General features: G+C 42.5%; 52 protein-coding genes and 7 tRNA genes (1 of these 59 running past the window's edge). 10 read left to right on the forward strand and 49 right to left on the reverse strand.

Features of this window, described 5'->3' with window-relative positions; all coding sequences use genetic code 11:
- The 18 genes from BN162_RS19240 to BN162_RS07005 form a co-directional block, all read right to left on the reverse strand.
- The coding region (locus BN162_RS19240; protein WP_114365327.1) for a hypothetical protein at positions 1 to 52 on the reverse strand (52 nt) is incomplete at its 3' end.
- Positions 53 to 326: 274 nt separating this feature from the next.
- Positions 327 to 1,241 carry a conjugal transfer protein gene (locus tag BN162_RS06925; RefSeq protein WP_002345006.1) on the reverse strand — a complete coding sequence of 305 codons (915 nt, stop codon included), beginning with the start codon at positions 1,239 to 1,241 and terminating at the stop codon, positions 327 to 329.
- A gap of 14 nt (positions 1,242 to 1,255) precedes the next feature.
- Positions 1,256 to 2,257: a bifunctional lytic transglycosylase/C40 family peptidase gene (locus tag BN162_RS06930; protein ID WP_020224359.1), complete on the reverse strand. Its 1,002-nt coding sequence runs from the start codon at positions 2,255 to 2,257 to the stop codon at positions 1,256 to 1,258.
- Positions 2,254 to 4,437, reverse strand: a complete 2,184-nt coding sequence (locus tag BN162_RS06935; RefSeq protein WP_002345008.1) for a CD3337/EF1877 family mobilome membrane protein — start codon at positions 4,435 to 4,437, stop codon at positions 2,254 to 2,256. Before BN162_RS06935 ends, BN162_RS06930 begins: the two co-directional genes overlap by 4 nt.
- 2 nt (positions 4,438 to 4,439) lie before the next feature.
- Entirely contained in the window at positions 4,440 to 6,887 is a 2,448-nt protein-coding gene (gene tcpF, locus BN162_RS06940) for a conjugal transfer ATPase TcpF (protein ID WP_000331148.1), read from the reverse strand.
- Positions 6,871 to 7,263, reverse strand: a complete 393-nt coding sequence (locus BN162_RS06945) for a conjugal transfer protein (RefSeq protein WP_002345009.1) — start codon at positions 7,261 to 7,263, stop codon at positions 6,871 to 6,873. The genes tcpF and BN162_RS06945 overlap by 17 nt, the downstream gene beginning before the upstream one ends.
- A gap of 86 nt (positions 7,264 to 7,349) precedes the next feature.
- On the reverse strand, positions 7,350 to 7,847 hold the full coding sequence (locus tag BN162_RS06950) for an antirestriction protein ArdA (RefSeq protein ID WP_002345010.1): 498 nt from the start codon (positions 7,845 to 7,847) through the stop codon (positions 7,350 to 7,352).
- A 118-nt stretch (positions 7,848 to 7,965) separates the two neighbouring features.
- Positions 7,966 to 8,187 carry a hypothetical protein gene (locus BN162_RS06955; protein ID WP_001009056.1) on the reverse strand — a complete coding sequence of 74 codons (222 nt, stop codon included), beginning with the start codon at positions 8,185 to 8,187 and terminating at the stop codon, positions 7,966 to 7,968.
- 42 nt (positions 8,188 to 8,229) lie between these two features.
- Complete coding sequence (mobT, locus tag BN162_RS06960; protein WP_015646596.1) at positions 8,230 to 9,435, reverse strand: MobT family relaxase; 1,206 nt, start codon at positions 9,433 to 9,435, stop codon at positions 8,230 to 8,232.
- Positions 9,436 to 9,611: 176 nt separating this feature from the next.
- Complete coding sequence (locus BN162_RS06965; RefSeq protein ID WP_015646595.1) at positions 9,612 to 10,049, reverse strand: hypothetical protein; 438 nt, start codon at positions 10,047 to 10,049, stop codon at positions 9,612 to 9,614.
- 5 nt (positions 10,050 to 10,054) lie between these two features.
- Entirely contained in the window at positions 10,055 to 11,449 is a 1,395-nt protein-coding gene (locus BN162_RS06970) for an FtsK/SpoIIIE domain-containing protein (protein WP_015646594.1), read from the reverse strand.
- Positions 11,450 to 11,488: 39 nt separating this feature from the next.
- Positions 11,489 to 11,872, reverse strand: a complete 384-nt coding sequence (locus BN162_RS06975; RefSeq protein ID WP_001234287.1) for a YdcP family protein — start codon at positions 11,870 to 11,872, stop codon at positions 11,489 to 11,491.
- Positions 11,873 to 11,890: 18 nt separating this feature from the next.
- A complete protein-coding gene (locus BN162_RS06980; protein WP_000420680.1) occupies positions 11,891 to 12,205 on the reverse strand; it encodes a YdcP family protein in 315 nt (104 codons plus the stop codon).
- Between the two features lie 449 nt (positions 12,206 to 12,654).
- A tRNA-Thr gene (locus tag BN162_RS06985) sits at positions 12,655 to 12,728 on the reverse strand.
- Between the two features lie 50 nt (positions 12,729 to 12,778).
- Positions 12,779 to 13,342: a Maf family protein gene (locus tag BN162_RS06990; protein WP_020224361.1), complete on the reverse strand. Its 564-nt coding sequence runs from the start codon at positions 13,340 to 13,342 to the stop codon at positions 12,779 to 12,781.
- Positions 13,339 to 14,121, reverse strand: a complete 783-nt coding sequence (locus tag BN162_RS06995; protein ID WP_020224362.1) for a type III pantothenate kinase — start codon at positions 14,119 to 14,121, stop codon at positions 13,339 to 13,341. Before BN162_RS06995 ends, BN162_RS06990 begins: the two co-directional genes overlap by 4 nt.
- 3 nt (positions 14,122 to 14,124) lie before the next feature.
- Positions 14,125 to 15,327: a bifunctional phosphopantothenoylcysteine decarboxylase/phosphopantothenate--cysteine ligase CoaBC gene (coaBC, locus tag BN162_RS07000; RefSeq protein WP_244264186.1), complete on the reverse strand. Its 1,203-nt coding sequence runs from the start codon at positions 15,325 to 15,327 to the stop codon at positions 14,125 to 14,127.
- A gap of 75 nt (positions 15,328 to 15,402) precedes the next feature.
- Positions 15,403 to 16,044 carry an ECF transporter S component gene (locus BN162_RS07005; RefSeq protein ID WP_020224364.1) on the reverse strand — a complete coding sequence of 214 codons (642 nt, stop codon included), beginning with the start codon at positions 16,042 to 16,044 and terminating at the stop codon, positions 15,403 to 15,405.
- 271 nt (positions 16,045 to 16,315) lie between these two features.
- Between BN162_RS07005 and BN162_RS07010 the strand changes: the two genes are divergently transcribed.
- The gene (locus BN162_RS07010; RefSeq protein ID WP_020224365.1) at positions 16,316 to 17,167 is read left to right on the forward strand and encodes a delta-lactam-biosynthetic de-N-acetylase; all 852 of its coding nucleotides are present in this window, start codon (positions 16,316 to 16,318) and stop codon (positions 17,165 to 17,167) included.
- Positions 17,168 to 17,418: 251 nt separating this feature from the next.
- Here the strand turns inward: BN162_RS07010 and BN162_RS07015 are convergent, their stop codons facing one another.
- The gene (locus BN162_RS07015) at positions 17,419 to 17,907 is read right to left on the reverse strand and encodes a metal-dependent transcriptional regulator (protein ID WP_081587839.1); all 489 of its coding nucleotides are present in this window, start codon (positions 17,905 to 17,907) and stop codon (positions 17,419 to 17,421) included.
- A 141-nt stretch (positions 17,908 to 18,048) separates the two neighbouring features.
- Complete coding sequence (locus tag BN162_RS07020; RefSeq protein WP_020224367.1) at positions 18,049 to 18,738, reverse strand: GntR family transcriptional regulator; 690 nt, start codon at positions 18,736 to 18,738, stop codon at positions 18,049 to 18,051.
- A gap of 137 nt (positions 18,739 to 18,875) precedes the next feature.
- On the opposite strand from BN162_RS07020, the gene yfcE reads away from it, so the two are divergent.
- Positions 18,876 to 19,418 carry a phosphodiesterase gene (gene yfcE / locus BN162_RS07025; RefSeq protein WP_020224368.1) on the forward strand — a complete coding sequence of 181 codons (543 nt, stop codon included), beginning with the start codon at positions 18,876 to 18,878 and terminating at the stop codon, positions 19,416 to 19,418.
- 45 nt (positions 19,419 to 19,463) lie between these two features.
- Here the strand turns inward: yfcE and BN162_RS07030 are convergent, their stop codons facing one another.
- The 3 genes from BN162_RS07030 to BN162_RS07040 all read right to left on the reverse strand — a co-directional run bounded on the left by BN162_RS07030 (position 19,464) and on the right by BN162_RS07040 (position 21,773).
- The gene (locus BN162_RS07030) at positions 19,464 to 19,967 is read right to left on the reverse strand and encodes a hypothetical protein (RefSeq protein ID WP_020224369.1); all 504 of its coding nucleotides are present in this window, start codon (positions 19,965 to 19,967) and stop codon (positions 19,464 to 19,466) included.
- A gap of 226 nt (positions 19,968 to 20,193) precedes the next feature.
- Positions 20,194 to 21,309 carry an alanine racemase gene (alr, locus tag BN162_RS07035; protein ID WP_020224370.1) on the reverse strand — a complete coding sequence of 372 codons (1,116 nt, stop codon included), beginning with the start codon at positions 21,307 to 21,309 and terminating at the stop codon, positions 20,194 to 20,196.
- Positions 21,310 to 21,341: 32 nt separating this feature from the next.
- A complete protein-coding gene (locus tag BN162_RS07040; RefSeq protein ID WP_020224371.1) occupies positions 21,342 to 21,773 on the reverse strand; it encodes a hypothetical protein in 432 nt (143 codons plus the stop codon).
- A gap of 207 nt (positions 21,774 to 21,980) precedes the next feature.
- Here BN162_RS07040 and BN162_RS07045 point away from each other — a divergent pair, with 207 nt between their 5' ends.
- Positions 21,981 to 23,384: a M20 family metallopeptidase gene (locus tag BN162_RS07045; protein ID WP_020224372.1), complete on the forward strand. Its 1,404-nt coding sequence runs from the start codon at positions 21,981 to 21,983 to the stop codon at positions 23,382 to 23,384.
- A gap of 304 nt (positions 23,385 to 23,688) precedes the next feature.
- Here the strand turns inward: BN162_RS07045 and BN162_RS07050 are convergent, their stop codons facing one another.
- The 17 genes from BN162_RS07050 to BN162_RS07130 all read right to left on the reverse strand — a co-directional run bounded on the left by BN162_RS07050 (position 23,689) and on the right by BN162_RS07130 (position 36,895).
- The gene (locus tag BN162_RS07050) at positions 23,689 to 24,876 is read right to left on the reverse strand and encodes an N-acetylglucosamine-6-phosphate deacetylase (protein WP_020224373.1); all 1,188 of its coding nucleotides are present in this window, start codon (positions 24,874 to 24,876) and stop codon (positions 23,689 to 23,691) included.
- Positions 24,867 to 25,685 carry a ChbG/HpnK family deacetylase gene (locus BN162_RS07055; RefSeq protein ID WP_020224374.1) on the reverse strand — a complete coding sequence of 273 codons (819 nt, stop codon included), beginning with the start codon at positions 25,683 to 25,685 and terminating at the stop codon, positions 24,867 to 24,869. The genes BN162_RS07050 and BN162_RS07055 overlap by 10 nt, the downstream gene beginning before the upstream one ends.
- Entirely contained in the window at positions 25,682 to 26,578 is an 897-nt protein-coding gene (locus BN162_RS07060) for a hypothetical protein (RefSeq protein ID WP_020224375.1), read from the reverse strand. Before BN162_RS07060 ends, BN162_RS07055 begins: the two co-directional genes overlap by 4 nt.
- A gap of 68 nt (positions 26,579 to 26,646) precedes the next feature.
- Positions 26,647 to 27,465 (reverse strand): PTS system mannose/fructose/sorbose family transporter subunit IID, encoded by an 819-nt coding sequence (locus BN162_RS07065; RefSeq protein ID WP_020224376.1) that lies wholly within the window; start codon positions 27,463 to 27,465, stop codon positions 26,647 to 26,649.
- Complete coding sequence (locus BN162_RS07070) at positions 27,465 to 28,256, reverse strand: PTS mannose/fructose/sorbose/N-acetylgalactosamine transporter subunit IIC (protein ID WP_020224377.1); 792 nt, start codon at positions 28,254 to 28,256, stop codon at positions 27,465 to 27,467. The genes BN162_RS07065 and BN162_RS07070 overlap by 1 nt, the downstream gene beginning before the upstream one ends.
- Positions 28,257 to 28,300: 44 nt before the next feature.
- Entirely contained in the window at positions 28,301 to 28,795 is a 495-nt protein-coding gene (locus BN162_RS07075) for a PTS sugar transporter subunit IIB (protein ID WP_020224378.1), read from the reverse strand.
- Between the two features lie 19 nt (positions 28,796 to 28,814).
- The gene (locus BN162_RS07080) at positions 28,815 to 29,222 is read right to left on the reverse strand and encodes a PTS sugar transporter subunit IIA (protein ID WP_020224379.1); all 408 of its coding nucleotides are present in this window, start codon (positions 29,220 to 29,222) and stop codon (positions 28,815 to 28,817) included.
- A 114-nt stretch (positions 29,223 to 29,336) separates the two neighbouring features.
- Positions 29,337 to 31,334 (reverse strand): BglG family transcription antiterminator, encoded by a 1,998-nt coding sequence (locus BN162_RS07085; protein WP_020224380.1) that lies wholly within the window; start codon positions 31,332 to 31,334, stop codon positions 29,337 to 29,339.
- 674 nt (positions 31,335 to 32,008) lie between these two features.
- Positions 32,009 to 32,842 carry a PRD domain-containing protein gene (locus tag BN162_RS07090; RefSeq protein WP_020224381.1) on the reverse strand — a complete coding sequence of 278 codons (834 nt, stop codon included), beginning with the start codon at positions 32,840 to 32,842 and terminating at the stop codon, positions 32,009 to 32,011.
- Positions 32,843 to 32,854: 12 nt separating this feature from the next.
- Positions 32,855 to 34,237, reverse strand: a complete 1,383-nt coding sequence (locus BN162_RS07095; protein WP_020224382.1) for a glycoside hydrolase family 1 protein — start codon at positions 34,235 to 34,237, stop codon at positions 32,855 to 32,857.
- Positions 34,238 to 34,239: 2 nt separating this feature from the next.
- A complete protein-coding gene (locus BN162_RS07100) occupies positions 34,240 to 36,096 on the reverse strand; it encodes a beta-glucoside-specific PTS transporter subunit IIABC (protein ID WP_020224383.1) in 1,857 nt (618 codons plus the stop codon).
- Positions 36,097 to 36,370: 274 nt separating this feature from the next.
- Positions 36,371 to 36,444, reverse strand: a tRNA-Gly gene (locus BN162_RS07105).
- A gap of 9 nt (positions 36,445 to 36,453) precedes the next feature.
- Positions 36,454 to 36,529 (reverse strand) — tRNA-Lys (locus BN162_RS07110).
- A gap of 21 nt (positions 36,530 to 36,550) precedes the next feature.
- Positions 36,551 to 36,626, reverse strand: a tRNA-Gln gene (locus BN162_RS07115).
- A 16-nt stretch (positions 36,627 to 36,642) separates the two neighbouring features.
- Positions 36,643 to 36,727, reverse strand: a tRNA-Tyr gene (locus BN162_RS07120).
- Between the two features lie 6 nt (positions 36,728 to 36,733).
- Positions 36,734 to 36,809: transfer RNA gene (locus BN162_RS07125), tRNA-Thr, on the reverse strand.
- 10 nt (positions 36,810 to 36,819) lie between these two features.
- A tRNA-Val gene (locus BN162_RS07130) sits at positions 36,820 to 36,895 on the reverse strand.
- Positions 36,896 to 37,129: 234 nt separating this feature from the next.
- Between BN162_RS07130 and BN162_RS07135 the strand changes: the two genes are divergently transcribed.
- On the forward strand, positions 37,130 to 38,437 hold the full coding sequence (locus BN162_RS07135) for an IS30 family transposase (RefSeq protein ID WP_040451220.1): 1,308 nt from the start codon (positions 37,130 to 37,132) through the stop codon (positions 38,435 to 38,437).
- Between the two features lie 596 nt (positions 38,438 to 39,033).
- Here BN162_RS07135 and BN162_RS07140 read toward each other — a convergent pair.
- Positions 39,034 to 40,650 carry a hypothetical protein gene (locus tag BN162_RS07140; protein WP_020224386.1) on the reverse strand — a complete coding sequence of 539 codons (1,617 nt, stop codon included), beginning with the start codon at positions 40,648 to 40,650 and terminating at the stop codon, positions 39,034 to 39,036.
- A 176-nt stretch (positions 40,651 to 40,826) separates the two neighbouring features.
- On the opposite strand from BN162_RS07140, the gene BN162_RS07145 reads away from it, so the two are divergent.
- Together BN162_RS07145 and BN162_RS07150 are read left to right on the forward strand one after the other, a co-directional pair.
- Positions 40,827 to 42,908: an alpha-amylase family protein gene (locus BN162_RS07145; RefSeq protein WP_020224387.1), complete on the forward strand. Its 2,082-nt coding sequence runs from the start codon at positions 40,827 to 40,829 to the stop codon at positions 42,906 to 42,908.
- A gap of 260 nt (positions 42,909 to 43,168) precedes the next feature.
- Entirely contained in the window at positions 43,169 to 44,101 is a 933-nt protein-coding gene (locus BN162_RS07150) for a ribokinase (protein WP_020224388.1), read from the forward strand.
- 328 nt (positions 44,102 to 44,429) lie between these two features.
- On the opposite strand, the gene BN162_RS07155 is transcribed toward BN162_RS07150, so the two are convergent.
- Positions 44,430 to 46,142 (reverse strand): FAD-dependent oxidoreductase, encoded by a 1,713-nt coding sequence (locus tag BN162_RS07155; protein WP_020224389.1) that lies wholly within the window; start codon positions 46,140 to 46,142, stop codon positions 44,430 to 44,432.
- A gap of 151 nt (positions 46,143 to 46,293) precedes the next feature.
- On the opposite strand from BN162_RS07155, the gene BN162_RS07160 reads away from it, so the two are divergent.
- On the forward strand, positions 46,294 to 47,130 hold the full coding sequence (locus BN162_RS07160; RefSeq protein ID WP_020224390.1) for a MerR family transcriptional regulator: 837 nt from the start codon (positions 46,294 to 46,296) through the stop codon (positions 47,128 to 47,130).
- Between the two features lie 182 nt (positions 47,131 to 47,312).
- Here BN162_RS07160 and BN162_RS07165 read toward each other — a convergent pair whose 3' ends face one another.
- From BN162_RS07165 to BN162_RS07180, 4 genes are all read right to left on the reverse strand, one after another.
- On the reverse strand, positions 47,313 to 48,665 hold the full coding sequence (locus tag BN162_RS07165; protein ID WP_425279936.1) for an MATE family efflux transporter: 1,353 nt from the start codon (positions 48,663 to 48,665) through the stop codon (positions 47,313 to 47,315).
- A 278-nt stretch (positions 48,666 to 48,943) separates the two neighbouring features.
- On the reverse strand, positions 48,944 to 50,842 hold the full coding sequence (locus BN162_RS07170; RefSeq protein WP_147612161.1) for an ABC transporter ATP-binding protein: 1,899 nt from the start codon (positions 50,840 to 50,842) through the stop codon (positions 48,944 to 48,946).
- Entirely contained in the window at positions 50,823 to 52,562 is a 1,740-nt protein-coding gene (locus tag BN162_RS07175; RefSeq protein ID WP_020224393.1) for an ABC transporter ATP-binding protein, read from the reverse strand. The genes BN162_RS07170 and BN162_RS07175 overlap by 20 nt, the downstream gene beginning before the upstream one ends.
- A 24-nt stretch (positions 52,563 to 52,586) precedes the next feature.
- Entirely contained in the window at positions 52,587 to 53,012 is a 426-nt protein-coding gene (locus BN162_RS07180) for a MarR family winged helix-turn-helix transcriptional regulator (protein WP_020224394.1), read from the reverse strand.
- A 288-nt stretch (positions 53,013 to 53,300) separates the two neighbouring features.
- Here BN162_RS07180 and BN162_RS07185 point away from each other — a divergent pair, with 288 nt between their 5' ends.
- The 3 genes from BN162_RS07185 to BN162_RS07195 all read left to right on the forward strand — a co-directional run bounded on the left by BN162_RS07185 (position 53,301) and on the right by BN162_RS07195 (position 54,815).
- A complete protein-coding gene (locus BN162_RS07185; protein ID WP_020224395.1) occupies positions 53,301 to 53,780 on the forward strand; it encodes a peptidoglycan-binding domain-containing protein in 480 nt (159 codons plus the stop codon).
- Between the two features lie 134 nt (positions 53,781 to 53,914).
- Positions 53,915 to 54,397 carry a MarR family winged helix-turn-helix transcriptional regulator gene (locus BN162_RS07190; RefSeq protein ID WP_167540000.1) on the forward strand — a complete coding sequence of 161 codons (483 nt, stop codon included), beginning with the start codon at positions 53,915 to 53,917 and terminating at the stop codon, positions 54,395 to 54,397.
- Positions 54,381 to 54,815: a pyridoxamine 5'-phosphate oxidase family protein gene (locus BN162_RS07195; RefSeq protein WP_020224397.1), complete on the forward strand. Its 435-nt coding sequence runs from the start codon at positions 54,381 to 54,383 to the stop codon at positions 54,813 to 54,815. The genes BN162_RS07190 and BN162_RS07195 overlap by 17 nt, the downstream gene beginning before the upstream one ends.
- A 129-nt stretch (positions 54,816 to 54,944) precedes the next feature.
- Here BN162_RS07195 and cls read toward each other — a convergent pair whose 3' ends face one another.
- From cls to BN162_RS07210, 3 genes are all read right to left on the reverse strand, one after another.
- On the reverse strand, positions 54,945 to 56,477 hold the full coding sequence (cls, locus tag BN162_RS07200; RefSeq protein WP_020224398.1) for a cardiolipin synthase: 1,533 nt from the start codon (positions 56,475 to 56,477) through the stop codon (positions 54,945 to 54,947).
- Between the two features lie 229 nt (positions 56,478 to 56,706).
- Positions 56,707 to 57,192, reverse strand: coding sequence for a pyridoxamine 5'-phosphate oxidase family protein (locus BN162_RS07205; protein WP_040451222.1), 486 nt, complete (start codon positions 57,190 to 57,192; stop codon positions 56,707 to 56,709).
- A 168-nt stretch (positions 57,193 to 57,360) separates the two neighbouring features.
- Positions 57,361 to 57,671: the 3' portion of a DUF349 domain-containing protein gene (locus tag BN162_RS07210; protein ID WP_020224400.1), read on the reverse strand. Its footprint extends 850 nt past the window's final position; 311 of the gene's 1,161 nt are visible here — the last part of the coding sequence; its start codon lies off the right edge, out of view — the gene reads right to left on this strand; the stop codon is at positions 57,361 to 57,363.

Raw genomic sequence — 57,671 nt, forward strand, 5'->3', positions numbered from 1 at the left:
AAATACTCTTATCACTGGGATTTTTATGCATAACCATAGGCATACAAAGCATACAGATATTCTCCGGATACTTTAGAATCACATGATAAAGGTATTCTTAAACTGGGTACAAAAAACTAAGCCCTCCTAAAAAAGGACATCCAATTATTTGTTCCCACTATCAAATTGACAGTTTATTTAAGAATACCTTGCCGCATATTTATTAACTCCTTTTAAATAGATACTTAAATAATAGCACGTAAGAGCATATTTGTAAAGGAATCTCCAATTTTTTATCAAAGAGAGTACGTGATTACAAAATAGCTGTAATAATGTACCAATATTTGTTATTCTATAATCTTCCAATTACTCCCGTTCTTTTCAAGTACCAAATCAAATTGAGATACCTGCGTTGCTTTGGTCTGCTGGTCGATATACTCCACTGTCAGCGATACCGTGACTTGATTATCCTTACGATTGTAAATAGGATTTACCAGTTCTTGAAAGATGTACTCTTTTCCGATTGGTTTTAATATCCCGTCATTCACATAGTAGGAAAGTTCACTGGCTGTCGCTGTAGGATAGAGCTTGAAGAACGTCGTTAAAAACTCATTGATTTCATTGGTTGTAATGGAATCAACCGTACCCTCACTTTCAATAGCTTTTGGTTTATAGTCTGATTTCTTTGGTATGCTAGTAATGGTCGGATTCTTAATGAGGACCATATTTCCAGTACTGTCTACATAGACACTCACTATATAAGCAGAGTGGACGGTCTTTGTATTTTCCCCCTCTGTAATGAGTTGGTCTACACTGTAGGTTACATCAAATTGATTGTCGCCATCTGCTTCTACCGTCCATATCTGAAATCCTTTTACAGAAGACGATACAGGAATATCTTTACGAACTGTATCGACATTCAGAGCTTGAAGTTCCTCTGTCAGATATGCTTTCAGGTTTTCTATGCGATTATCAATGGACTTGTCGTTTAGTTCCCATGAATAGTAGACTTTCGCAAAGTTCTCTACAAAATTTTCCACATGATGAGTATCGACATATTCCTTTTCTATGATGGTGGTTTCATGAATGGTATGGGTATCAATGGCTGTAAAGTGCTTGAATATCGCAAAGCTGAAACTAAGTCCTAAAAGTACCCATAGGACAATCACAACCTTTTTACGAGGATTGACCTTATAGACACGAGGTTTCTTTTCCTTTGGTGTCTGTTTTTCTGTATTCTGATTTTTTCCGAATTTCATCATTGAATCGTCCTTTCTTATTGTTTGATTCGTCCTGCTCCCACTAAATGCTGTTGCCAGTAAGAGCTTGTTAAGTCGGCATAACCGATAGGGTCGCCTGCATGAAACATACGGTTATCGCCTAAATAAATCCCGATATGAGTAATATAAGAGCCAGCGTTATAGGTAGAATGAAAGAAAACCAAATCGCCGGCTTTTGCTTCCAATAATGGGATATGCCGGGTTACATCATATTGCTGTTGTGCTGTTCGTGGTAAGTTGATTCCAGCTTTTCCATACGTCCATTGTGTCAGTCCGCTACAATCAAAAGAGGTAGTCGGGGAAGCTCCGCCATAGACATACTTCCAGCCTTCAAATTTCAGAGCTTCGTCCATGATGGCTTGTACTGTATCATCATTAAACTCTGTTGTGACAAGATACTGCGTTACCAGTTGCACATAAAACATATTCCCGTAATTGTATCGCCAGCCCCCATTGATAGGTATGGCTATGGGATTGGGGTAAGACACTTTTTCGTCACCCGAATACTCTTTTGAGAAACTTTGAGCCAGTTCAAAGGTATATTTATTCCCACGATTAGCCACATATCCTAAGAAACCACCACCATAATTGTAGGACTGGATAACCGATTCTAAATCTACACCAAGCCTTTCGCTACTGGCTAATAACTCACTGAAATACTTCACACCTTGCTTAATGGATTCTTCTGTACTCAATGAATTAGGTGGAAGACCGAGGGATTCCGAGGACTGCATAACATCTTCTGCTGTACCACCCGATTCCACCTGTATAATCGCAAGAAGTATATTGACGTATTCTTCAATTCCATATTCTTTGGCAACTTTTTCTACCATAGGCTTATGAGCCAGCACTTCTGCGGAAACATCCACACCGCCATAGTGAATGTTGGAAAAACCGCCATCTTGTTCATCTGAAAATAAAATGGCGACAAACAGAAGCAGTGAGAAGACCATCAAGAATAATCCCGAACCACCAATCACTAAAGTTTTCAGCTTCATGGTTTCTTACTGCCTTTCTTAATGGTGGCGGTTTTGATTGGTGGTCTACTTTTTGTATTTTGTAGTGGTACTCTTTGAACAGTAGACTGACGTTCTTTTGTGATTGAACGTTGTGAAGCTCTATCTGTTGGTGCAGTTGAAGTTACTGGCTTTTGAACCGTTCTTTCTTGAACTGTATTACTTTGACGTTCCGTTTTTAAACTTGAAGAATCGGACTTAACTGTTGGACGCTCTTGTTTGGCTTGTTGAGATTCCCTATAGGAAGCCTGTACAGTTGTTTGCCTTGAAGTCTGTCCATCATGAGATTGTTCTTGCTTAGTGGCTGGTCTTTCATGAACGGAAGAAGCTGGCTGTTTTTTCTGTTTGACCTGTTCCATTTCAGAGCGACGCTCCGCAATGGTTTTCCGTCTTTGTTCCTGCTGTTTCTTGCGTCCACTGGCTTTATCCGCTTTGGTTTGAGAAATACTTCTGGTTAAATCATGGACATTATCCGTCACTTTAGATTTTCCTTGATATACTGCATATCTTGCATTGGTCGGCAAATCCTTAACCTGTTCTTTCAAATTACCAGCAGTATCTACCATTCTGTCTTTGGTATCAGCTACTGTACCGATGGTTTGACCGATACGCTTTCCTAGTGTTGATTTTTCCTGCCCGTTTGGTCGAGAGTGATCTGCTTGTGTACTCGCAGAACTTCCCGAACCCGACTGTCCTTTTTTACCCGTAGCACTGGCAATGGCAGACCCAGCCCCTAAAGCAGTCACGGAGCGTCCAAGTTTCCGCTGTAGACGGTGCATGTGAGCGTGCATAAGCATACGAGGTTTTCTCATCATACGACTTCCCACACTTTGAGAATCGTTACTCTGTAGAGAAAACATACTCATTAAATCGCCCAGCTTAAAGTAGATTCCTGCAAAGGTCACAATCTGTAGAAAAGCAATCAAAAAGAACGGATAACCAGCCGATAAGGTATAGAGCATGGTTGAAATACTAAATGCTGTCGTAATAATCAATGTGATTCCAGCTCGTGTCAAAATGGTATTAAAGAGCTTTGTTATGGCTCGTTTTGACATACCATCAAATGATGGAATCATGCTTAAAATAAAGCTCACAGGCAGAAACATAGCATAGATGATAAAAAGTACCTGCGAGAAAATCATGATTCCTGTTAATAGGAATACAAATATGGAAATCCCAATATTGAAGACAAATAGGAAGAAGACTGTACCTAAACGGTTAATCGTCTTTGTAATCGTCATATTGGTATTGCTTCTATCTTCAATTTCTTCCGCAACAATTTTTTCTCTGTCTTCCCCATTGTTGGAATCTGGACTGGTTGAGAGCAGGCTTTCCACACGGTCAATACCAATACTTTCAATGTCTGAACTGTTATATTGAAGCAGTAGCCACGGTTGCTGAACCTGTATGGAAAATAGGCTGTCACGTATCAAGTCCACACTGTCCTTGCCTTGACTATCTGAATGGGGCATGACAATTTTTGTACCCAGTGACAAACTAGCGTTGCTGATGTCTGATGAAAAGTCATTGATTTTCTTAATATAATCGGGAGCATAGGCAATAAAGGAAGCCGATAGGATAAAAACCAGCACAAAATTCATGAGGGCATGAATTGCCTTTGTGGTTTCTCTCTTTATCAGTCCTGTATAGGCAACATAAACCCCAAGAACCAAAATCAAGAGTAAAAGGAATCCAACATAGAAACCCTCTGTTGATAGTCCACTAGGCGTAACCCCTGCAAGGGTCTGCATATTCTTGCCAATGGAATCTGCTGTAGCGGAAATGAAGTCTAAGGAATAGGCTTCCTGTACTAAGTAACCCGTCGCATTGGAAACATAAAGACTGATTGTCCAAATAAAATTGGTAATGGCATATAGTCCATACATGACTTGTTTTCCAATTCCGTCCGACCAGTTCCACGGTAGCCAGCCCCAGCTATTATCCACATAAAAATCCAGTTGATAGTTTTCAAGTGGGTATCGGCTGTATTCATTTGCCACATTGACCGTATCATCTACCAAGCCCGCAGCTTGAACCACCGTTCCCAGCATGGCTAAAAGAAAAATGGCAATCACAAGTGTGAAAGCCACTGTCATTGCCACTTTACCTAGACGTTTCAGCGTCCAGTTTGATTTTATTCTGTTTAATATTGATGGTTTCACATTTACACCTCTTTTCGCACAGGTGGTCTGGTATCAAAGGCATGGAGCAGTTCTTCAAATACAGGGTGGAACTGTATCACACCGACACGACCATATAAATCACTGATAAGGCATTGCCCGTTTTCCAAATCACGCAATCGCTTCTGATTGTTTTCGTCCTCTGGGTCTACACCAAAAAAGGCAAGGGTTTTTTTAATCTCGTTAAGGTCAGTGGAACGAAAGGCAAATTTTAAGCCGAGGTTATTTTTCAGTTTTTCATCTAAGAGGTCATCTGTATTTTGGGTCACGAAATATACCCCAGCGTTCATAGCACGACCAGCACGAACCAGCTTCATAGATAGTGTTTTCCCTTGTGCCACCTGTAAGAAGCTCCATGCTTCGTCTAAGTCTACAATCTTGAAAATACTTCGGTCTGTATGGATAAAGTCCAACGCAAAGGTACTAATGACAATCAGCATTGCTACCGATAGTAACTCCATTGTGGTATATTCCTCAAAGGAAGTTTCCTTGTCAGGAAGTACCAAGTCGGCAACCTGTATAATGTTCAGTTGTTTTTCAAGGCTGATAGACTGCTCTACATAACCATCACTAAAAAGCAGATGGGCAAAGTCATAGTCTGTAAAACTTTCGATATGGTCGGCTATGCTGGTACTTAGTGGCGTATTCTCAACCCGTAATTCTTCAATCACTTTCATCAACCCTCGCACTTCACTATTGGTTACTGCACGAATGGCTTTTCTAAGGATTGGGAAGCGTTCCCCATCACGAGAGGAAATCCCCGTAAGGAATGTCAAAATATCAATAGCCAGTGATTCAGAATCTTTGGTATTTTTCATAATTACATAAGGGTCAAGTAAGCCTTTGTTTTTCTCATCAGAAGTCAGATTGACGATATTGATTTCATGGGAAATCTCTGGCAAGGTTTCTTTCCATCTGCCACGTTCTGCTTTTGGGTCTACAATCACTGCTTGTGCCCCATAAAGCACTGCATAATAGACGATAAGGTTATTCGCAAAGGATTTACCACCACCCAGCGAACCGACAAAGGCAGACGCTAACGCATTGGTTACTGAACCCTTAACCCCTTGACTGGCAAGAGCAGGTTTCAGATAGACATTGCGTCCAGTATCTAAGCTGTAGCCAACATAAATCCCCTCATTTTCACCCAGCATTTGAGTAGCACCAAAACCTAAACCAGCGAGGAAATCAGAGGTCACGTATTGAATATAGTCATTCATATATCTTTTGCTGGCAGGTAAAAATTCTTCATGTAAGCCCAGCATATCCCCAAAAGGTCGTACCAGTTTCACGCTCAAATCATCATAGAAATCTTTCACTTCATTACAACGACGTTTAAGTTCGTCAAGGTCATTTGCTGATACCCTTACAACATAGGACAGCTTATACATAGATTCCTTGCTTTGGTCTAAATTGGTTTCCAGCTCGTTCACACTTTCCAGAGCTTCCGCCACATTAGAGCTGGTTTCATTATCACTTTGCCATGCGTGGTTATCCAAGTCTTTCAGTTCTTTCTTTTTATTGCGGACAGTAGATAGGGCTTTACGATTCGCTACAATTTCCACATTCATTGACGTATCAATCGGAAAGGTAAATTGCTGTTGCTGGTAGTAGAAGATTTCAGAGGACGGGAAGTCCAGTTCGCCGACAATACTGTTGATGGTAAAGTAAGCTACATAGGCGGTTTCGTCTTCCTGCTGGATTTTCAAATATCGCTGTTTTTCTTCCACCAGACAGCGAGTAGGCTTAATGAGGTCATAGGTTTTAATCAGTGTTTCATGTTCCAGCTTTTTCTTTGATAGAGGATACTCATACTCTTCATAGGCAGTGCCTGTCTGTCCGTAAAGGTGTTCAATCAGATAGCCGAAGTCATCCTTATCTAATCTTCGGATTTTGAAACGACGGGAGATTTTATTTTCTAAAAGCTTTTCCATCTTCTGAAAACGCAGGATTTCATCATTACTCATACTAACAAAATCGCCCATCAGCTTATGGTTCACATCATAGACAAAATCAGTAAAAGCATTTTTTGCTTCAACGGTAAGACTTTTCATAGAAAACTCCTGATCGTTGAGAAGCAACTTAAAACCGATAAAGAAACGGTAGTCCACTTGATTTTCGCCAATCATGGATATTAAAGCGTCTGTCTGTTGGTCGATTTTGTCATAGGCAACCGTTTTGAGCTTTCCAGTGACTTCATTTTTGGAACGTTCTTGTGCAGAAAGTATGCTGGATTCTGTACTGATTTGTAAAGCATGAATCTTGCCATCACGATTTTGTGCGATAAGCTGTCTGAAAGAATCATGTACTTGTATTTTCTGTTCCGGACTTAGAAATGAGTAATTGTAGGGAACAAGCTCATAGTAAGCGTAACATTCCCCATCTTTATTCCAGACCAGATTGTTTTCAATATATTTAATTGGATATGCCATAAAATTCACTCCTAACTGCTGTAATGGCTTCTTGTGGCTGGTTTCTGCCAAGCGTTACTTTTTTTCCTGCATAGGTCAGCTTTCGTCGCAGTGCATAAGCAATGACAGACTTCAAAAATCCATAAGGCTTTTTACCATCAAAGGTTTTTGTAGACATAAACCATGTGAAAGCCACAGGAATCCCAAAGTATTTGAGAAATGCTCCCTCTATCATAGAAAGAGGGGGCAAGTTGCCAAGTATCATAACTGCAAAGAGTGACACGACAAACCATGTCATTTGCGTAAAGGTTATGGGAAACGGAAGTCTAAAGTCATTGATGGAGTACAACACTTTCTCAACAGACCAGATACTGGTATAGCTTCGTATTTTCTTCATGTAATCAATCCTTTCATAAAAATGGGGATAGTCTTTTGACTACCCCGTAAACAAGAAAATCTGCCAGTAAGAATGTACCGACAGATTTAATAGACGATTTCAAAAATCCCGTGATTGGTTGAGATAAACGTTCCCGAAAGGTCTAAATCCCGACCATAGGATTCATAATCAATATAGTTTTGAAGACTGGCTGGCACTTCGCCTAAAGCACCCGTTTCTTCAATGTAGTAGCGTGCCACGTCAGACATATCATCACAATCGGAATGAATGATAATATCTTCTTGATGTTCGCTTAATTCTTCAATACTTGAAAAATGAGTGAGCAGAGCAGATAGCTCCGATTGTAGTTCTTCTGGCAACTCCGATACCATTTCCCATAGGCGATTGAGTTCGCTAATAGAAGTGTATTCGTCAACCGTAAAGGGTAACTCGTAATCATGAATGGCGTATTCCTCATATTCATCATTCAAGCCGATTTTCTCTTTGACTTCCTCAAAATCAATGGGAAAGGTAAACCATGCACCAACTAATTCGCCCTCATTGTATTTGCCTAAATTGGCAATGTAGACTTGCATATCGTCCATGTATTCACACGTCCTTTCTTTATAGAGATTCAAAAATCCCTACCGCACTTCGTTTGGTGTACCATTCTTTTGCGGAACATAAGAAAACCACTTATATTCCACAAAATAACGGTTTAATTTAAGCACCAATAATGCGATTGAATAGCTCTAGTAAAATGTCTTTTACTCCAGCAGCGTTGAAGACTAAGCCTACCGCAATAATCGCAATAATGAGAAAGCCAATGAGTTTACTGAACTCACGCTTGAAGCCAAGATACAAGCCAATCACAACGATTGCTAAAAGTACCAGTGATTGAGCGTTTGATAGAAACCAGTTATAAAGGTTTTGTCCAAAATTCATAAAAATGTTCTCCTCTCTATATTCAATGAATTTGTGTTTAGGTTATTTCTTTGTCGTTATCACGTCCTTATCTTTTGCCGACTGTTGCTTCAAAATCTGCTCATGCCGGTCTGTCAGTTTCGCATGGTCGAGAATGTCTTTCACAACCTGCGTCTGGTTGATTTCATCAAGTTTAATCGCAACCTTTAAAGTGGGTGCGACTTGATGGGAAAGCCAGTTCAGCGTCCGCTGGAAAGAGTAAGGCTCTGGTTTTGTGGTTAGTTTTAATCGTTCACGGTTGTTCCCAATAAACCAAGCCCATTCTTCATTCAGCTTCCAATCAGAACGAGGTTTGGAATCGTCTTTATCTACAAAACGGATATACCGATTGATAATTTTAAAAGCAGTCTTTTCTGGATTGTCATAGACGAGTAAATCACGGACTGCATAATAGGCACGCTCATTTTTCAGCCGAATCTCAAAACGGTTTTTTACTTCTGCGTCTTCAATGGGAATATCATTTTTCTTGTACTGTTCATAGTCCTTTTCATAGATACAGAAATAAACTTCACTCTGTAATGAACCGATATAGAGGGTATTTCCCATACATTCCTTTTCATCTTTGCGTACCAGTTCGCCACTGCGATAGCTTTTGAAACTGCGGAAGACGGATATACATTCTTCCTGTCTGCATTTTTCAGTGAGTACAGGGATATTCAAAATCCCTGTCTTATCGTTAATGGCAAGGTCAAGGCGTTTCATCACACCGCCAGCCACCAAAGCGTCCATAAAGAACTCATACCAGCTTCTTTGTTGAGCCAGAAGATAGCTTTCAAATTGCCGACACCCACGACCTTTCAATTCCACCAGAACTCCTTTGTCCAGTTCGTGGGAGCAGAGAACGAATATATCGCCTAAAGCATAATGCTCTGAATAAGAATAGAAACCATAGTCCTCATGAAGAAAATAGGACAGTTTCAGTTGTAAGATGTTTTCGACCACATGCTGTACGTCCGTTGTGGGAAAGCGAATCCTTACATAATCAAAGAGCATTTCAAGGGGAGCGTCGGGATTGAAGCGTTCCAGAGCTTCAAAAAGAGATTGCTGTAAATCCTCTGATGGCTTGACTTTTCCTGTTTCAATATCGCTTAGATACTGCCTTGTAATACCAGTCGCAACCGCTAAACGATTTTGAGATAGTCCATAAGCCAAGCGTTTTTCTTTTAACTGCTGTAACCAAGTTTGTTCATTCAGTAAAAATCCCTCCAATCAAAAAGGCGTATGTCAACTTTTAAAGCCCATTTTACATACGCTGAAATTTTGTAAATCCCTTGTAACCAAAGGATTTTCTAATGTTTTTTTGACTGTTTCCTGTCGATTTGTACCCCCCTGTTAGATACGGGGGGTTAATGGGCAGGGCAAGCCCTGCCCGACAAAGCCAGAACTTACGGTTTAAGACCGTAAAACCTGCCTTTGTCGTCTGTATCTGCCTTTGATTCTCCCTGTATGCCAGTGTAAATCACTACCAAATCAACTTCTGGTCTTAAATATTCCTGTTCAATCACTTCTGATAGACCGTCCGTTTTGAATGAATTTCTATCAAAAAGCTGAAATTCATATAGAATATTTTTGCTGGTAATACTATGTCGCTTCTCTAACCTCATTCTGAATGTGAACGGTGGTTTCTTCACTTCACGGATAATTTCATCAATCAGCTTATCTATTCTGGAATAGAATCGTACTTTTGGATTGACGGTAAAATGCCTGTATCGGTCAATGATGTATTGTTCACAATCTACCGTGAATTGGTCTGTATTCAAGCAAAGACAAATGACAGATTTTTCAGTCGGTGTATGATATATCTCCAATCTTTTAATATCCATTACTTTTATTTCTCCATTTCTTGTTGTTCTGATGATGGCTTTTTTGTGTCCTGTCTGCTGTTGGATAACTTTTTAATTTCCTCTAAAAAGTCATGTCCTTTTGGTACAAGGGGAGTATAAAACTCTGATATGACACTTGTTCCTACATCAACATAGCCACGACCTTTGATTCGCTTTAAGAAGAAATCCTTTTGTACGTCACTGCCAAACATCATGCCATAGCCCATTTCAGACATACGACCTAAAGCCACTCTGAAATTAAACTGGTCACGGATTCCGTCGCCTAGATATTTTGCGTCTGGACGCTGACAAGCCAGTATTAGAAAGAAGCCAGCTTGACGACCTAACATGACAATCTGTTTCAACTTATTTATAACTGCGGTGTTTTCTTTTGTTCCCAGCATTTCCATGAAAGCGACATATTCATCAAAGATTAAGAAGTGTGCTGGAAGTCCTAAGTAAGCATAATTTTCGCCAGTCTTATAATTTTCCATCTGCTTCATTTCCTCACTGCGTTTTATCATTTCTTCATAGAATGTATCAATGCAGGAAAGCAAGTCTTCTTTTCTGTAGTGGACATTTGCCATCACAGAGCCTAAATCGGCTAAGTCTGCATTTTTCGGGTCTAAGATATACAGCTTAGAATCTGTATGAAGCAAGGCTTCAATCAGTGTCAGGATAAAGTAGGTCTTACCGCCACCTGTACCACCAGCTATGAGCATGTGAGGCAGATTGTCATATTCCCACCACATATTTTTCATTAAGCAAAGTTTCCCATCATGAGCTTGTACTTCATCAATAGAAATACGACGGGCTATCATATCATAGAGCAAGGTATATTCCACGTAGGAATCCTTTAACTCTTTATCCGTCAGCTCACAGTACAAGCCACTTTCTAATTTCTTTTCCAAGTGTAGGAGCTGGTCTTGATATTTCCCCAGAGTGATTTCCACTTGTATCTGTATTAAGCCATTTTTAAGGCGATAATAGATTTTAGGGAAGTAGGTTATCTTTTCTTTGGTACGACTGGGGGAATCCTTGAAGAAGCCATCTGTTTTGACCTGTTCTGATTCATACCACTTATTTTCAAGAACCATCTTCGCCAGCTTTTGACGGTGGTAGAGTTGTTTAATCGTATCATAGCGATACCGTTTGAATAGAAACGCCACCAGCAAGCAGACAAGAATTGCGACACTGAAACTGATACTTAAATACGGAATGTCAATCTTATCTGCTTGTGATAGGTTAAAGTCCTGCCAGTTGACCTGCTGGATTGTCTTCACATGAAACAGTCCGACAACAAGCAGTAAAATAGGCAGTAAGGACGCTACTGTAAAATGAAAGACTAAATCTTTGTCACTCGGACGAATCCTTTTACCACGAAAGACACGCTGTTTCATGTTTGATTTTCTCCTTTCTCTCTAATGGAAGATACGTGGCTATTTGTCCGTAGCAGGTTCTTTCTTAGGTGGCTGTTGATTTCTAAAGGAATTAGAATCCTTTGTCAGCACAATATCGTCTGCCTTGATGTACCAGTCAACATCTGCTCCTTGAAAGGTAGCAGTAGCGACAGTATCCGCAATGGGATTGATAAGTTCCACCCGTGCGTTATATTCAAACTCTTTCAAAGGCACGCTGGCAGGAATACTTACTTGAATCATGCGTCCTTGCCCTTTGGATTTTAAGTCATAGGTACGTTCTTTGATTTCCTCTGAAACCGTACCGTCTTCATTTTGGATTCTCACTTCACGACGTAGAGCAGAGAATTTTAATTCTCCAAAAGTCGTGTCTTTATCTAATACGATACCATTTGCTAATCTCATCATTTTTCCTCTCTTTCTTTATTCTTTTACCATGTCGTCAGCATGTAAAAGGTAATTTGTAAAACCACGAGTGCCGATTTTATAGCCCTCGGCGGTAATACGTGGATTGACTAACTTAACACGTTCCTCAAAGCCGAAATGTTTTTCGCCAGCTTCAGCAGGAAGTACGACCACAATATCATCTGCTCTTTGAACGTCTGAATAGAGATTATAGCTTCGAGATAAGACGGTTAGATGTCCGTTGATTCTTCGCTGTACGACTTTATCCTCGCCAGCAAATTCTAAATTGCCGAATGTTTTTTCCATCTTGGGAATCACAAATTTAAGTTCCATATTTTTACCTATCCTTTCTTTTTTATGGTTGAATGAATCTCGTTTGTTTGATGGTCTTTCACGGTGGGGAGCGACCTTTATTCTCTTGTTTTTCTATTTTCGTAGTATCACGTCCTTTCAAATCGGGTAAAAAAATAGACACCTCATTTTTGAAGTGTCCACCTTTTGCCTATTCAATTTTTATTGGAAGTATCTTTGTTTCTTCACTTTTCAAGGGTAAATCGTCGTATCAAAGCTCATTCATAAGTAGTAAATTAGTAGTAAATTGATTGGTTTCGACCTTGATAAAGTGTGATAAGTCCAGTGTTTATACGGATAACTAGATTTTCATACTATTTTTGTTATAAAAATAGACTAATATCACAAAAAATCAAAAAGTGGTATGATTTAGGTGCGATTTGAAAACAAAGGCAACAAAAAAGCCCTTAACTAAGGGCTTCATCGTCAACTGGTGCCGATACCCAGAATTGAACTGGGAACTGAGCATTACCATTGCTCCGTTTTACCATTGAACTATATCGGCAGGCATTTAATATAATATCAGGTACTTATAAAAAATGCAACTATCTTTTTTCAGAATCCAAATTTTTTCAATGCCCGAATTATGCGAGCAACGGGAAATCCCATAATTGAATAAAAATCACCATTAATTCTTCTTGCCAAAAAGAAGCCTTCGCCCTGAATGCCATACGCTCCTGCCTTATCCAGCGGTTCACCCGTTTTTACATAAGCTTCAATCTCCTCGGCCTCTAAAGAATAAAACTCCACATCGCTAATATCACAGAAAGAGATTCTTTGAGTTGATGACAACAAGCAAACCCCGGTCATTACCTGATGCGTTTTACCGGATAACTGAGCGAGCATCATTTTCGCTTCTTCTGAATTTCTAGGTTTACCTAAAACCTGCCGCTCTAAAACAACGATGGTATCCGCACCGATTATGACTGCTTCCGGATGTCGATTTAGCACCGTTTGAGCTTTTCGCCAAGCTAATTCCTCCATCGCAGCTTCCAATGGCAAATTCCGATTTAACGTTTCATCAATGTCAGCAATCTCAATGTCAAACGGAATATGACACCGCTCTAAAAGCTCACGCCGCCGCGGTGATTGGCTGGCAAGAATTAGTTTCTTTTTCATTCCCGGCTTCCTTTCTGATTCTTATCATAAATAATCTTCATCCCTTTGAATGCTAGATCCGGGTCATATTCATCAATACAATCCGTTTCTTTGACAAGAATTCGCCCCAAACCTCCAGTTGCGATTACCTTTAGCTGCGGCTGATTCAGCTCAGCTTTAATCTTTCGAACAAGATATTCCACCTGCCCGATGTATCCATAGACCAATCCTGACTGCATCCCCGTAACCGTATTTTTAGCCAGCACACGTTCTGGTTTATTAATCTCAATTTCCGGCAGCTTTGCCGTCATCGACCATAATGCCTGAGCCGCAATTTCAATCCCCGGTGAAATCACCGTATATTCAAACACACCTTTACTGGATATGTAATCGTAAGTTGTCGCTGTACCAAAGTCAATCACAAGACACGCCTCATGATACAGATGATAAGCTGCTGCCACATTTACAATTCGATCAGCCCCTACCTCTTTTGGATTTTCAGAATTTACAGAGATTCCCGTTTTCACGCCCGGTCCGATAATCAGCGGCGTACAATGAAAATATTTGATAACCGCACTCTCCAGAGAATGCATAATCTTGGGAACAACGCTGGAAATCACTACGTCATGAATCAAAGAACTGTCGATCAGACGTGTCGACAACATTGTCCACAAAACCATGCCCAACTCATCCGAAGTTCGTGGTGTTTTGGTCGTTAAGCGAAACGTCGCTTTCAAATCATCGTGATCGAACACGCCTACCGTGATATTCGTGTTCCCCACATCCAAGGTCATCAACATAATTTATTTCTCCCTTTTTTCTTTTAGGATTGTCAAACAGCGCTCTAACAGTGCATAAGCCAGTTCTTCCTTGCGCATGATCGGCAATGCTTCCTCTCCTTGCGCTGTAAGTACGGTAACCCGATTCGTATCAATTCCAAATCCTGCCCCATGTTCCCTTAAATCATTAGCCACAATCATATCCGCATGCTTCGACTCCAACTTTGCACGCGCATGCTCCAAAAGCTGCTCCGTTTCCATGGCAAAGCCACAGACTACCTGATCCTCACGTTTTCTTTCTCCAATTGTTTTTAGAATATCCTGTGTCCGTTTTAGAGTCAGCTGAAATTCCCCTTCTGACTTTTTTATTTTCTGCGCGGCCATTTCGATCGGTGTATAATCAGCAACCGCCGCTGCTTTAATAATCAAATCTGAATCTTCAACATACATTAAGAGGGTTTCCGCCATGGATTGAGCGGAAGTCACCGGCATGTCTGCAACATTACGCACAGGCGGTAAAGTGGTCGGCCCATGAACTAACGTTACCTTAGCCCCCCAGTTTCGCGCTGCTTTTGCAAGAGCATAACCCATTTTCCCACTGGAATGATTGGTTAAATAGCGAACTGGATCCAAAGCTTCCTGAGTAGGACCTGCACTCACTAACACCTTCAACCCGGATAACGGCTTTTCTGTAAACAAAGCCTGTTCAATTTCATCTTCAATCGCCGCTAAAGGAGCAAGGCGGCCTTTGCCTACATCGCCGCATGCCAGCAAACCGCTGTCCGCCTCCACAACCCGCATGCCTCTGGTTTTTAACAGACGCAGGTTCTCCTGAGTCGCCGGATTTTCAAGCATTCCGGTATTCATAGCCGGACAAATAATCTTAGGACAGCTGCAGGCTAAAAAAGTTGTAGTCAGCATATCGTCAGCCAGTCCATGAGCGAACTTGGCGATCACATTGGCAGTCGCCGGGGCAACCACAAAAACATCCGCCTGCTTTGCCAGCGATACATGCTGAACATGATATTCAAAATTCCGATCAAAGGTATCCACACTGACACGATGACCGCTCAGTGTCTCAAAGGTCAATGGGCTGACAAATTCAGTCGCATTTCGGGTCATGATCACATGGACGTCCAAATCTTTCTTTTTTAAGTCACTCGTCAGCTGTGCCGCTTTATAAGCAGCAATTCCACCAGTAACACCTAATACAACTGTTTTTTTCACAATATCCTCCCTGCCGACAATGTCGGCCATTTTAAGAATCATGTCTGACTCTAAAGCATCTTCTTAATCCAATCGTTAATTTGCCGAAGAAGCTTTCCTATACCCTTTAGTCAGAGGCATCAGCGCTCGTCCGACGGCCAGAACAATCAGCGCTCCGATCACCATTTCCATTATACCATTTGTCATAACAACGCCCAATAACAAAGCCGCCAACCCGGACAGCGCTACGCCTTTAACTGCAGCATAGGCAGAACCGAAGAAGAAATAGATTCCCAGCATCACCAGCGTCGTATGCAAAAAGGTGCTGATCAATGCTGAAAACAACAAACTGGCGTTCACTTTCTTCGTTGCCTTCATCATCAAGTTAAACATCACGCCGGACAGCCAGCCTAATAAGATCCGGGGACCTAAAGCAATGACCAGACTCGCCAGACCTCCATGGAATTCACCGACTGAATAAAAGGGTGAAAAAACAAAAGAAGTAATGGTAGGAGTCAAGGTATTCACGATAACACTGCTGATCCCAAAGATCAATCCCACTACACTCCCTGCTCCAGGCCCCATCAAAACCCCTGCCAGAATAACAGGGATATGCAGGGTGGTTGCGCGCACTGGACCGATCGGGATATACCCCAGCGGCGTCAGCATCAACACAATTTCGATGCAGCCGAATAAAGCCAGCAGCACCATGTTTTTTGTCTTCTGTTTCGATTTCATATTTTTTGTTTTCCTCCTGTCGCTCCATTTCGGATGCAACGTACTGAAATACGAGAATCTCTTTCAGCCTCACGATGTTTGATAGAAGTCACTTCGGATCTCCTTTAAACGCATGAAAACCAAACTTTGAGAATTCATTTTTATTATACTCAGGATCTCCTTTAATTCAATAGTTCCCTGTCCAACTCTGACAAAAGACTACCAAAAATAGACAAGCCTAAGTTTGTTAAACCTCAGCCATACTAACGATACAAGAAATGAAGGTGAATGAATGAAGAAAATACCTTATGTATTATTAATCAGTCTGCTTCTGCTAAGTGGATGTCAAAATCGGCCGGAAGACAACGATCTCACGGCAAAGGTGGGTTCCATCACTGACGACATTCCGGAAATCGATATTCCTCAAACAGATATCGACTTCTCACAATTCAGTACATTAGATTCAAGGATGCAGGCATGGGGACTTGGCAAAGACAAAGATGAAAATGGCCAGCCTCAGGATGCAGTGCTTGCCAACGAAAGGTATAAAGCTTATGATACCGTGTTCGTCGGACGTCCTGATCACAAAGTTTATTTAACCTTTGACAATGGTTATGAAAATGGCAATACGCCAAAAATTCTAGACACACTGAAAGAGAAGAACGTCAGTGCCGTCTTCTTTGTCACATCCCAATATGTCCTGGAAAATCCTGATTTGATTCGGCGAATGATTGATGAGGGACATATCATCGGCAATCACAGCTATCATCATCATTCTTTTCCAACGATCAGCATTGAAAAGGTTTATGATGAAATCATGCAGTTAGATGCCTTATTATTAGATCAATTCCAGTACAAGATGACATTAGTCCGCCCGCCAAAGGGAGAATTCAACGAACAGTCACTGGCCCTCAGCAATCTCTTAGGATATCAAACAGTGCTGTGGTCGTATGCTTACTATGATTACAATGTTGCCGATCAGCCTGATCCGACCTCAGCTTTAAAGAAAAATCTGGACAACGCACATCCTGGTGCAATTTATCTTCTGCACTCCGTATCGGATACCAATACCCAGATTTTATCAGATTTAATTGAAGGACTGCGAAACTTAAACTATGAAGTTTCCCGCTATGATTTAAAATAGTGAAGCCAAAAACTGAAATTAAAATACAAGTTAATTGGAATACCGTTACCTGAAAATTGAACATTCCAATTGGGGATAAAAAACAACCGCTGATTAAGGATCTAACCCCCTTGAGTCTGATTCTTCCGTATAAAAACAAATTTCGTTTCCCTTGCTTATTTATTCCAAGCAGCGGATAAGGAATTTGTTTTTCTTTTTGGCGGATAAATCCCGGTCTGATGATAACAAATTGATATTCCTTGCGATATCCGTTACTCCTTATTTTGTACTTCCGAGCGCAGCTGTTCCAAACGTGCCTCCGCCGCTGCATCCTGATCAAAATACTCAACAAGCAAATCCAGACATCGCAGCGTTTCCGGTGAACTCATATGTTCCAGCTTCTCCGTTTCTTCTAACAGCCGATCTCCTTCAATCCCTGCCAGCTGCAGAAAACGGGCCACTCGCTGATGCCGCTCCAGCAGCGCTTTCCCTTGTGTTTTTCCCTTTTCTGTCAACTGCACATCCCCATAGTTTTCCACAATTAAAAAACCTTCCGCAGCCAGTTTCCGCAGCATCTTACTGACTGAACTGCGGCCAACCTGCAGAGCATCAGCAAGGACGGAAACACGAAGACTTTGATTCTTTTGCTGCATCCTGTATAACATTTCCAAATAATCTTCCATGGCCGCTGTCAGCTGATCCGCTTCATTACGTATGGATTCACGGAAAGGCCGAAAACCATTGCTTTTCATTTTCTTCATCCCTTTCAGACAATCCTGTCCTATTCCATTCTATTCGCTGTGAAAAGCCTTGTGCGGGCGGATGCTGAAATCTGAAAGAGATCACTCTGCCCTATAAAAAAAAGCCAGGATTCCACAGATTCCCGACCTTTCACTTTCTCTTTATTCAATCTCATTCAATTCTGTTTGATCCTCTGGCAATTTAAAGTAGCTGCTGAATTCTCCCTGAATTCGATCATGCAGACGCCGGACCCCCCCTTCCAAATGATAACGCATGACATCACTGCAGCGTTCGCGCTGACCTTTTTCCACAATTTCCACAATTTTTTCATGCTCCTGAAGCAGCTCATTCATTGAGAAGTTCGCTTTTACATCCAGCATTCTAAACCGTGAATAATGGACTTTCATCTGATTGATGATCTGCCACATCGCCCGTTGTCCTGCAATTGCGAAAATATGCTCATGAAATTCGCTGTCTAAAGCATAAAATTCATCCGGTGTTCGCTGTTCGGCAATGGCTTGACGCTGATCTTCCAAATCATGCTTCAACTGCTGAAGCTGAGCCGAAGATCTACGCTCAATCCCATCTTTAAGGATTTGAATCTCTACGATAGTCCGCATATTGATCGTCGCCATGACCAGTTCCATATCAATCAAGGACACCTTGGTTCCCCGCTGCGGCAAAACTTCCAGCAGACCATCATTACACAGTCGCAGAAACACGTCCCGTACAGGTGTCCTGGACACCTGAAAACGGCGAGAGATTTCATTCTCACTGATCAAAGCCCCCGGTTCAATTTTGAGGTCGATGATCTCTTCCTTCAACTGATTATAAATTTCCAATTTATCCATCCCACATCCCCCTCATACAGTTAGTATACAAGGTGTACGCAGCGGATTCAAGTTTCATTTTTTACCCCCTTCTTCCAGAGAAGTTCTCACAGTTTCTTCTGATCATGATATAATGCTTGCGATAAGGAGGATAAATTATGAAGTTTTTAGTCATTTCTGACATTCACGGTTCTGCCGCATACATGAAAAAAGCACTTGAAGCCTATGCTTTGCATAAACCCGATCACATCCTGCTGCTGGGGGATATTCTCTATCATGGTCCTCGCAATCCGCTGCCGCCTGATTATAATCCCCAGGAAGTGGTTGCGATGCTGAATCCTCTGGCTGATAGAATCACAGCGGTTCGCGGCAACTGCGACGCTGAAGTTGATCAGATGCTCCTGAATTTTGATATTCTGCGCGACTGTGCAACAATTTTTTTAGGCGGACGGCGGATTACAGCAACGCATGGTCATCTATTTCCGCTTGATCCGCCGCCGTACAGCTTCCCCGGTGATATCTATTTATATGGTCATATCCATATTCCTGTGATCCGTCAGGAAAACGGAATTACGCTGCTTAATCCCGGTTCGATCACACTGCCTAAGCAGAACAGTCCGCATACCTACGGCTTGCTGGATGAAAATGAATTTACCATTATGACCGAAGATCACGAAGTCTATCAGTCCCTTGCTTTTTGAAGCATAAAATAAACCTTTGATTTTAACTCTCTGAATAATTCCTGATTAATCCTGGATTTTCCTAGTCTCCTTCGGCTTGGGAAATCCTTTTTTATTCTCATCGATCAGCAGACAAAGAACTGCCGTCCATTGATTCTCAGTTTCCTTTAAGGTCATTTTTAAAATTGCCCCCTGATTCATCAAATGCCGTTGGGCAACGGGAGCAATATAGTAAATCGGCTGATTTATCGAGTTCAAAATCAGCTGGTTTTCACGAATCTCCATCTCACTCCTTTTCCATTGACAACTGGGCAATGTGCGCCGAATACGATCCTGATCCTTATCGGATCCCGAACGCATTCGCTGCGCCTGTTTCCATACTTGCTGAAGCATTGCTGTGGGCAGCGACTGATAAATATCCGGCAGCGGCGCATCTTCAATCTGCTGCGGATGATGGATCATCACAGCAAATAATTCTTCGCGAAGCTGCGCGGCACTATGACTTAATGCACAAAGTTGGCGGCGTTGGACCAATGTCGGGAAGCATGTAATTTTTACGTTCATAATCATGAGCTCAATTCCTCCTCACTATTACTATTGCGCTTTTTTTACAAATGTCCCGCTGATTTCATTTTTTTATCTCCCAGGCGAGTCCCAAATTGTTTCATTACTATCACTTAGGCACCATTTTGGGCGTCATGATAATAAGTGCGCTTCATTACAAACCTGCTGCAGAATTGAACTCAAACAGAAAAAAACCTTCCGCATTCAAACTGCTTTCGGAAGGTTCACTTTTTTATTTTTCCTGCATCAACCGATCCAGCCGCGGATTTGCGACTTCTCGGATTCGGCCATTTTCGATATAAACTTTTGCTAAACGGTCGCTCAATAAAGTCAAAACCTCATAGGGAATCGTACCTAATTCCTGTGCCACCTGTTCCAGCGGAATATGTGGGCCGATCAGCTCAACCTTTGTCCCTACAGGAAAAGCATGCGGAAGCCGGATCATCGCCTGATCCATACAAATCCGTCCTACAAATTCCCCGGTTTCTCCTTCAATCCAACAACTGCGTCCCTGATGCCGGCGAATCCAGCCATCGGCATAACCTATCGGCAGTGTTCCGATCCATTCTTCCCCCTGCGTTGTATAGGTTGCTCCATATCCAATCGACTGTCCAGCCTTTAATTGTTTTACATAGATCAAGCGGCTGTATAAGTTGATACACGGCTTGAGTTCAGTTAAATAAGAAGTCACGCCAAACATGGCCAGTCCGCAGCGGACCGCATTACCTGGAGCTTTAGGATAATGCACTGCTGCATCGGAGTTGCAGCTATGCACCCAGCGAAAAGGCGTCTTCAGCGCGTCAACAACTGCCTCAAATCGTGCTGCCTGATCCTCGGTCATTTGATTATCCGGATTATCCGAACACGCAAAATGGGTAAATATCCCTTCTACGTCAGCACCGTTGGCTTTTAACAAGGACAACATTGCCTGCAGCTCCGCTACCTTCTCCGTACCAATCCGGTGCATGCCGGTATCCACTTTTAAATGCACTTTCAGTCCTTTTATCGGAACCTGAATCAATTCTTTAACCCACTCCAGCGACACCGCCGGTACAGTTAAATCATACTGCAGCAGCAATTCTGCCTGAGCCGGATCCACGACCCCCAAAATCAAAATCGGTGCGGTGATTTCCTGATACCGCAAAGACAAGGCCTCGTCCAAACTCGAAACGGCCAACATGGTAGCCCCGCCAGCCAATGCAGCCCGCGCCACGGAAGCATCCCCTGCACCATAGCCGTTAGCTTTGATCACGGCAATAAATTGCCGATTTGTCTGTGACCGAAGCCACTGCACATTTTCTTTGATCTGATCCAGGTCAACCTGAACCCAGCTTTCCCGATAAAACATGACCTTCCTTCTTTCTACTTGACTTTCATCGCTTATACAAAGCGAGAAGTCGTATATGCCAGATAAATCCCGCCAATCCGGAACATCAGCGATAACAAACCATTGATGCTTGTTCCGATCAAACTTTGCAGCGTAATTCTAAAGGCCATCATGAAAAATTGAAATCCCATCGTGAATACACCGAAACCAAAATAGGCGATCATATCGCCAAATAAGAAGCAAAACACAGCCAGCACTGCTGCTAATACGGAAAACCGCACCTGTACCCCACGTCCATATTTACGAATTACGGTTCCGATTGCATAGCCAAATGCCAGATAGACCACCGAAAATTCAAACATTAAAAACTGCGAAATCAAGCCATACAGAATCGTCAATCCAATCGTTGCCCCTACTCCATATCCAACCGCCCGAATAAACCGCTCATTGCGGGTAAGGGCTTGTTTATTGTAAATTTTAAGCATACGTCCGCCTCCTGAATACTCCCAGTATAGCACAATCGATATTAAAAGAGAACGGCCGATCCGCAGACAGAATCTTACAAATCATTAACATCAATATTCACTATCTGCCCGTAAAAAGTCAAGAAACACAGAATTTAGAAACCGTTTTCTTTACTTTTTCTGCATCTCAGGGTATCATTTTTTTAAATGAGTAAAGGAGGTTTCACCTTGTTATCAAATACGCAGAATCAAGCTTTATATGAATTGCAAAAAGAGCTTTGGGGTTATGCCGAACCCGGCTTTTTAGAACACCGCTCTGCCGCAGCAATGAGTAAGTTTTTACGTCAAGAAGGCTTCACGGTTACGGAAGGCATTTGCGGTATGGAAACCGCATTTGTTGGAGTATGGGGCAGCGGTCATCCGGTGATCTGTCTGTTGGCTGAGTTCGATGCCCTCTACGGATTAAGTCAGGAAGCGGATGTTTCCGAATATAAACCGATTGAAGGCGTGGCTACCGGACACGGCTGCGGACATCACCTTTTGGGTACAGGCTCGATCGCCGCCGCCATGATGGTTAAAGACTATTTAGAAAAAAACAAACTGTCAGGCACCATCAAGATGGTTGGCTGTCCCGCTGAGGAAAGTGGCAGCGGCAAAGCCTATCTTGCCCGCGACGGCTTCTTTGACGACGCAGATGCCGCCATTACGTGGCACCCATCTACACTGAATGTTGTTTCTTCGGGTTCCAATCAATCCTGTATTCAATGCTATTTCCGTTTCCATGGCGTTTCCAGCCATGCCGCCGGCAATCCGGAAGCCGGGCGCAGTGCGCTGGACGCCGTGGAACTGATGAGTGTGGGTGTCAATTATCTGCGCGAACACATGGATTCCAAAGAACGCGTGCATTACGCTTATACGAATGCTGGAGGGATTTCTCCCAACGTTGTTCAGGCCGAAGCGGAAGTCAAATATCTCGTTCGTTCCACGACCAATCCTAAATGCCAAAAATTATACGAACGGGTGATCAACATCGCAAAAGGTGCTGCCATGATGACCGGTACAACCTGTGATGTCATCTTTGATGAAGGACTTAGCAACGTCATCCCTAATTTCACACTTGAGCAAGTACTGGAAGACGCTTTCTTTAAAGTTGGAGTCCCGGCCTATACTGAAGCCGAACGGGCATATGCCAAACAGTTCCGTGATACCTATCCGCTGGAACCGGAGAGCGAAGTCACCGCGGTCATCGCGGAGCCTAAAACGCTGATCGCCAACATACAAAACAGTGATATCTGTGATATCATCCTACGCCATCGCTGCGTTGATGAATGCTCAATGGGATCGACCGATGTCGGCGATGTCAGTTGGGTTGTCCCAACAGCTCAAATCAATACCGCTTGTTACAGTTATGGAGCCGGAGGTCATACATGGCAATGGGTCGCTCAAGGCAAATCCACGCTCGCCTACAAAGGCATGATGCTGGCTGCTGAAGTTATGGCTCAGGCTGTGGAAGCCTGCTTTGAACGTCCGGAAATTATCGAAAAGGCCAAGGCAGAATTTGAAGAACGTCTGGCAGGACAGACCTATGAATGCTTGATTCCGAAAGACGTTAAACCCCATATTATTCAATAATGTTAAATACGTAGGCTAGTGAGAAAATCGCATCCGCCTCTATTCCAGACAAACTAAATCTTCATATATATGAAAAAGAATGAACTGATCGTAAATCCGCAAATCACACTGTTCATTCTTTTTTGTTTAGTGATGCAATTAAATCAAATAAATTCAGCTTATTTTAGAATGTCATTTCGCTTAAAAAAATTCTCAAGGGTCTGACTGGAAAAGAATGCGACTCAAAATCTGAGATTCTGTCTCATCGCTTCTGTTACTAAGTTTCTTTAGGCATAAGAGGAGATCCTGACGCCTTAAACCTAAATCAGCACGCGCAAGCCTTTAAAAATTCAGGATTAAACAAATCGGTGTCTGTTTCTGCATCGTATACACAATGCCCTTCGCTGAACGTTTTCAACACTTGATAATCTTCGTCAATAATAATAAAGTCAGCATCCATGCCCGCTGCCAGCCTACCCTTATGGGTTGCACCATAGACTAAAGCCGGATTCCGCGAACTCATTTTTACGATTTCCGTCAGCGGCAAATGCAAATTTTCAGCTAAATTACGAATTCCTCGAATAACCGGCAAAGTAGATCCACACAAACGTCCTGTATCCGATAAGCAATACCCTTGCTCATCGATATTGACGTCGAACATTCCGGACAGATGATAGCGTCCGATCGGCGCCCCTGCCATCGGTACATTATCAGAAACCATCATAAAACGATCATACGGATTCTTTTTTACCCGCAGCATCAGCTCAATCATCTCATTGGCAACATGCAGCCCGTCGCAGATCAATTCATTATAAACCTCATCATTGAGCAGGCAGGCGCCTAAGCCTCCCATTCGACGATGATGAATACCTTCCATTACATTTGCGGTATGTGTAGTAACGGTGATCCCCCAATCAAAAGAAGTCAGCGCCTCCTGATACAAGGCATTGCTGTGGGCAAAAGCACAACGAACCCCCTGCGAACTCAGCAATTCAATCGCAGCTTTCGCACCCGGCAGTTCCGGCGCAATGGCAACCAGCTTCAACATTCCCTGCGCCGTATCAATCATATCCTGAACATGCTGTAAATCGATATCTGGATGTCCGGTATCAATCCCCTTTTCTCCAACACGATTCAAATAAGGCCCTTCACTATGAATACCGATCGGCTTCGCACCATCAATCGGTCCTTGGGCCACCACCTTCACGATCGCTTCAAACAAGCTGAAATCCGCTGTCGGCAGACAGGCAGTGACACCTTGTGAGGCTAAACCTTTCAAGTAACCACGAACCACAGCTTCAGGATTTTCCTGTTCTCCCATTAAGCCATACCCCATTGTTCCATGATTGTGCGTGTCGATAATTCCCGGCAGAATCCGATGATCTTCAGCATCAATATCAATGGCTACTCTAGCCGTAGGCGGTAAAATTTCTATGATCCGGCCTTCATCAATGTTTAAAATACCGCTGATCATTCCCTGATCTGTAATTATACGATTAGATTTTACAAACATGAACATTCCTCCTTTAAATCACGATAAGTAATTAATTCGATCTGATGCTCTTTCAGAAAAGCTTTTACTTTGGGACTGGTCGCCATGGCTAAATCTTTCATACGAATCATGGTGTAGGTCGTTTCTTTCATCAGATCTTCCTCCACAAATCCGCAATGACAGATAAAATAACCAATTTCATGCTGCAATGAAGCTTGCAAAGCTTGGAGAAAATGCTGCTCCACATCCGTTTTTAGCTGATCTTCGATCGGAAAAGGCTTCGGTGTCCATGTGCAGGGAATCATCGATATAGCGTTACTGTTCATGACATCCAGGGTCATCAGAATATTATATTTTTCCGCAATGACTCGCGCTGCCTTTTGTGTATTCGGAGTTGCCATCGAATGGCCATGAAAATACTCTGGTTTACGGCCCATCAATTCAATAAACCGTTTGACCTGATTTTCAGTTTCCAACAAGACCTCTTCATAATTATAGGGATCTTGCTCAAAACACAGACACATTCCCTGCCGTCCGATCACCTTGCCCTCGCGCATACGCTGAACTGAAGGCACAAAGTGTCCATCAGAATTGACCAATGACGGGACTTCTGCAGGATCGCTGATCGGCTTTCCTGCAACCAGATTGATATCAATCCCTACGCAGACTTCGGCACAATCCCGAATTTTTTCAGCAGCCCGCGCAGAACTGGGCATGTTCACAAATAAACCTGTATTGCGAATAATCCCCTGATGAATCCCTTTCAGAATCCCATCCGCCACAGCATCCGTTAAACCATAATCATCACTCTGAAATAATAATTTTTTCATCTTCCATTTATCCTGCCTTTCAATATTTCTAAAATACGCTCCAGTCGTGGGATATCGATCTGACAATCTCGGTTGGAACGTGTATGCCGCACAACAAACTGATGCTTATCAATGGATCCGGACGCTAAAAGCACACTGCGGTCAAAAAAGCGCAGACCATTATCAGGATTCTCATAAATCTTATCAATCCAATCTTCCGCTTTCCAGCCAGAAACGTCAACCCCTTTTTTGTGCGCACAGACCATTTTCTCCCCATAAGCCAAACAATCGAGTAAAATAACTTCCGCCTGCGATGGACAATGCTCTTTTAAGAGCTTCAATCCTTCATAAGAACTGCAGCATTGATCTACCAACACAAATGCGGTTGTTGTGGAAGAGGAACACTCCTGAATCAATCGAAGTACTAATGCCACGGAAGCACTGTTGCGGTTAAAATTCATGCGGTTGCCGCGATTATAGAGCAGGCTGATACCGATACAAGCTGTCAAAATAGCAAGAATCACCATGACTATTTTCATCGCTAAGCTTAATGACTTCAAGGAATAAACAGCAAAGGCAGCTATGAAAAAACAAAGCGCTGCCAATCCCCATTCTAACGCTAAATTCCAGCCCTCTGCCTGCGTATTCTTGCGCGGATTCAGTGGATAATACCGAATCGGCAGATGCGCCTTAACCGGCGTGTCATAAGCGCAGGCAATAACCGTCTTCGCGTGAGCAAGATCGCCAATCACCAGATTGCAGACATGCAGTAGGCGGGAGTGCTGAGTCTGGAATTCCGTTTTCCAGCCTGCCTGCCGGCACTGCCGGCACATCTCCGCTAAAAAAACCTCTTTTTGTTTTTGCGTATAACGACGTGCCAACGTCACGCCGACCAACATCATTTCATCTTTCATGCGTTACCTCCGAAGGGAAAACAGGCTATGAAGCTCAGTCCTCCATAGCCTAAACTAAACTCTAATTTTTAGAAAATTCTGAAGAAAGCACCAACCAAAGCAAACACGAAGATGCCTAGAATCAGCTGTGTCGGACGAGCTCCCTTTTTAATCAGACGGACTAAGGTAAATAACAAGACTACACCTAACAGCCCCGGGAAGATGGAATTCAGAACATCCCCAATAACAACGGATGTCTGCCCCACATTCAACGTCCAATTTAATGGAACACTAACCATCTGAGCCGTCATGGCACCAACCATGATCAAGCCAAGAACGGAAGCCGCCTTGGTCAAGGCTCCCATCAGTCCAGAAGAGAAGACCATGTCGATGAAAGAGGTGCCATAAATATAACCCCAGTTCACAAAGAAATACTTAACAATCGACTGCGTGACCCCATAAAGCAGGATGAAGATCAAAGTTCCTAATATCGAGCCTTCCGCACACAAGCCAATACCGATCCCGGCCGCAATGATTCGAAGGCAGTTGAAGAACAAGCTGTCAAACATTCCCGCTGTCGGACCCATCAGAGCAGCTTTGATACTTTCAATCGTTTGACCATCGATTGAGTTTTTCTCCTTATGCTCTTTTTCCATGGCATAAGCTAAACCCGCAATAAAACTGAATGGAACCGCATGTGTATTGAAGAAATTCTGATGCCGCAGGTACGCTTCACGCTTTCCTTCCATATCATCCTTATAAATACTCTCAATCGCCGGGGCCATTGTGATCGTAAAACCATTCGCTTCCATTTTCACCATATTAAAGCTGGTGAACACCAAATGGGACCGCAGGAACATGGATTTTAAAATTTTCTTTTCTTCTGGTGTTAATACTTTCTTGTCCATTAGAAGAAATCCTCCTCATCTGTCTTTGCTGCCGCACTTGTCAATGAATTCTTTAAATCAATACTGCGCTTTTCTCCCATAAACATCGTGATTGCAATTGCCGCACCTAAGATAGCGATTGGCAAAGTAGCCATGCCTAAATAAGCAACCAGGACATAACCGACAAAGAAGAAGATGCCCACTTCGTTATTCCAGATCATTGAGGTTAAGATCGCGAAGCCAACGCCCAACATCATGGAAGTTGCAGCACCCAGACCCGTCATAACCCACGTCGGCATGCCCGCCAAGAAAGCATTCAAGCCTTCAACACCATACGAAACAGCAAAGAACAGAATGACGACGTTGATCAACGGTGTCAAGCATGAAAAACCAATCGTTTGGAATGCAAATTTACGCGGGTTGCACTCCGCCGCCAGTTTCTCCCAATAAGCGGCCAGAGAAGCCCAGATCGGTGTAAACATACCAGCAATAGAAGCCATGACCGTACCAATAGGTAAGGCAATAGCCAAGCCTGCTTCAATATCGGCACCCGTCAGAATGGTATAAGCAACGGCGATGATGCTGGATGTTGTAGCATCAGCGGGAATAGAACCCCCGATTGCTGAAATTCCCATGAAGATCGATTCCAAAGAAGCCCCCATAATGATACCTGTTTTGAAGTCCCCCAAAATCAGACCCGCCAGTGGAGCAACAACGATTGGGCGATTAAGACACTGCCAAGACATGATGTAGGGATCTAAAATAGCAATGATATAATAGGCTAAACAAATTTGTAAAGCTGCGGATACCATATTTCTCCTCCTCTTTTCCTAATAAACTACGGTAATATGTTGGTTTACAATCCCAGAATCTTACTTAATTTCTCCGGATTATCTTCCGGTGTGGTTTGATAAACCGTATCGATTCCAAAGCTCAGAACTTTCTTAAAATCTTCAACTTCATCCTCGTAAGCATACAAATTGGAACCATACGTCCGTCTGGCAAGATCGCCTTGCTTTGGCGCAATGCGTCCATAGTTGCCAACATTGATCAACGGAATATCCTTCACTTCCTCCAAAATCTGAATTAAATCTTTTGGATTAGAAATGATAACCAGGATCTTATGCCCTGCCGCACGCGGATCTTTCAGTAATGTAATAGAATCGGCAACAGAACGAATGGTTACCTTAGCGGTAGCAGGAGCAGCCATCATTAAGCTTTGCTGAATGATTTTATTTGCAGCAGCCTCATCATTAGCTACTACAATTCGATCCACCCCCGTATGTCTGGACCATTTAATCGCGACCTGTCCATGGATTAATCGCTCATCTAAACGTACTAATTTAATCATTTTTTACATCCTCCTTTCTTTAGAAAAAATCCTCTTGTTCCTCCGTTAAGTCCGGCAACTGCACAATACTTAGCATTGATCGGCTCTGCTCAACAATTTGTTCAAGTTCCTCAGCAGTCACTTCCGTCTTAGTTGAAAGCTCAAGAACACAGGCCAGATTTACGCCCCCAATCAACGTTGTATTTGGCTTCTGCAGATAAGTCATCATGACCTGATTAACACTTCCGCCAATTAAATCTGACATTAATAAGACTTGATCTTCTTCAGAAACCTCTGCATAAAAAGCATCTAATTTTTCCTGAACTGATGATTGATCAATATACGCGTCAAATACAGTAACATTGTTGGAAGCCCCCATCAAAATATCCAGCGAACTTTTCATACCGCTGGCTAAATGACCATGGGATGACAAAAAGATTTTCAGCATGCTATACCCCTTTCTTGTTGTATTTCTTATCAACGAGTTAACTATATCCCGTTATTGTAAGCGTTACCACGTCCATTTTTTCCGAAAAAAAAGGGAAAACTTTCTATATTTCCCTTACATAAGTGAAATTGGCAAAGCCTTCAAACTCTCGCGAACAATCTCCGTCAACCCGATAACATGATGATTTTCAATCAGCATCCACAGATTTTCATTATCCCTGAAAAATGTCATTAACAGATCATTCACAAATCTTGCAGCCTCTAAACAATGATCAAAATCTACACTGATTACAACAATATGCAAAATTGGCTGATCATCAAATATTTTTTCCTGATTTAGCTGATAGATTTCAAAAACACCTTGACTAACAAAACGCCTTTTAATAAATAAAATACACACTTTATTGGCAACACTGGTTTTTGCCGAAAAATGCAGATCCGCATTAATCTGTTCCACACTCTCAGCGTCTTTTCCCATCTTAAAACTTATTAACCGAATAAAAGAATCCATGTTCTCATACTCAAAATCCCGATAAACATTAAAAACAGACAAATGAAGATGATTAAGAACTGACTGCAGCTGAACACCTGACAAGATCACTTGATTGTAAATATCATTCATTTGTTTTTGCGTCGGAATGCTGTTAACCATTAAGCAAGGCCAGTCATACTTATAGGAATAATATGGATAACTTAAAATCGCCCAATCATAATCTTCCACTGGCAATTTTCGCATTTCATAAAGTTCATAAACATCTAAACAAGCAAAATAGGAATCAAATCGCCTTTCGATCATCTGTTTTAAAATTCCTGACGAAATATAACCACCGCCATTCGATAAGACCGCTCGAATAGGTTTAAAGGGATAGGAAATCATAAGCAGCAATGTATTTAGATGACCAGCAAAAGTAAGTAAATTATACAGACCAAGTTTACAATGATACTGGGTCTCAAACATAGAAGATAAATTATAGGTCAATTTTGCAGCCAAAGGGCAATCTTGAATTCGGGAATCTTCTGAATGCAAACTTTTTACACTATGGAATAACGCATTGAAATCTTTTTGTACCAAAAGCGGGATCAATCCAGCGCACAAAATCTGATTCCAATCTGGAATTAATGTAAGATCAACATGGTAATCTTTTTTTATGGATTTACAAAAAGCTATGCTTAATTTGTCAGCCTCTTCTGCCAATTCAAAATATTTTTCAGAAAGATCACAATCAAATGGAATATCTGCCCAGAAAATCAGAAGCAGACCAAAAGCCAGAATTTCATCTTCACTGACATCAAAACCAGAAAAATGTCCGCAATTTTCAATAACCATTTTAGCTACATGATATTCCTGAAAACGATGGATATAATCACGCTGTTTTTGAGATAAAGTAATAGTATATCCTGCTTGATAACGAGAAACCATCAGTAATAGATAACGGGATAAACGCTGTGTGTTTCCATCTAAAATATGGCATTCTGATTCTCTTAATGTCTTTAAAAAAATGTGCCGAATTTCATAGCGCTCCTCATCCTCCCTTTCAAAGAAAGACAAATAATCTGTATTTTTATACAGATTCACTGCCTCGTGATAGTGATTTTCAAAAATACACAACATTAACATTCTTCGATCAAATTCACTGCCTTTTACCAGAGGACCCTCTTCATGCCTTTTTTTAAGACGCAAATTAAATTTGCTTAGAAGAAAATTTACTTCTTTCATTTCTTCTCGGATTGAACTCTTCGTGAGATAAAGCTCATCAGCAATGTCTTCTATTGTTAAAAATTTTTCCTCTACAATGATACGTCGCAAAATATCATTCGTTCTGTCATTCTGTGCCCGAGGCGTTTCCCCAACCGCTGAAAAATGAATGGTTAACTGCTTTTTAACAGGAGCAAATCGTTCCTCGTCGAAAACCTTAAGAACATAGCCTTTTCCTTTTTTAGCTATCAAATCAGCGCCGCTCGCTCTAGCAAAAGCTTCTAATTCAGCAATATCATTTTTTATCGTCCGCTCAGTAACCCCTACTTTCTTGGCAAGTTCAAAAGACCGAATATACTCTTCCTGCTGAGCAAGAATATAGAACAACTGTAGAATTCTCTTTTTTTCATTGGCCATTCTAATCCCTCCATCTTTTGTAGTTGGTTCATAAAGTAGACTTTTTGCACCAGGCAAATTCACGCTTAAAAAGTAGGGTTTTTCCAGTAATTCTTATTATATTTCAATCGTCAGGTAAAGTCTACTTTTTCATCCGAACTAGAATCTTGCTGCAAAAATGAATAAGGGTTAACCAAGCAATTAGAAATTTTAAATTTCTCTGAGATGTTAACAATTGAATAATAGATTTTCTTTGAAAATCATCGAACTAACTAAGTAAAAAAGCCTCTGGCTACGAGGCTTTTACTTGGTTAGTTCGAACTGCACAGGGTTTTATTTAATGAGTTCCCAAATCACTCGTCCTGATACAGAGCATATAGCTTACCAGGCTGCTCAAAAAATCATTTTTGAGCTCAGAGAAACTACTTTAATAATTGAACTAACCAAACAGACAATTTTGTTTCTCTATTTATAATATACGCAAAAAATCAAAAAAACCCCCATAAAAAATCAATTTTCTTAAAACATTTACAATATCTCCTCAGTTTTTTACTGAAACACGTCATTATCAGAAAACAAAGGACCCTAAAAAGGATATGACGATGAATACACTACACAAGCTTAATTTTGATTTTTTCGCCTAGAAAACCAAGCTCTTTTTGACTTCTCCTTGCGGGCAACAACTGATTCTCTAATTATCGAAGCCGCAAAACTCGATTCAGATGAACTGTCAGATACAACATTTCTTCTTCGCTCAATTCCTGTCCATAACTGCTGGCAACATACTTTTTTATTTTTTCCGCACATTGATATTCCTGACTACATCGCTGACGAATCATCCCAAGCATACTCAGGTCAGAATTCTCCAGCAATTCTTTACGCAAAACTCGTTTGGCAAAAAACTCCAGATGAATGATTAATCTGGAATAATCCAGGCTATTGAAATCAATTTCTCTATGAAAGTGATATTTGCAGATGTTTAAAATATCTTTAATCATCTCAACGATCAAATAACTAGAAGATGGATCTTGTTCTTTATCGCGAGCATTGACAATATGAAAAGCAATGTTTCCCGCTTCATCAATTGGAAATTCCTGATTAAATGCAGCATTCATGAGCAATCTTCCCTGCTGCCCTACCGCAAACTCTTCCGGATAAATCCGCTGGACCTCAAATACCAGCTTATTTTGCAGGCGCACTCCTTTTTGCATGCGCTCCCAAGCAAATTGAAGATGATCGATCAAAGCTATCGAGAGATAAGGGCTTAGCTCGCAGGATAACTGTGCCTGTGCTAATTTCGTAATCTGTCCAGCAATCTCAATAATCCGGATGTCAGCCTTTTCCAACATTTCCGCATAGTCACTGATTTGAGTACAATTCTGTGGAACAAAAACCCGTTCAATTTGCGAAGGATCGACAATATCACCTTTTTTATGATTGTAGCCTAACCCACGTCCAAATAAAATATATTCCTTATCCTGCTCCTGAGCCAGTACCACGCTTGAATTCAAGAGTTTCACGATCACCACGGAGTTCACCCCCTATCTGTTTTTGATTTGATTCTGCATCCAATAAAATGATTTCTTTTTTATTCTTTTAAAAGTTCCGATGCCATTATCATCTACATCACAATACACTAAACCATAACGCTTTGACATTTGTCCACTAGATGCAGATACCTGATCCAAAAAACTCCACATAGTATAAGCAAGAATTTCTACACCATCCTTCTCAGCTTCATTTAAAGCATGAAGATGAGCCTCAAGGTAAGCAATTCGATAATCATCTTCAATTATATCATTCGTTACCACATCCCGAGCTCCCAAACCATTTTCCACAATCATCAGTGGAATCTGATATCGATCATACAAATAATTAAGAGCGTAACGCAGCCCCTGTGGATCAATCTGCCAACCCCATTCGCTTGTCTTTAAAAATGGATTACGAGCACCACCGAACAAATTACCCGCACTTTTTTCTGCGGTTGCTTCAATGCTTGCAGCATTGCTGCAGTAATAAGATGTCGTGAGAAAATCAACAGGATTCTGAGCCAACGTATCTAATTCCGCTTGCGTTCGTTCCAACTGCAGAGCTTGTTCATCAATCTTTCTTTCATATGTACCAGGATATTTCCCACGGACTAAAACATCCGCTATTGAAAGGGCATTTCGTTCTAAATCATAGGCCAACATAATATTTTCCGGTCTGCAGTCAACTGGATAGATTGGTGAATAGGCAATCATAGCTCCAATCTGAATCCCTTTTCCTAACGCATGTGCGGCAGCGATTGTCTGTGCGTTAGCATACAACATATTATGCAAGGCTTGAGCTTTTGCTTCTTCAGGCTTATCCGTAAGATCTACCCCCACCGCCAGCGTACATGGAAAATACAATAACATATTCATCTCATTAAACGTAATCCAATACTTCACTCGATCGCCATAGTGTTCCAATAAAAACTGACTATATCTCAGAAAACAACGTATAAACTCCTTGTTTTCCCATCCTCCATACTTTTCAGCAAGCGCCTGCGGGATTTCCAGATGACTCATCGTAACGATGGGCACGATCTTTTCAGCCAATAATTTGTCGATTAAATCATCATAATGTTTAACTGCCAATGGATTTGGCTGTATCTCCTCTCCCTGTGGAAAAAAACGTGACCAAGCGAAAGAAAAGCGCAAACATTCCAATCCACACTCTGCCATAAGACCAATATCTTCCTGATAACGATGGTAGAAATCCACAGCCTGATGCGTAGGATAATAATGCTTGCCATCCGGCTTCGGATATCGTCGTGTCAGATCCCTGCGTCCAGCCGGTACGGTATCACTGATGGATAAGCCTTTCCCATCTTCATCATAAGCCCCCTCGCTTTGAGAAGCGGATAAAGCCGCCCCCAATAACATTTTGGTTTTCCCCATTCTTATTCCCCCTTTTTCACGCGAAGCAGTGGGGTATTAGCGGTTGCCACTCCGCCCGCAAGCTGCTGAATCTGAACATGTTCGCCATTTGTTATAACTACAGGCGTTATCATATCATATCCCAGTTCATTTAAACGGTCTAAATCCATTGTAGCAATTAATTGTCCGGAACTGACTTTTTCCCCTTTTACAACCTTGTTCTGAAAACCATTCCCTTGCAGATTTACTGTATCAATTCCTAAATGAATTAAAATCTCAGTACCTAATTCTGTCGTAATACCGATTGCGTGACGAGTTTCAAATAACGCAGTAATTGTTCCGGAGACAGGCGCATAGACTTGTCCCTCTTGCGGTCGTATTGCCAGACCGGGTCCCAAAATACCTTCAGAAAATATTTTATCTTGGACTTCGCTTAATTCACAGATCTGTCCTGTCACAGGTGCAAACAATGTTTCTTCTATTTCATTAGCAGGTCGCTCCTTTTCGTACATCGTTTTCGAATCATTTGTTTCTTCTTGGTCATCAAATCCCAAAGCAAGAGTCAGAATAAAAGCCGTTACAAAAGAAACGATACAACAAACGACAAAAGCTAATATATTGGAAACTCCGCCTGCAATAAAGCCTGGAAAAGCCATCAATCCCGGACTCAGGAACGTATACGCACGTAATCCCATGATTACAGCTACAATCCCACCGGTGAACCCTGACGCAAGAACAGCCCAGAATGGCCTTTTCAACTTGAGTGTAACCCCATAAAAAGCAGGCTCCGAAATTCCAAAGCAGGCAGTTAAACCAGCTGAAACAGCAAGCTGGCGAAATTCTTTATCCTTAGTCCTTAATGCTACCGCAAAGCAGGCTCCTCCCTGCCCCAGATTCGTTGGCAGTCCCGTAACTCCCATCAAAACGATATAGCCCAATGAAGCCAATGACTGGAAAACTAATGGAAACAATGCATACTGCATTCCTGTAATGACAATCAGTGGGGCAATGACAGACATAACAATCGTCACCAGCCAGCCTGCCTGTTCCTGAAGCCAGGCCACCAGCATTGCTAGATAATTGCCGCAGATCGCTCCTGCAGGACCAATGATAACCAATGTTAAGGGGATCATGACCATTAACGTGATCAAAGGTTTAATGAAGTATTTAACAAAAGAAGGCGTAATTCGCTCCGCAAAACGTTCAACATAAGACATCACCCAAATTGCAATGATGATGGGTAATACCGAGGATGAATAGGAGGCCGCTGTAACGGGAAGGCCAAACAATGTCAGCGGAGTTCCAGAGTTCGTCATCGCGATGAAGTCAGGATGCAGAAGACAGCCTGCTAGAACTACAGCTACAAAGGGATTACAGCCAAATTTCTTCGCTGATGTAAATGCCAGCAGCATTGGCAAAAAATAGAAGATCACGTTTGAACAATAATTGATGATTTGATAAGTAGAGGAATCTGTTGCTATCCAGTTGAACGTGGTAAGCATAACCAATACAGCCTGTAGCATTGCACAGCCGCACAATGCTGGTAAAATTGGAGTAAAAATTCCTGCAATCGTATCAATAACCAAGGAGATAAGGTTTCCCTTTTTTTGAACTTTTTCTGAGGATTCCTTGTGTTCACCGACAATTTGATTTACGGCATAGAATACGCTTTGAACTTCATTGCCAATTACTACTTGGATCTCGCCCATTCGTTTATTCAGTTCGAGTACACCAGACAGTTGTTTTATTGCTTCTTCGTTGATTATCGCTTCATCTTTCACAATAAAACGTAATCGTGTTGCACAGTGTGTTACTTGTCGGATGTTGCTTTTTCCACCCAAAAAATCTACAATTTTCTGAGCCAGTTCAGCATACTTCATGTTGTTCCTCCTCACTAAGGCACTAAAAAAGACCCAACAAAAAACATACGTTTTTTATTAGGTCTTGCCTGAACGAAATCAGTAACATGCCTTAAAACTAGTTTCATAATAACACAAGAACTGAGCGTCTACAATAGGAGATGTAAACTTTTTAAATTTTTATTCTCTGTTTCTTTTTTCATAACTAACGTGCAGTTCTCAAAGTTAAATACCTTCTTAATCCATTTCGTAAGAACAAATAATAAAAAAACCCTAACAGGGTTATAATGATTAATGGAGCGAATGATGGGAATCGAACCCACGTAGTCAGCTTGGAAGGCTGAAGTTCTACCATTGAACTACATTCGCATAATTAAGTGGTGTCCCGGAAAGGAATCGAACCTTCGACCCACTGATTAAAAGTCAGTTGCTCTACCGCCTGAGCTACCGGGACATAGATAATCTAAATAAAAAATGGCTGGGGCACCTGGGGTCGAACCAGGGAAATGACAGAGTCAAAGTCTGTTGCCTTACCGCTTGGCTATGCCCCACTATCTTAAAAAAGAATGGTGGAGAGGGGCAGATTCGAACTGCCGAACCCGTTGGGAACTGATTTACAGTCAGCCGCGTTTAGCCACTTCGCTACCTCTCCAACTCCTGGTGCCGACTATAGGAATCGAACCTACAACCTACTGATTACAAATCAGTTGCTCTGCCAATTGAGCTAAGTCGGCAATAAAAAAATGGTGGAGGCTGAGGGGCTCGAACCCCCGACCCTCTGCTTGTAAGGCAGACGCTCTCCCAACTGAGCTAAGCCTCCATCTTTTTATTGCTGATTACCAGCGCTTTAATAATATATCATAAGATAAGAATCTCGTCAACATTAAATTTGATTTTTTTGTCCTACACTGAACTACAGTAACTTGCAAAAGTAAATGCAACTCAAGTATTAGAAAAGATTGCACTTACATTTGCAAAACCTTAACCTGCATTTACTCTTGCAAATCGGTTATCATTTTATTGTATCTCCCTGCTTGTTTAGGAGGTTTGTCTTATGAGCCACTTTACTTTACAAGATCGTATCACGATTCAATCTGAACTTAGTCATCGTTCTCCGTTTCATTCTATTGCTCTTTTACTTTCCAAAAGTCCCTCCACGATCTCCCGCGAAATTAGAAACCATCTGCTTGTCCGTGATCGTTCCTCTTATCCTCAAGTCCGCATGATGAATGACTGTGTGCATCGCTTTGAATGCCGGCTCCGATGCGTCTGTCAGCCTCATTGCCGTTTTCAAAACGGAAACTGTCGCTTTTGCGGCCACTGCTTCCGTTTTTGCCAGCGTTATGAGAAAGAAATCTGCCCTTCTCTTTCTCATCCCCCTTATGTCTGTAATGGTTGTCCTCATCGCAATCGCTGCACACTGGAACAAAAAGATTATAAGGCGGATGTCGCTCATCAAGAATATCGCGATACCTTGGTTGAATCTCGTTCCGGTTTCAATTTATCCGAACTTGAACTCACTTTCATTAATCGGGAACTGACTCCACTGATCAAAGACAAGAAGCAATCGGTTCATCATGCCTGTCTGGTCAAAGCCGACATTCTCCCTTGTGATGAGAAAACGATTTATAATCTTATTGATGCCAACCTACTTCCGGATATCAAAAACCTAGATTTGCCTCGAAAGTGCCGTTTAAAGCCTAGAAAATCAGGGCGAAGACAACACAAAGTCGATAAGAAATGTCGCCTTCATCGCACTTATGAAGATTTTCAGAATTTCATCCAAACGAATCCCGATGTCTCTATTGTTGAGATGGACACGGTCGAAGGTGTGAAAGGCGGAAAGTGTATTCTCACCTTCCTCTTCAGATCCTGCAACTTTCAATTATACTTTCTGACCGATCACCACACTTCCCAAGCTGTCATTCATCAAATCGATCAACTCTATGAACAAGCCTTAGGTCCTGAGCTATTTAAAAAAATGTTTGAATTGATTTTAACGGACAATGGCTCTGAATTCTCTAATCCAACTGCCATTGAAAACGATGCCTTGAATCAGCCTCGATCCCGCTTGTTCTATTGTGATCCTGCCGCTTCCTATCAAAAAGGGGCTTGCGAGAACAATCACGAGATGCTTCGACGCTTCTTCCCGAAAGGCTTATCCTTTGATGATTTAACACAAGAACAGCTCAATCTCATTTCAAGCCATATCAATTCCTACAAAAGAAAAAGACTGAACAATCACTCACCTATTGAGTTATTCAGTCTTCTGTTTGGGAATGAAACGTTGGATAAATTAGGGGTTGTCCAAATCGCTCCTGAAAACGTTTGTCTTTCCCTACATGGCCTGAAAAACAAGTAAATGTTACACACAGGGAGATACGTTAATCACAGTGTTCAAAACGAATTTAGACGATTGCATTTACTCTACGAAATAAACTGCATTTCTCTAAATGTCTTTTCTTGTACCCTTTTCATCTCGTTTCTATCGTTATTTTAACACTTTTCTCCGATTTCTTCCCTTCTTTTTTTATTTTCTTTCTTCCTTTTTTCCCTTTTCTTATCCTGTCTTTTCCTTTTTCTCCGTACTTGCATTTACCTTTACAATTGACCTACACTGAACTACACTCTAATTTTTTTCTCTGAAAGTATCTCTGCTTTCTTATATATTTAATGATTTTATGCCGAGAAAACTTATTGAAAACGAGTGCCCCTAAGATATACTTGTGCAGCCAAGACTCGTAAACATATTATTTTCGTCCTTGGGCAATGCTTTGGGTTCTTAGGGGCAGAGGCTCGTTGTCAATAAGGAAATTGGAATAAATCTGAAACATCTTTAATAAGTTAGAAGAACACAATAATACTGAGCTAGAATCAAAATATTTTTATCTATTGATTTCCATTTTCTAAGTTTTCCTCACAAGTTCACACTCAAAAGCAGGATTTCAAATTATCGAGTTATTCAGTTTTTTCTTCAACTGGCTGATATGGCAACATCCAAGATTCACTATTTTCAATCAAATTCAATAGGGCATCTTCTGGCGCAATTCTCTGTTTTATCACATCTTCGGCAATTTCGATCAACTGAATTTCAGCAAGCATATCCCAGCCTCTAACTGAGGGATCTTTTTCAAAAGCAACCATAGATTCTTCTTGAGAGAAAGAGAAAGCATAGCTGATCTGCCTTTGATTTTCATTTTTAAACTCTAGATAATAAGGCTTAATCCGATCAGAATCCACCTTATCTTCCATTTCCTCTTCAGATGATATAGGACGATTCTCAAGTTTATCCACATTTGTTACTGCCGGGATCGTATTAACTGTACTTATATAGGCTTGAATACCCATTTCGCTGCGAATTAATCGCAGAACTTCGTTCGATGCTGAAGGATATTTTGTTCCTTCCGCAAGCAAGTAACCTTTTGTCTTCGCTAAAGGTGCGAGTGTAATACTTTCCCACGAAGGCATAGGAGAAAAGTAAAAATCCTGTTGTTCTATATCTTCCTGCTGGTTGTAATACATCCAAGTTCCTACTAAGGAAAAAGGCGATATTAGTTTTTCCAGATAGCTGTCATACAGCCATCCCTCTTCAAAAACTCGATCATTCTCTACACGATAAGGAAGAATCTCTTCTTCAGTTTCAGAATTATCTTGGGCTTCTTGTTGCTCATCTGCATCTGACGGTAATTCCTCTTCTGTTTTCTCTATTTCTGGGTCAGTCTCTGCTGGATCTTCCTCCGTTTCATTCAAGTCAGCTGACTGTGCCTCATCGCTCTCATCCTCTTCATTTGCATTTAAATACCAAGGATGTTCTCCCATTGCTCTCATGAATTTTAAAGTCTCCAAGAAACTATCAGAACCTACACCCGGCGCAAGTGCTTCATGGGATGCAAAGAAGCGAAAATCATCAGCACTAAAAAATCCAAGAGAAGCCCACAGCTCAGATAATGAAAATGGGAAAACAGCCGTTATTTTCCGATTATGATAATCCCGTTCACGACCATTCCAGTCATCTGCCAGCGCCATCAATTTTTCGAAACTATCAAAATTATCAACCAAACCATCCTCATTATCATCCGTTACATCATAGCCCAGTTCACCAAGCATTGTGACATTGGTGGAAAATACCATTCCATAATAACTCATCGGCACATAACGTAAACCATCCAGATTTAAAAGTTCGCCAAATTGCAGTGGTACATGTTCCTGAATCTCATCTTTTAATTCAGGTTGGACCGGCATAAAATGATTAATGATCTGCGCGGCATCATTGCTCCACAGCAAGGCGATGTCAGTTTTATACCCCAGCCATGTCGCGGCATCAAAATCCTGTACGACAATCGGTTCAATCACATTCATCTCTTCAGGGTGCTCTTGATTCCAAAGTTCAACTAACGCCTGACCATAAGCTTCGGTTTCTACCATAACTCTGACTTTAGCGTCCTTTTCAACTTGATATTGCTGCAGTTCTTCATCATAACAGATTATTCCGTTTTCAGCGATACAAGGCTTTTCTTGGGTACACCCTCCAAGCATGACCATGAATCCGATCCAAATAAATACTAGTCTTCGCATTTTCTTCACCTCAGTGTCCAATTAAACCGTTATCATGGTAACAGACTTCTAAAAGATTGACAAATTTATTTTTGTTTTCCCCTTGATCTATGAACATAAAAACTTAAATTCTGCCAATCCTAATGCTTTTCATGATAGAATAAACTTGAAAATATCAGTTGATAAAGGAGTATTTTATGAGCTATTTATTAAAGTTGCAACAAGCCTTGAAGCGCCAAAAGATTTTGCATGATTATCCTTTTAATTATACCCTTCCAGATCTTTTTGACAGCCTGGACTTGAAATGTTCTTCAAAATATCGCTTGCCCTCGGGTGAAATTCGTGTTGATCCTTATGAATTTTTCGACGAATTGATCAATTCGCTGCGAAAAGGAAATTCCGAACCTGTCTGCCAGCCTTATTATATGGATCATCCAATTACACGTCCAGCTGCTCACGGAAATTGGATTCGCCAAAGCAGTGTTTATTCGTGCATGATTCGAACATCCAGCAGTTGGGATCATGACCGCAGCGGGAACCTGGAAAGTGAAAATCTCTATGGATTAAAGGAAACAGGTACCTTTGTCAAAACGTTGGCTCTGATTCCATTATTAAAGAAAATGGGTATCGATACTTTATATTTACTGCCGATCAGTCAATACTCAACAAAAAATAAAAAAGGAGATTTAGGTTCTCCTTATGGGGTCAGTAATTTTTTCAAATTGGATCCCAGCTTAAAGGACCCAATGACCGGCGGCGAATTAAGTGTTGAAGATGAATTTAAAGCGCTCGTAGAAGCTTGTCATTGTCAGGATATCAAAGTAATCATCGATATTATTCCGCGGACAAATTCTGTAAACTCAGATCTGATTGCGGAACACCCAGATTGGTTTTATTGGATTGATGTTAACCAGTTATCCACATATGTGCCTCCATATGTTCCGGGTGTTGAACCTGGCAGTACGGCGGATCCAAAATACTTAGAACTGATGTACGCCAGTGAAGAGGTTCTCAAGCACATTCGTAAATTCCAGCCAAATCCACAAAGTTTGGATTCAAAAAAGTGGAAAACAGTTGTATCTCAATGGAAAAAGGGAAAAGGTGAAATATTAGATTTAGTCCAAGAAGCCTTTGGAATGACCGTAGCTCCTGCCTTCAGCGACTGTATTAATGACCCGCAGCCGGCCTGGAACGATATAACATTTTTCCGGATGTATTTAGATCATCCGACTGCCTCCGTTCCTTTTTTACCAAAAGACGAAAACTTCAATCCCTACATTCTTTATGATGTTGCGAAATCAAGCCTGAATCCTGGCAGTCTCATCAATCAGCCTTTATGGGATTTGTTAAGTCAGATTATTCCATATTATCAAACAGAGTTCGGAATTGATGGAGCGCGAATTGACATGGGACACGCACTGCCATTGGAACTAGTAAAGCAGATCATTGAAGCAGCCAGAAAAATTGATCCGCATTTCTGCTTTATTGCGGAGGAGTTGGATTCACAAAATGCCTCTGTATCCTTGGAAAAAGGGTATAACATGATTATCGGCGGAGGGTTTACAATGGAAACGCGGCCAAAGGAAGATAAATTAAATGCCTTTGCCTACGGAGCTTCCGCCTTGCCTTGCCCAGTCTTTGCTGTTGGCGAAACTCACGACACCCCACGGTTAAGTGCCCGCGAAGGGGGTCAGCGCTTAAGCCGGATGTTAACCTTATTGAATTTATTCATTCCCAATTGTGTACCTTTCCTTAATTCCGGACAGGAAGTCTATGAGCTTCAACCGATGAATACCGGATTGGATTGTCGTCCAAACGAACAAGATCAGCTGCCCGAGTCTGATCCGTATTATCGGAAATTAGCCTTATTTGACCGTTATGCTTTCCATTACCTGCATCCGCAGCGATGGGAATTGCCAACACTTTTGGAAGAGGCTTCAAAAATTCGCTATCGTTATCGCTCTGCTATAACCCGAAAGCAGGATCAATTTCCACTTATGTTTGAAGGACCTTGGATTCCTGCCTTAGGTTTTGGATATGCCCTTAAGCGTTCCATGATCTTAGTGATTGCCAACCATGACCTGGATCACCGCCATCGTCACTGGATCCGTACGGATAACCTTCCAGAAAATTTTCAAAAGGTTTTGAGTTCCGCAACAGTTATCTTTACTTCAGAAAGCCGAAATATCGAAATTGATTTGAGTCTGGAAATAGGTGATCGAGCTCTTTGCGCTGAATTTTTACCTGGAGAAGTCAAGATTATTGAAATTTCCTGCTGAGTCATTGTGAGCTTTCCTTACCAGATGCCCGTATAGAAGTGCATATCAATCAAACTTTACTGAATCCGGATATCATTTTTCCTGGATTCAGTTTTTATTATAAACAAACTTGAAGCCTTTAACTGTGGAGAATCCGTCTAGACAGCCTGAATCGTCATCAGCTTATTTATTCTGTCTTTCTTTGAAGTTCTGGCTTGTTATCTTTTTATTCCACGTTTCTGTGTCCATGCTATAATTAGAGAAAATAAGGAGGATCAGGCATGCAGAAGTGTTTAGTTTTCGGTTCTTTAAATCTTGATTATTTTTATACTGTCGATCATATCATAGCTCCAAAAGAAACGCAGTCCGCTCCGCAGATGCAGTGTTTTTGCGGAGGCAAAGGGTTAAATCAGGCTGTTGCTTTAAGTCAGGGCGGTGCTTCCGTAAACTTTGCCGGATGTTTAGGGCAGGCAAGTTCCCTTTTAACTGAGACTCTGACTCAATATCATATTAGCACAGAATTTTTACGGCAAGTGGATCAGCCAGCCGGACACGCTATTATTCAGGTTGATGGAAATGGCCAAAATGCAATTTTAGTTTATCCAGGAAGTAATTTTGCTGTGACTTCCGAACAGATTGACGAAACCTTAGCGCATTTCCAGAAAGGAGATCTGCTGGTCATCCAAAACGAAATCAATCGGCTGAATGAATTGATCTGTAAAGCACACCAGCGCGGCTTGATCATTGCGCTTAATCCTTCGCCTGTGCCTGTGGATCCAAAAGCTTTGCCCTTGGAGTTGGTTGATCTATTATTTATTAATGAAGTTGAGGGTGCTTTCTTTTCAAGCGAAAATGATCCTCAAGCGATCCTTGACTACTTTGCAAAAACTTTGCCCGACACTCAGATCATCTTGACCTTAGGAGATCAGGGTAGTTGTCTGCAGACTGGCCGACTGCGAATCTCGATGCCTTGCTGTCCGGTCGAAGTCATCGATACAGTCGGTGCTGGTGATACCTTCACAGGTTTTTTCTTAGCTGCCAAATTAGCGGGTAAAAGTGCTCTCAATTGTCTGGCTATGGCCACTGCGGCCAGTGGTTGTGCTGTCAGTAAAAAAGGCGCCTCTGCTTCAATTCCGTCTTTGGCTGAAACAATGGCTTTGCTGAATAAACATCGTGATTATTTATGGAATCAGAAAATTGAATTCAATTTTTAAAACGGCTGGGCAAGATACCAGCTTTTTTTATATCTTAATGTCATTTCCTGGGAAATTTCTTACATTGTAATGTATGTATTTAATCCAGCTTTTTCCCAAGCAAAAGACATAGACTGCCACCTGCATATCTTTGTTTCAATCATTCCAGCAAATTCTGCGAAATCAATATGAAACAATGATAAAAAAAAGATCAGAGAGTGATGTACCCATCTCCTTTAACGAAGATTAGACATCAGTTCTGACCTTTTTATATAGTGTAACTACGGTTTCCCGAAGAATTCAATTCGATTCTCTTAATTCTCCTTCCGATCTATGGTCATCTGAAAAATTACATATTCTCCTGTGCAGCCGCAATTCGGCCTGCACGACGGCCAAAGGTCACTGTTCGGCCGCAGGCAGCACCTGTGGACAGGTTCGGATAGGTTGCTGAGAAATAAGCTCCACTGTCATTGCCGACGACATACAGTCCTGCAATGGGATTCCCCTCCGTATCAATCGCATTCATATTCAAATCGATTTGAATACCATCCATGGTGCATAAGATATACCCACAGTTCTTAGCGCCGTAAAACGGAGCTGTGCGCAGCGCGGACATCCGATGAGCTTCTTTACCGAAGTCTTCATCTACACCTCGATCATACAGTTCATTATAGCGTTCAACAGTGGCCGCTAGTTTTTCTTTTGGCAGTCCTAATTTATCCGCTAATTCCTCAATCGTATCAGCCTGCTGAACGAAACCGTCCGCAATCAGTCCTGGAAGCATACCTTCCGCAATTACCTGATAAGGGATATTGGGATCAGCATTATTGGGGAACGGAATTAGTCGTGAACAGCCGTGAGTTTTAAACTCCTGAACATACTCTGTCCAATCATTGTCAAACAAAGTGAAGTGGCAGTGATCTTTTTGGAATTCATCAGTATGCAGAATTCCTTCATAAGTGCCTGATTCGTTAAAGAAGCGTTCGCCATCTTTGTTGACCTTTAAAAACGGCTGTGACCCCATCCAGAAAAACCCGCTTTCACCTTTTTTCAGCTGATCAATTCCCGGCTTCGCATCCAGTTTCAGTGCCGCTCGATCAAACATCATCATCGAATGGGTCTCATCAAATTTGCCCCCTGCCCAGATGCAGGCCTTAATCCCATCACCGGACGCCCCCGGAATTGAACCATTGCGGCCCACCATGGCGACATTTTCCGGCTGCAGTGCCTGAAGCATATCATAGTTCAGCGAATAACCGCCGGTGCAGACTATTACGCCTTTTGAAGCTTTCACCTGGATATAATTTTCTTCCGCATCCTTTGCGATAATTCCGGTAACCCGACCGTTTTCCTTCGTCAGCTTGATCATCGTTGTCTGATAACGGAATTCTACGCCATGCTGCAGAGCGTAATCCGTCAGCACAATGTTTCCGTTCAGCGAATTTCCCTCGCCGTCATCACTACCGGTCCAACGGGGAGAGTGACCGGTAGGAAAATGTTTGTAGCGGTCATCCGGATCATCGCCGCCGGCTTCATGCCACAGTTCAACACCGCGTTCTGCCAGTCGATCCCCATACCAGTCAATGGTTTCTCCTGATTCCTCGCAGAAAAGTTTAACTAGCCGCTGATCTAGGTGACCATTGGCAATATGTGTCATTTCAGTAATGTAATCAAACTTGTCAATCTGTGTTCCCCATTCCTTCTGATAGCGGGAATTGATCGCACCCAGATCATCACGAATACCGCCGCCTGTCGGATACTTTTCCACGACAAGCACCTTAGCTCCGTTCTCGGCTGCCGAACAGGCTGCAAACATCCCGCCGGTTCCTGCTCCAACAACCAAAACCTCAGTTTCCAGAGTTTCCTTGATCGCCTCTGCGTCAATCTGCGGTTCCTGACCTAGCCAGTCGTCAGCTGCCGATTCCGCAGTTGGACACGGCTCATTGACCGTCGGTTCATTCTCCGCAGCACAGCCGCCTAACAAACCTAACGCAGCGACACCTAAAGCGCTGGCGGCTGTTCCCTTTAGAAATTCCCGTCTTGAAATTCCCTTTTTTCCCATTTGATTTTCCTCCTTTGTTCATGGTTTCTCAAATTATAAATCCATGTCTAAGCCGGGAGTCAACTGCTCGTGAACAAATTCGTAATTGTTTTTTTCAGCACTTTCTTGTATATTGAACCTGATAGCCAGACGTCAATAGGAGAAAAAGAGGATGCGAAAATATAAAATCGGTGAATTTTCAAAGAAGGTCGGGGTTACCCAGGAGTTTTTGAAGCATTATCAGAATAATGGGATCCTGATCCCCAACGAGATCACAGAAGCAAAGTATCGTTATTATGACCAGCGTAATGCTTCCACTGTCCTGGAGATTATTAAAAATAAGAATTATGGTTTTTCTGTTAAAGAAATCGAACAAGTTTTCCGGCATCGTTCCACCGCTGAAGTTCTGAGCTTAATGGAGCCTAAAATTGAGCAGATGCAAAAGCAGCTTATTTTTATGGAAGGCGTGATTGAAGAATATCAAAAATTAAAACAATTTTGCGAAGAAACCCGGCAGGATCAGTGGTTTGTCAAATCTGTTGAAGCGTTTTATTTCCTACCGCACGTCGACATCCAGGGATTTATTGATAATCCGCTGATCTATGAAATCCTTCCAGTCTGGACTCAATGGCTTCCCATCGTCAAATCATGTCAGAAATGTCCTGCCTGTCAGCCTGCTGATTATATTTGGGGATTATCTGTCCCGCAGCAGGCCGCAAAACAGATCGGGCTGCCGGTCAACAGCTGTGTGCAGGCTTGCAATGGAGGCCGCTTCTTTGAATATCACAGTATCTTTTTCTTAAAGGAAAAACAGGAAAATCCTATTCAAAAAGCCTTGCTTCAGATGGAAACCCTGGGATTAGAGCCGGTGGGTTCTGTTTTCCGCAATATATTGATGTATACGGAATATCAAACTGACAGTTCCATAGAACACAGCGTTCTCTATATTCCGTTTAAAGACAAAAATACTTCGTCCGATGGATCAGGATTAAATGGTGAAATTCGCTGATCAGAAATGAACTGGCTTCCTTTGATCATCATAAAGAGTTGAATGGCATCCATTCTAAGGTTCTTTTGTCCCTCAAGCAAAAGTGCGGCATAATTCGCATCGGATCCGATGTTTTTGAATGCTGCGTTTTTTATTCCTAAGAAAACTGCAAGTCTTTTATTGGAGATTATTTACTAATCAAGTTATTGATTATCAAAGGCATGCATCCAATCAACCTTACGGTAATAATAGAAGAAAATAACTGAACTCATCAGCCAGGTCAGAGGATAGGCCCAGAAAACAACCTGAATCGAATTCACGAGTTTGACCACCAAAGTAATGAACGTCACCCGCGCTGCGCACCACGTCAGCAGCATAACCAGCATCGGCACGGTTGATTTGCCGGCACCGCGCAGAATAGCAGCCATGCAATGGGAAAATGCCAGCAGGAAAAAGAATAAAGCTGAAGTTCGAGCCCGATCAGTCCCGTAAGCAATCACTTGCGGGTCGCGGTTGAAAGCCGCAATCAGCCACGGTGCTCCGACGTAAATCAAAATTCCGATGACTTCTGCAATCGCCATCGAACACAGAATGCCAAACCGTGCTCCTTTCCGTGTTCGTTCAAACTCACGAGCTCCCAGATTCTGTCCGACAAAAGTGGTCAGCGCCATGGTAAACGAGGTTATCGGTAAAAAGCCAAAGCCTTCAATTTTCGAGAACGCTCCGCAGCCAGCCATAGCCATCTGACCAAAGGCGTTAATGTTGGCCTGAACAACAACATTGGCGAAACCGATAATGGAATTCTGCAAACCGGAAGGCAGACCATACTGTATAATCAACTTCAGCATTGGCTTGTTAAAACGGATTTTCTTAGGTTCAATTCGATAGACATCCTGAACCTTCAACAGCCGTCTCCAACAGAGCGCGGCGCTGACCAACTGCGATACAATCGTTGCGAAGGCTGCCGATCCCACCCCTAAATGCAATCCTGCCACAAAAATCAAATCCAAGACGATATTGATTAGTGAAGAGATGACCAGATAAATCAAGGGATGCCGACTGTCTCCAGCCGCCTGCAGAATTCCAACAAAAATATTGTACATAATAAAGCCCAGCGATCCGGCAAAGTATATTCTGAAATACTCGGTTGATAAACCCAATACCTCCAAGGGCGTTCCCATCCAAATCAGAATCTGCGGTGCGAGAAGTACGCCAATCGCCGTCAGCAGCACACTGGCCGCTAAACCGAAAGCCACCGTTGTATGCGCAGCCAGCTGAACTTGTTCGCTGTTGCAGGCGCCATAGTAGCGGGCGATAACAACCCCGGCGCCAACCGCAATCCCATTGAAAAAACCAACGAGCAGGAAGATTAAATTACCCGAGGAACTGACAGCCGCCAAGGCTTCACTGCCCAAAAAGTTACCGACGATCAAAGAGTCGGCCGTGTTGTAAAGCTGCTGAAACAAATTGCCGAAAAAGATCGGCAGGGCAAAGAACAAAATCTTTTTCCAGATCACACCTTCGGTCATTAAATTCTTAGTATTCGCTTGCGTCACTGTATTCCCCTCTCTCCATTTTTAAACGGATTCACTTTCCCCTGACAGCTTAAAACGACTGTTTATTTATCATATCAGCTGGAGTGAACTTCAAGTCAATGTTTTTTAAACTCTTTTCATTTCACCGCCGCTATCCTTCAGGTAGAAAATCCGCATCGCAGTAAATCAATTCCGTATTCAGAACAAGTTTTCATGGACATTCTTCAGAACTTTAAGAATACTCAAAATGGTATTCCAGAACTTTCCAAACAGGAAAAACAGACGGAATTCCCGTCTGTTCAGTCATTTTCGATTAAGCCGGTATACAGCTGATAGTAGATTCCATGCTTTTCCAATAGGCGTTCATGATTGCCGCGTTCAATAATTCGTCCGTGATCCATAACCATAATCGCATGCGAATTTTTAATGGTGCTTAGCCGGTGAGCTATGACAAAGGTCGTCCGGCCGCTCATCAGCTTATCCATGCCTTCCTGCACAAGTTTCTCTGTTCGAGAATCAATCGAGGAGGTGGCTTCATCCAGAATCAGGACCGGCGGATTGGCCAGCGCCGCCCGCGCAATCGAGATCAGCTGCCGCTGTCCCTGAGAAAGTGAAGAGCCGTCGCGAGTCAGCCAAGTATCATAGCCATTCTCCAAATGTTTGATAAAATAATGAGCATTCGCCAGTTTCGCCGCGGCGACCACTTCCTCATGGGTAGCCTCGGGACGGGCATATTTAATATTCTCTTCGATGGTGCCCGTAAATAAATGCGTGTCTTGAAGAACAATTCCCAGCGACCGCCGCAGATCAGCTTTACGAATCAGCTTCACATCAATTCCATCATAGGTGATCGACCCTTTCTGCACATCATAGAAACGATTGATCAGATTGGTCATCGTTGTTTTTCCTGCACCGGTCGCCCCGACAAAGGCTAGCTTTTGCCCCGGCTCCGCAAACAGATCAATATCATGAAGGACTGTTTTTCCTTCGACATAACTGAAGCTGACATCATGGAATCGAACATCCCCAGTCAGTTCAACATAATCAACACTGCCATCCTCATGCAGATGCTTCCAGGCCCAATGCCCCGTCGTCGCTTCCGTTTCCTGCATTTGGCCAGTCTCATCCTGAACAACGTTGACCAGCGTAACCCGGCCATCGTCCACTTCATGAGCCTGATCCAGCAGGTTGAAAACACGTTCAGCACCGGCCATCGCCATAATGACGGAGTTCAGCTGCTGTGAAATTTGATTCAGCGGACCATTAAAGGATTTGTTTAAAGCCAAAAATGATGCCAGACCGCCTAGTGTCAGACCGCCGATTCCATTAAGCGCCAATGCGCCGCCGATAAACGCACACAGAACATAGGAAATATTACCGAGGTTGCCGACAATCGGCATCAGAATATTCGCATATTTATTGGCGTTATACGATGCCTCGCATAGTTCGTCGTTGATCTGATTGAATTCCTCAATGGCTTTCTGCTCGTGCGTAAATACCTTGATAACCTTCGCACCTTCCATCATTTCCTCAATATAGCCATTTTCTTTCCCTAACTGCCGCTGCTGCACGCCGAAATACCGGCCAGACTTGCGCATGATTTTCTGCAGGGCAAACTGCATGATCCCGACCATAAACAACGTAACCAACGTCAGCGGAACACTCATGACGATCATCGAAAAGAATACGGAAACAATCGTGATCAACGAAGATATGCATTCAGGGATACTTTGGGAAATAACCTGACGCAGCGTATCAATATCATTGGTATAGACACTCATGATATCTCCATGGGCATGGGTATCAAAATATTGAATCGGCAATTTTTCCATATTGCTGAAAAGATCGTTACGCAGATCATTCAGCGTTCCCTGAGAAATAACAATCAGAATTTTCTGGGAAATCAGCTTGGTCAGCACACCCGCCATATAAAAGCAGGCCATCAGACTCAGAGCCCGAAACAGCGGGACAAAGTTCGGATTGGCACTCTGAAGTAGCGGTGTAATATAACCGTCGATCAAAGTCCTCATAAACACGGAAGACGAAACAGAAGCTAGGGCTGAAACAAGAATGCACAGAATCACCACCGCATAACGGACTTTATACCGCTTTAGAATGTAGTTCATTAAGCGGCCCAGCACCTGAGTATTCAGCTTTTCCCCATTTGTTCCCACATTTCTAGGCCTGCTCATGCTCATCCTCTCCTTTCTTCTGTGTTTCATAGACTTCCTGATAAATAGCATTGCTGGCCAACAGCTCAGCATGCGTTCCAATCCCTTCGATCCGCCCTTCGTTCAGCACGATGATGCGGTCTGCATCTTCAATCGATGAAATCCGTTGGGAGATGATCAGCTTGGTGATATTCGGAATTTCTTCACGGAAGGCCTTGCGGATCTGACTGTCAGTGCGGGTATCCACCGCGCTGGTACTGTCATCAAGAATCAGTACTTTCGGCTTTTTCAATAAGGCTCTGGCAATACATAAGCGCTGCTTCTGACCGCCGGAAACATTGGTTCCGCCCTGTTCGATATACGTGTCGTAACGATCCGGAAACTGCTGGATAAATTCGTCAGCACAGGCTTGCCTGCAAGCCTGAATCATTTCACTTTCACTGGCTGATTCATTCCCCCAGCGCAGATTATCCTTAATCGTACCGGAAAACAAAACATTCTTCTGCAATACCATCGCAACGCTGTTGCGCAGCGTGTCCAAGTCGTAGCTGCGAACATCAATACCGCCGACCCGGACCGTACCTTCAGCCGTGTCATAAAGCCGCGGAATCAGACTCATCAGCGTCGATTTGCTGGATCCAGTCGGTCCCAGAATACCAATCGTTTCGCCGGATTTGATTTTGAGATGAATATCCTCCAGCACATATTTATCTTTTCCAGGATAATAGCCGAAAGCAACATGATCGAACTCAATCGAACCGTCAGCCACAGTCATAACCGGATTTTCCGGATTGACAATACTTGGCTTTTCTTCCAATATTTCAGCAATTCTCTGAGCCGAGGCCATCGACATACTCAGCATAACGAAAATCATTGAAAGCATCATCAAACTCATCAGAATGTTCATCGTGTACGTGAACAAGCTCATTAACTCCCCGGTCGTCAGGGAACTGCCGACGATCATCTGCGCTCCCATCCAGCTCAATGCCAAGATACAGCAGTACATCGTCAGCTGCATGACCGGATTATTCCACACCAGGATATTTTCAGCCTTCATGAACATCTTTTTCAGATTGCTGACGGCTTCCTTAAACTTATCAATCTCGGCATTTTCCTTCACATAGGCTTTGACGACGCGAATGTTGGTGACGTTTTCCTGAACACTCGCATTCAGATCATCATATTTACGAAAGGTTTTACTGAACATCGGATAAGCTTTCAATGTAATAAAGCCCAGAACCGCCCCCAGAAAAATCATCGCATAGAAGAAAATCATCGCCAGTTTGGCATTGATCATAAAGGTCATCGACATCGCGACCACCAGCATTAACGGCGCCCGCACACACATCCGCAGAATCATCTGATATGCATTCTGCACGTTCGTCGCATCGGTCATCATTCGTGTGACAAGACCGGAGGTTGAGTATTTATCAATGTTGGCAAATGAAAATTTCTGGATATTCTCAAACATCGCCTTGCGCAGATTCTTGACAAATCCCGCCGAAGCATACGCTGCATACTTCCCGCTCATCATCCCGCAGAACAGCGATAAAAATGCGCAGATCAGCATCAACGCTCCATACTTGAAGACCGCGCCCATATCCCCCTGGTTGACCCCGGAGTCAATGATGAAAGACATCAGAAATGGAAGCATCAGCTCCATTACGACTTCGCCAATCATTAATATTGGAGCTAACAGGGAAGCTTTTTTATATTCTTTAACTTCTTTTAGCAATCGTTGAATCATAACATTCTCCTTTCCTTTTTTACGTTATTCCAGATTCTTTTTGATTTGATCCAAAACAGAAAAAAAGTGTTCCTGATCTTGCTGAGAAATCGACTGGGAAAGCAAAGCTTCCATTCGATCAATATTCTCAGTCATTTTCTGGTTCAGCTGCAGCGCTTTTTCCGTCAGCACCAATTTTTTTAAACGGGCGTCCTGTTGGGCAGAAGCCCGATAAAGATAACCATCCCGCTCCAGAACATTCAAAATCTCACTGGCCGTGGACCGCCGAATCCGCAGTTCCTTTTCAAGATCCCGCTGAAAAACATCGTGATCTTGATTGGCGATCAGATAACCAATCGTTCGAGTCTGAACAAACGTCAGTTCGCAGTCGTTTTCATGCCGGAATTGTTCCATTTTCTGATGGATCATCTGTTGAATTTCGCGAATTTCATATCCAATTCTTCGCTGCATTGCGTCACCCTCTTTTGTTAGGACACTAACATTTTACTCTAATTTAAGAACTTGTCAATCGGATTTATTGTGAATTTTAAGTGAAATTTAACGAATCAAGAAATTCATACCGGTTACAGACTTGGGTCTGACGAGAGAAAAGCCAACTCCCTTTCTTATCTATTCTTTGTTTTTAACAAAGAATAAAAGAAAAATTATTTTCAGAGCTGAAGTCGCCAAAAAAATTCCTCGTGCCTAACTCCTTTTCTCACCAACAGCATAACTTAGGGAGAAAGGAGGGATTCAATTATGGCTTATGCATTACGGTTAGGCAGCAACGGCATCGATGTAAAAAAGATGCAGTATTATATCAATCAGATCTTGGCGGCGCCGAATCTGACACCCATGGAGGAGGATGGCATCTATGGTCAGAAAACAGAGTTTGCAGTCGCTGTTTTCCAGTATGTTTATCATCTGAATGTGGATGGAATCCTTGGACAGACAACCTGGGATAAAATTGTGGAAGAGTTTAAAGATCTGTCCAGTCCGGCGGTGGAACGCAACAAAACTACACGGACACTGCGGGTTGGCGACATAGGCTTAGGCGTACAGAAATTCCAGCAGTATTTGAATGAATTGATAGCGCCGAATCCACGGCTGGTCGTCGACGGCAATTTCGGACAGAATACCAAGCGCGCAGTGGAAACGTTCCAGGCACTCAACGGTTTGAATGTCGACGGCGTGATCGGCAACAATACCTGGGATCGCGTTATCAATCGCCTGCAATAACCGAAGAATATAAGTTTCACAAGAAAAGGTCTGTTTTTCAGACCTTTTTCGCAGTATTCAGACTTGACGGCACGTCTGAAATTCGCTATGATATTAATAGTTCTATATAGAACATTAGAATGGAAATCCTCGAGGTGATTCCTATCGAAACACAGGGCGGCTTTTACATCACCCAAATCAAACAGCTTCAAGATCGAATTTTTGAACGCTTTTTAAGTGAGCAAGGATTGAAAATCAGCGGAGGTCAGGGACGAATTTTATTCGTCCTTTGGAAACAATCGCCCTGTACGATCAGCGAAATCAGTCAGCGGACTTCCCTGGCCAAAAACACGGTATCGATGATGATCGACACAATGGTCGCCCATGGAATCGTCACACGGCAGAGTAATCCGAACAACCGCCGGCAGACCTGGATCATGCTGACCGATTATGCCTTATCCCTCCAACAAAAATATGACGCTGTTTCTCAGCGTATGAACACCCTTTTTTACTCCGGTTTCAGCGAAGGGGAAAAAGATCAGTTTGAAGCTTACCTTCAGCGCATCCTAACGACTTTGCATCGGGTAGAAAAGAGTCAAGAAAGCCATGAGGAAATAAACTATGATGAGTCAAGATGAAATCATCCGCTTTATCCGCAGTCAGAAAGTCACCGTCGTTACAGGTGTAGATAAGGATGGTTTTCCAAGTCAGAAAGCCATGTTTGCGCCGCGGCGGATTGATGGACGCACAGTTTTCTATTTTTCAACCAACACCTCTTCCCAGAAAGTTGAAATCTTCCGCGCCAATGCCAAAGCCGGAGTTTATTTTTATAAGCAAGGAAAAGACAAATACATTGGAATTCAATTAAGAGGAACTATGGAAGTGCTGACGGATCGGGAATCCAAAGCCTCGATCTGGCAGCCAACTGACACCCTGTATTATCCGCTGGGTATCGATGATCCGGATTATTGCGTCCTGAAATTCACGGTCACTGGCGGACGGTTTTACAGCGAAGGTAAAACCGAAGATTTTCAGCTGACCGACGATGAAGCCTGAGCTTCATTACAGCAGAGCATCATTACTTTGCCTGCTGATCATTCCGATAGTCTGACATAGAACAAAAAATGCGCTCTCCCTGATTTTCAGTTCAGGACTAAGCGCATTTTATTATGCTTTTCAGACCGATTACATTAAAGGAGCAAAAAGTTTGATGACATTGACAATCCAGCGTTTGAGCAGAGGCTGAAACTTCCGGCAGTCCGCCATCGTGATGTGCTGGGAAACAGCCTGCGTTTTTAAGAAATCGTCACGCAGCTGAGTTACTGCCTTCGTTTTCAGCATCCAGGTTGCACATTCATAGTGATGAACCAATGACCGATAGTCCAGATTGATCGTGCCGACAACTCCCACCTGATCATCCGATACAAATGTTTTGGCATGAATAAAACCTGGCGTATACTCATAAATCTTCACTCCGGCTTCAACCAGAGAAGGATAATAAGACTGCGTGATCAGATGCACATACCATTTATCCGGAATGTGCGGGGTGATCAGCCGAACATCCACGCCCCGCTTTGCCGCCATCATTAACGCTGTCAGCAGCTCATGATCAATGATCAGATAGGGTGAGGTTATCCATACATAATCTTGAGCCTGATTCAAAATATTCATATAAACACTTTCCCCTGTCATCTCATGATCCAGCGGAATGTCGCAGAAAGACTGAACATAGCCGCAGGCTTGCCGGTCCTTAGGCTGCGGCAGATAGCGGGAAAAATCAGGATCTTCATCCCGATAGAAATTCCAGGCTTCCAAAAACATCATCGTCAGATTGACGACGCCTTCTCCCTGAAGCATGACTGCCGAATCTTTCCAATGACCATGCTTGGCATAAGCGTTAATATACTCGTCAGCGAGATTGATTCCCCCATTAAATCCCACATTTCCATCAATCACTGTAATTTTGCGGTGATCGCGGTTGTTGTGGGAAACCGTCAGATGCGCCGTAAAACGGTTGAAAACAACCGTCTTAATCCCCATCGCTTCAAGCTTCTGATCATAATGATCCGGCAGCGTCATAATACAGCCTAAATCATCATACATCATCCGCACTTCAACTCCAGCTTTGACCTTTTCTCCCAGAATCTTCAGCAGGGTATTCCACATGGTTCCTTCTTCTACAATGAAATATTCCATAAAGATGTATTCCTGAGCCTTGTTCAGTTCTTCGCACAGACGTTTAAACATGACTTCGCCCAAAGGCAGATATTCACAATCTGTATGAGTATAGGGCTTGCGCTGATTTGCCCATTCGATGTAATGGGACTGACCGGCATACAACGGAGCTTCCTGTTTGAGCAAATCCGATGCATCAGGCAGCTGTGACAGCGCAGACTGACTCCGTTTGACCAATTCGATCATGCAGTCTTTTTCTTTCTTGCGCACGGGCGTACGTCCGAAACAGACATAAGCAATTCCACCCAAAATTGGAAGCACAAGCATTAGAATAATCCAGGGGATTTTCAAACTCGGCGAGCCGTCGTTATTCACAAGATAAATAAGCAGAAAAAGACTAAGCAGAACACAGAAGGCATAAAAATAGATGAAATAATTGCTCATTTTCAAGATGATCACAAAGAACAGAATAGCCTGCAATGCAATTAAAATCCCTGTGACGATCAATCGGCTGGTCAAGAAATGCAAAAGTTTTCGAATCATTTCAAGCTCCTTCTTTCCGTTTAATTCTCAGACATGATGACTTTCACTATCCCTAAAAGACTTCTAAAACCAAGGATAATCCTTACTCAGAACCTCTCAGTCCTCAACGCTCTTCTTCTGTATCTTAATCATCAGGTATTTTTTCCCGCAATTTCACAGCAGCCATCACGCTCATGAAAAAATCCTAATTTGCTTTAGCCTTGCAGGATGGTGTAAAGCAAAGCTGTATTCAGCGATTTTTCCGCAGTTCTTTCGCTTCTTTTCCACTCATCGCTTCAATTATAATTTCCACAATGCAGACAACGTCAAGCCGTTCATTAATTTCTTCATCGGCACCTTCGGGATGCGCTGGATTAAAGCGTATTGCCAGCTGTTTTAACGCAGCCTTTTTCTCATCGCTGTTCGTCAGAATACGGGCTTGTCCAAAAATAATTACGCTGCGGAAATACGTAGTATATTCTTCAGGCACCACCTGATCTTGGTCGATAACACAGAATGAAACTTTCGGGTTGCGGGCAATCGCCTCCAGTTTATAACCACTGGCAGCACAATGAAAATAAAGCTTGGAATTTGAGTAAACATAACTGAGCGGCACGGCATAAGGATAATCTCCCTCACCCGTAACAGCCAGCACGCCCGAAGTCCCGCGCTGCAGCACCGCAATGCACTCTTCCTGGGTTAAAGCCTGATTTTTACGACGCATTGATGTCCTCATTCTTGTTCTCCTTCGTTTGATCTTTTACTCAGCGAGCGAGTCTGTTTCTTTTACTGTAGCGAAGCTGCGGATATTCGTCAAGTTATTTTAATCCAACAGCGAGCGAGGTTGTAATAAACATTTTCGCATAAAGAAAAGAAGCTCCGCAAGCGAAGCCTCTGTATGATTTTACTTTTTAACGCCGACTCCCAGTTTTTCATTGATTTCAGCAAGGTCGTTTTCCAGTTCCTGAATAAATTCTTCTTTGTCCTTGATGTCTTCCGCCATTTCATCCGCCGCGGTCTGACTCAGCAAGGTCGGCAGTTCATTTTTCATCCATTTCAGCTGCCGCTGCTGTGCCTGGATCAATTCCATTTTGCGGTTGCGCACCTCCTGCATCCGCTTGATCCAATCGTTATGCTTCTGTTCGTTAAACTGTTTCAATCCGGCAAAATAATCATCTGCCGCACAACGGAATTCTTTCCACAACGCATCTTCTT

This window comes from Holdemania massiliensis AP2 (assembly GCF_000327285.1).
Taxonomy (GTDB): Bacteria; Bacillota_I; Bacilli_A; order Erysipelotrichales; family Erysipelotrichaceae; genus Holdemania; species Holdemania massiliensis.

Coding starts and splice junctions, on each gene's coding strand:
- BN162_RS07100 (WP_020224383.1), bottom strand. CDS start 36,096: ATGAAGTATGCTGAACTGGCTCAGAAAATTGTAGATTTTTTGGGTGGA.
- BN162_RS07085 (WP_020224380.1), bottom strand. CDS start 31,334: ATGGCCAATGAAAAAAAGAGAATTCTACAGTTGTTCTATATTCTTGCT.
- BN162_RS07185 (WP_020224395.1), top strand. CDS start 53,301: ATGGCTTATGCATTACGGTTAGGCAGCAACGGCATCGATGTAAAAAAG.
- BN162_RS07095 (WP_020224382.1), bottom strand. CDS start 34,237: ATGGGGAAAACCAAAATGTTATTGGGGGCGGCTTTATCCGCTTCTCAA.
- BN162_RS07005 (WP_020224364.1), bottom strand. CDS start 16,044: ATGAAATCGAAACAGAAGACAAAAAACATGGTGCTGCTGGCTTTATTC.
- BN162_RS06980 (WP_000420680.1), bottom strand. CDS start 12,205: ATGGAACTTAAATTTGTGATTCCCAAGATGGAAAAAACATTCGGCAAT.
- BN162_RS06955 (WP_001009056.1), bottom strand. CDS start 8,187: ATGAATTTTGGACAAAACCTTTATAACTGGTTTCTATCAAACGCTCAA.
- BN162_RS06950 (WP_002345010.1), bottom strand. CDS start 7,847: ATGGACGATATGCAAGTCTACATTGCCAATTTAGGCAAATACAATGAG.
- BN162_RS07160 (WP_020224390.1), top strand. CDS start 46,294: ATGCGAAAATATAAAATCGGTGAATTTTCAAAGAAGGTCGGGGTTACC.
- BN162_RS06925 (WP_002345006.1), bottom strand. CDS start 1,241: ATGATGAAATTCGGAAAAAATCAGAATACAGAAAAACAGACACCAAAG.
- BN162_RS07020 (WP_020224367.1), bottom strand. CDS start 18,738: ATGGATAAATTGGAAATTTATAATCAGTTGAAGGAAGAGATCATCGAC.
- BN162_RS07205 (WP_040451222.1), bottom strand. CDS start 57,192: ATGAGGACATCAATGCGTCGTAAAAATCAGGCTTTAACCCAGGAAGAG.
- BN162_RS07010 (WP_020224365.1), top strand. CDS start 16,316: ATGAAGAAAATACCTTATGTATTATTAATCAGTCTGCTTCTGCTAAGT.
- BN162_RS07065 (WP_020224376.1), bottom strand. CDS start 27,465: ATGGACAAGAAAGTATTAACACCAGAAGAAAAGAAAATTTTAAAATCC.
- BN162_RS06995 (WP_020224362.1), bottom strand. CDS start 14,121: ATGTTGATGACCTTGGATGTGGGGAACACGAATATCACGGTAGGCGTG.
- BN162_RS06965 (WP_015646595.1), bottom strand. CDS start 10,049: ATGGATATTAAAAGATTGGAGATATATCATACACCGACTGAAAAATCT.
- BN162_RS07040 (WP_020224371.1), bottom strand. CDS start 21,773: ATGCTTAAAATTTACAATAAACAAGCCCTTACCCGCAATGAGCGGTTT.
- BN162_RS07150 (WP_020224388.1), top strand. CDS start 43,169: ATGCAGAAGTGTTTAGTTTTCGGTTCTTTAAATCTTGATTATTTTTAT.
- BN162_RS07195 (WP_020224397.1), top strand. CDS start 54,381: ATGATGAGTCAAGATGAAATCATCCGCTTTATCCGCAGTCAGAAAGTC.
- BN162_RS07060 (WP_020224375.1), bottom strand. CDS start 26,578: ATGAAAGATGAAATGATGTTGGTCGGCGTGACGTTGGCACGTCGTTAT.
- BN162_RS07050 (WP_020224373.1), bottom strand. CDS start 24,876: ATGTTTGTAAAATCTAATCGTATAATTACAGATCAGGGAATGATCAGC.
- BN162_RS06945 (WP_002345009.1), bottom strand. CDS start 7,263: ATGAAGAAAATACGAAGCTATACCAGTATCTGGTCTGTTGAGAAAGTG.
- BN162_RS07080 (WP_020224379.1), bottom strand. CDS start 29,222: ATGCTGAAAATCTTTTTGTCATCCCATGGTCATTTAGCCAGCGGTATG.
- alr (WP_020224370.1), bottom strand. CDS start 21,309: ATGTTTTATCGGGAAAGCTGGGTTCAGGTTGACCTGGATCAGATCAAA.
- BN162_RS07070 (WP_020224377.1), bottom strand. CDS start 28,256: ATGGTATCCGCAGCTTTACAAATTTGTTTAGCCTATTATATCATTGCT.
- BN162_RS07055 (WP_020224374.1), bottom strand. CDS start 25,685: ATGAAAAAATTATTATTTCAGAGTGATGATTATGGTTTAACGGATGCT.
- BN162_RS07030 (WP_020224369.1), bottom strand. CDS start 19,967: ATGATTATGAACGTAAAAATTACATGCTTCCCGACATTGGTCCAACGC.
- BN162_RS06975 (WP_001234287.1), bottom strand. CDS start 11,872: ATGAGATTAGCAAATGGTATCGTATTAGATAAAGACACGACTTTTGGA.
- BN162_RS07180 (WP_020224394.1), bottom strand. CDS start 53,012: ATGCAGCGAAGAATTGGATATGAAATTCGCGAAATTCAACAGATGATC.
- tcpF (WP_000331148.1), bottom strand. CDS start 6,887: ATGGCATATCCAATTAAATATATTGAAAACAATCTGGTCTGGAATAAA.
- BN162_RS06970 (WP_015646594.1), bottom strand. CDS start 11,449: ATGAAACAGCGTGTCTTTCGTGGTAAAAGGATTCGTCCGAGTGACAAA.
- BN162_RS07170 (WP_147612161.1), bottom strand. CDS start 50,842: ATGAGCATGAGCAGGCCTAGAAATGTGGGAACAAATGGGGAAAAGCTG.
- BN162_RS07135 (WP_040451220.1), top strand. CDS start 37,130: ATGAGCCACTTTACTTTACAAGATCGTATCACGATTCAATCTGAACTT.
- BN162_RS07155 (WP_020224389.1), bottom strand. CDS start 46,142: ATGGGAAAAAAGGGAATTTCAAGACGGGAATTTCTAAAGGGAACAGCC.
- BN162_RS07015 (WP_081587839.1), bottom strand. CDS start 17,907: ATGAAGAAAATGAAAAGCAATGGTTTTCGGCCTTTCCGTGAATCCATA.
- cls (WP_020224398.1), bottom strand. CDS start 56,477: ATGATTCGAAAACTTTTGCATTTCTTGACCAGCCGATTGATCGTCACA.
- BN162_RS07075 (WP_020224378.1), bottom strand. CDS start 28,795: ATGATTAAATTAGTACGTTTAGATGAGCGATTAATCCATGGACAGGTC.
- BN162_RS07175 (WP_020224393.1), bottom strand. CDS start 52,562: ATGATTCAACGATTGCTAAAAGAAGTTAAAGAATATAAAAAAGCTTCC.
- BN162_RS06930 (WP_020224359.1), bottom strand. CDS start 2,257: ATGAAGCTGAAAACTTTAGTGATTGGTGGTTCGGGATTATTCTTGATG.
- BN162_RS06990 (WP_020224361.1), bottom strand. CDS start 13,342: ATGAAAAAGAAACTAATTCTTGCCAGCCAATCACCGCGGCGGCGTGAG.
- yfcE (WP_020224368.1), top strand. CDS start 18,876: ATGAAGTTTTTAGTCATTTCTGACATTCACGGTTCTGCCGCATACATG.
- BN162_RS07145 (WP_020224387.1), top strand. CDS start 40,827: ATGAGCTATTTATTAAAGTTGCAACAAGCCTTGAAGCGCCAAAAGATT.
- BN162_RS07140 (WP_020224386.1), bottom strand. CDS start 40,650: ATGCGAAGACTAGTATTTATTTGGATCGGATTCATGGTCATGCTTGGA.